The sequence below is a fragment of the Pseudomonas sp. ef1 genome, from assembly GCF_007293365.2.
GTDB lineage: Bacteria > Pseudomonadota > Gammaproteobacteria > Pseudomonadales > Pseudomonadaceae > Aquipseudomonas > Aquipseudomonas siliginis.
The window spans coordinates 4,010,654-4,067,100 of sequence record NZ_CM129815.1; the positions used below are offsets into that span (position 1 = coordinate 4,010,654).

Annotated in this window: 56 protein-coding genes and 2 pseudogenes (2 of these 58 running past the window's edge); 26 read left to right on the top strand and 32 right to left on the bottom strand. The window is 56.7% G+C overall.

All coding sequences use genetic code 11. The annotated features are described in order from the left end of the window. The 4 genes from gabD to glaH all read right to left on the bottom strand — a co-directional run. Nucleotides 1-261, bottom strand: partial view of an NADP-dependent succinate-semialdehyde dehydrogenase gene (gene gabD, locus FEE99_RS18255; protein WP_063542906.1) — the start only. The gene continues 1,191 nt to the left of window position 1, outside the view; the window shows 261 of its 1,452 coding nt (coding positions 1-261); it begins with the start codon at nt 259-261; its stop codon lies beyond the left edge, outside the window. A 109-nt stretch (nt 262-370) separates the two neighbouring features. After that, nucleotides 371-1,738: an aspartate aminotransferase family protein gene (locus FEE99_RS18260; protein WP_023048105.1), complete on the bottom strand. Its 1,368-nt coding sequence runs from the start codon at nt 1,736-1,738 to the stop codon at nt 371-373. 238 nt (nt 1,739-1,976) lie between these two features. After that, nucleotides 1,977-3,206, bottom strand: coding sequence for an L-2-hydroxyglutarate oxidase (gene lhgO, locus FEE99_RS18265; protein ID WP_023048104.1), 1,230 nt, complete (start codon nt 3,204-3,206; stop codon nt 1,977-1,979). Between the two features lie 84 nt (nt 3,207-3,290). Further along, a complete protein-coding gene (gene glaH / locus FEE99_RS18270) occupies nt 3,291-4,268 on the bottom strand; it encodes a glutarate dioxygenase GlaH (RefSeq protein WP_023628647.1) in 978 nt (325 codons plus the stop codon). Nucleotides 4,269-4,460: 192 nt separating this feature from the next. Here glaH and csiR point away from each other — a divergent pair, with 192 nt between their 5' ends. After that, nucleotides 4,461-5,180 carry a DNA-binding transcriptional regulator CsiR gene (gene csiR / locus FEE99_RS18275; RefSeq protein ID WP_023048102.1) on the top strand — a complete coding sequence of 240 codons (720 nt, stop codon included), beginning with the start codon at nt 4,461-4,463 and terminating at the stop codon, nt 5,178-5,180. 377 nt (nt 5,181-5,557) lie between these two features. Here csiR and FEE99_RS18280 read toward each other — a convergent pair whose 3' ends face one another. The 12 genes from FEE99_RS18280 to FEE99_RS18335 all read right to left on the bottom strand — a co-directional run bounded on the left by FEE99_RS18280 (nt 5,558) and on the right by FEE99_RS18335 (nt 22,567). Further along, entirely contained in the window at nt 5,558-6,517 is a 960-nt protein-coding gene (locus FEE99_RS18280; protein WP_033902870.1) for an AraC-like ligand-binding domain-containing protein, read from the bottom strand. A 97-nt stretch (nt 6,518-6,614) separates the two neighbouring features. Then, complete coding sequence (gene capA / locus FEE99_RS18285; RefSeq protein ID WP_064361164.1) at nt 6,615-8,705, bottom strand: caprolactamase subunit alpha; 2,091 nt, start codon at nt 8,703-8,705, stop codon at nt 6,615-6,617. Nucleotides 8,706-8,740: 35 nt separating this feature from the next. Beyond that, nucleotides 8,741-10,420 carry a caprolactamase subunit beta gene (capB, locus tag FEE99_RS18290; RefSeq protein WP_230874308.1) on the bottom strand — a complete coding sequence of 560 codons (1,680 nt, stop codon included), beginning with the start codon at nt 10,418-10,420 and terminating at the stop codon, nt 8,741-8,743. 366 nt (nt 10,421-10,786) lie between these two features. Beyond that, on the bottom strand, nt 10,787-12,160 hold the full coding sequence (gene ltrA / locus FEE99_RS18295) for a group II intron reverse transcriptase/maturase (protein WP_049950174.1): 1,374 nt from the start codon (nt 12,158-12,160) through the stop codon (nt 10,787-10,789). Between the two features lie 499 nt (nt 12,161-12,659). Beyond that, a complete protein-coding gene (locus FEE99_RS18300) occupies nt 12,660-13,832 on the bottom strand; it encodes a porin (RefSeq protein ID WP_031637015.1) in 1,173 nt (390 codons plus the stop codon). A gap of 153 nt (nt 13,833-13,985) precedes the next feature. Next, nucleotides 13,986-15,347, bottom strand: a complete 1,362-nt coding sequence (locus FEE99_RS18305) for a purine-cytosine permease family protein (RefSeq protein ID WP_041025104.1) — start codon at nt 15,345-15,347, stop codon at nt 13,986-13,988. A gap of 646 nt (nt 15,348-15,993) precedes the next feature. After that, a complete protein-coding gene (locus FEE99_RS18310) occupies nt 15,994-16,938 on the bottom strand; it encodes an electron transfer flavoprotein subunit alpha/FixB family protein (protein WP_023662939.1) in 945 nt (314 codons plus the stop codon). Beyond that, nucleotides 16,939-17,703, bottom strand: coding sequence for an electron transfer flavoprotein subunit beta/FixA family protein (locus FEE99_RS18315; protein ID WP_023048095.1), 765 nt, complete (start codon nt 17,701-17,703; stop codon nt 16,939-16,941). Between the two features lie 56 nt (nt 17,704-17,759). Then, nucleotides 17,760-18,998: a CaiB/BaiF CoA transferase family protein gene (locus FEE99_RS18320; RefSeq protein ID WP_023048094.1), complete on the bottom strand. Its 1,239-nt coding sequence runs from the start codon at nt 18,996-18,998 to the stop codon at nt 17,760-17,762. 26 nt (nt 18,999-19,024) lie between these two features. Then, nucleotides 19,025-20,227 (bottom strand): 3-oxoadipyl-CoA thiolase, encoded by a 1,203-nt coding sequence (locus tag FEE99_RS18325; protein ID WP_023048093.1) that lies wholly within the window; start codon nt 20,225-20,227, stop codon nt 19,025-19,027. 9 nt (nt 20,228-20,236) lie between these two features. After that, nucleotides 20,237-21,778 (bottom strand): 3-hydroxyacyl-CoA dehydrogenase, encoded by a 1,542-nt coding sequence (locus FEE99_RS18330; RefSeq protein WP_023048092.1) that lies wholly within the window; start codon nt 21,776-21,778, stop codon nt 20,237-20,239. Nucleotides 21,779-21,781: 3 nt separating this feature from the next. Next, on the bottom strand, nt 21,782-22,567 hold the full coding sequence (locus FEE99_RS18335; protein WP_023628973.1) for an enoyl-CoA hydratase: 786 nt from the start codon (nt 22,565-22,567) through the stop codon (nt 21,782-21,784). A 236-nt stretch (nt 22,568-22,803) separates the two neighbouring features. Here FEE99_RS18335 and FEE99_RS18340 point away from each other — a divergent pair, with 236 nt between their 5' ends. The 4 genes and pseudogenes from FEE99_RS18340 (at nt 22,804) to FEE99_RS18355 (ending at nt 25,987) form a co-directional block, all read left to right on the top strand. Beyond that, nucleotides 22,804-23,670 carry an IclR family transcriptional regulator gene (locus tag FEE99_RS18340; protein WP_023048090.1) on the top strand — a complete coding sequence of 289 codons (867 nt, stop codon included), beginning with the start codon at nt 22,804-22,806 and terminating at the stop codon, nt 23,668-23,670. A gap of 61 nt (nt 23,671-23,731) precedes the next feature. Beyond that, the gene (locus FEE99_RS18345; protein ID WP_023048089.1) at nt 23,732-24,886 is read left to right on the top strand and encodes an acyl-CoA dehydrogenase family protein; all 1,155 of its coding nucleotides are present in this window, start codon (nt 23,732-23,734) and stop codon (nt 24,884-24,886) included. Nucleotides 24,887-25,100: 214 nt separating this feature from the next. Next, nucleotides 25,101-25,556: pseudogene (locus tag FEE99_RS18350) on the top strand (IS5 family transposase); the annotation flags it as partial. A 233-nt stretch (nt 25,557-25,789) separates the two neighbouring features. Then, entirely contained in the window at nt 25,790-25,987 is a 198-nt protein-coding gene (locus FEE99_RS18355; protein ID WP_023048087.1) for a tautomerase family protein, read from the top strand. A 39-nt stretch (nt 25,988-26,026) separates the two neighbouring features. On the opposite strand, the gene FEE99_RS18360 is transcribed toward FEE99_RS18355, so the two are convergent. Beyond that, nucleotides 26,027-26,971, bottom strand: a complete 945-nt coding sequence (locus FEE99_RS18360) for a LysR family transcriptional regulator (RefSeq protein ID WP_023048086.1) — start codon at nt 26,969-26,971, stop codon at nt 26,027-26,029. 103 nt (nt 26,972-27,074) lie between these two features. Here FEE99_RS18360 and FEE99_RS18365 point away from each other — a divergent pair, with 103 nt between their 5' ends. The 3 genes and pseudogenes from FEE99_RS18365 to FEE99_RS18375 form a co-directional block, all read left to right on the top strand. Further along, on the top strand, nt 27,075-27,704 hold the full coding sequence (locus tag FEE99_RS18365) for an NADPH-dependent F420 reductase (protein ID WP_023048085.1): 630 nt from the start codon (nt 27,075-27,077) through the stop codon (nt 27,702-27,704). 83 nt (nt 27,705-27,787) lie between these two features. After that, nucleotides 27,788-28,192 (top strand): DoxX family protein, encoded by a 405-nt coding sequence (locus tag FEE99_RS18370; protein ID WP_023048084.1) that lies wholly within the window; start codon nt 27,788-27,790, stop codon nt 28,190-28,192. A gap of 291 nt (nt 28,193-28,483) precedes the next feature. Continuing rightward, a pseudogene (locus FEE99_RS18375) lies at nt 28,484-28,658 on the top strand (transposase); the annotation flags it as partial. Nucleotides 28,659-28,966: 308 nt separating this feature from the next. On the opposite strand, the gene FEE99_RS18380 reads toward FEE99_RS18375, so the two are convergent. Beyond that, complete coding sequence (locus FEE99_RS18380; RefSeq protein WP_023628975.1) at nt 28,967-29,761, bottom strand: SDR family NAD(P)-dependent oxidoreductase; 795 nt, start codon at nt 29,759-29,761, stop codon at nt 28,967-28,969. 94 nt (nt 29,762-29,855) lie between these two features. After that, nucleotides 29,856-30,212, bottom strand: coding sequence for a putative quinol monooxygenase (locus FEE99_RS18385; protein ID WP_023048080.1), 357 nt, complete (start codon nt 30,210-30,212; stop codon nt 29,856-29,858). A 162-nt stretch (nt 30,213-30,374) separates the two neighbouring features. Here FEE99_RS18385 and FEE99_RS18390 point away from each other — a divergent pair, with 162 nt between their 5' ends. The 5 genes from FEE99_RS18390 (at nt 30,375) to FEE99_RS18410 (ending at nt 33,857) form a co-directional block, all read left to right on the top strand. After that, complete coding sequence (locus tag FEE99_RS18390; protein WP_023048079.1) at nt 30,375-31,274, top strand: LysR substrate-binding domain-containing protein; 900 nt, start codon at nt 30,375-30,377, stop codon at nt 31,272-31,274. A gap of 462 nt (nt 31,275-31,736) precedes the next feature. Continuing rightward, on the top strand, nt 31,737-32,552 hold the full coding sequence (locus FEE99_RS18395; RefSeq protein WP_023048078.1) for a DODA-type extradiol aromatic ring-opening family dioxygenase: 816 nt from the start codon (nt 31,737-31,739) through the stop codon (nt 32,550-32,552). Further along, the gene (locus FEE99_RS18400; RefSeq protein ID WP_023048077.1) at nt 32,549-33,220 is read left to right on the top strand and encodes an alpha/beta hydrolase; all 672 of its coding nucleotides are present in this window, start codon (nt 32,549-32,551) and stop codon (nt 33,218-33,220) included. The genes FEE99_RS18395 and FEE99_RS18400 overlap by 4 nt, the downstream gene beginning before the upstream one ends. Nucleotides 33,221-33,229: 9 nt before the next feature. Beyond that, nucleotides 33,230-33,562 (top strand): ArsR/SmtB family transcription factor, encoded by a 333-nt coding sequence (locus FEE99_RS18405; protein WP_223194054.1) that lies wholly within the window; start codon nt 33,230-33,232, stop codon nt 33,560-33,562. 10 nt (nt 33,563-33,572) lie between these two features. Then, entirely contained in the window at nt 33,573-33,857 is a 285-nt protein-coding gene (locus tag FEE99_RS18410) for a LysR family transcriptional regulator (RefSeq protein ID WP_071576115.1), read from the top strand. A 298-nt stretch (nt 33,858-34,155) separates the two neighbouring features. On the opposite strand, the gene FEE99_RS18415 is transcribed toward FEE99_RS18410, so the two are convergent. Next, a complete protein-coding gene (locus tag FEE99_RS18415) occupies nt 34,156-35,145 on the bottom strand; it encodes a site-specific integrase (protein WP_023628979.1) in 990 nt (329 codons plus the stop codon). 117 nt (nt 35,146-35,262) lie between these two features. Here FEE99_RS18415 and FEE99_RS18420 point away from each other — a divergent pair, with 117 nt between their 5' ends. Next, nucleotides 35,263-36,381, top strand: a complete 1,119-nt coding sequence (locus FEE99_RS18420; protein ID WP_028688847.1) for a site-specific integrase — start codon at nt 35,263-35,265, stop codon at nt 36,379-36,381. A 329-nt stretch (nt 36,382-36,710) separates the two neighbouring features. On the opposite strand, the gene FEE99_RS18425 is transcribed toward FEE99_RS18420, so the two are convergent. Together FEE99_RS18425 and FEE99_RS18430 are read right to left on the bottom strand one after the other, a co-directional pair. After that, the gene (locus tag FEE99_RS18425; RefSeq protein ID WP_023048074.1) at nt 36,711-36,944 is read right to left on the bottom strand and encodes a hypothetical protein; all 234 of its coding nucleotides are present in this window, start codon (nt 36,942-36,944) and stop codon (nt 36,711-36,713) included. 232 nt (nt 36,945-37,176) lie between these two features. After that, nucleotides 37,177-38,421, bottom strand: a complete 1,245-nt coding sequence (locus tag FEE99_RS18430) for an ATP-binding protein (protein ID WP_023628980.1) — start codon at nt 38,419-38,421, stop codon at nt 37,177-37,179. A gap of 215 nt (nt 38,422-38,636) precedes the next feature. On the opposite strand from FEE99_RS18430, the gene FEE99_RS18435 reads away from it, so the two are divergent. After that, nucleotides 38,637-38,864, top strand: a complete 228-nt coding sequence (locus FEE99_RS18435) for a hypothetical protein (RefSeq protein WP_447121720.1) — start codon at nt 38,637-38,639, stop codon at nt 38,862-38,864. A 398-nt stretch (nt 38,865-39,262) separates the two neighbouring features. On the opposite strand, the gene FEE99_RS18440 is transcribed toward FEE99_RS18435, so the two are convergent. Continuing rightward, nucleotides 39,263-39,700, bottom strand: coding sequence for a hypothetical protein (locus tag FEE99_RS18440; RefSeq protein WP_023628983.1), 438 nt, complete (start codon nt 39,698-39,700; stop codon nt 39,263-39,265). Nucleotides 39,701-39,782: 82 nt separating this feature from the next. Between FEE99_RS18440 and FEE99_RS18445 the strand changes: the two genes are divergently transcribed. Beyond that, on the top strand, nt 39,783-40,073 hold the full coding sequence (locus FEE99_RS18445) for a helix-turn-helix domain-containing protein (protein WP_023628984.1): 291 nt from the start codon (nt 39,783-39,785) through the stop codon (nt 40,071-40,073). A gap of 897 nt (nt 40,074-40,970) precedes the next feature. Here the strand turns inward: FEE99_RS18445 and FEE99_RS18450 are convergent. The 7 genes from FEE99_RS18450 to FEE99_RS18480 form a co-directional block, all read right to left on the bottom strand. Next, nucleotides 40,971-41,288 (bottom strand): DUF3325 family protein, encoded by a 318-nt coding sequence (locus FEE99_RS18450; RefSeq protein WP_024075430.1) that lies wholly within the window; start codon nt 41,286-41,288, stop codon nt 40,971-40,973. 96 nt (nt 41,289-41,384) lie between these two features. Next, entirely contained in the window at nt 41,385-42,215 is an 831-nt protein-coding gene (locus tag FEE99_RS18455) for a PepSY-associated TM helix domain-containing protein (protein WP_196448527.1), read from the bottom strand. Between the two features lie 11 nt (nt 42,216-42,226). Further along, on the bottom strand, nt 42,227-42,367 hold the full coding sequence (locus FEE99_RS18460; protein WP_196448528.1) for a PepSY domain-containing protein: 141 nt from the start codon (nt 42,365-42,367) through the stop codon (nt 42,227-42,229). Then, entirely contained in the window at nt 42,354-42,743 is a 390-nt protein-coding gene (locus tag FEE99_RS18465) for a PepSY-associated TM helix domain-containing protein (RefSeq protein ID WP_090515957.1), read from the bottom strand. Before FEE99_RS18465 ends, FEE99_RS18460 begins: the two co-directional genes overlap by 14 nt. Nucleotides 42,744-43,021: 278 nt before the next feature. Beyond that, nucleotides 43,022-43,180 (bottom strand): TonB-dependent receptor, encoded by a 159-nt coding sequence (locus FEE99_RS18470; RefSeq protein ID WP_023628987.1) that lies wholly within the window; start codon nt 43,178-43,180, stop codon nt 43,022-43,024. A gap of 1,425 nt (nt 43,181-44,605) precedes the next feature. Further along, nucleotides 44,606-45,502 (bottom strand): TniB family NTP-binding protein, encoded by an 897-nt coding sequence (locus FEE99_RS18475; protein ID WP_347930270.1) that lies wholly within the window; start codon nt 45,500-45,502, stop codon nt 44,606-44,608. Next, nucleotides 45,499-47,316 carry a Mu transposase C-terminal domain-containing protein gene (locus FEE99_RS18480; protein ID WP_024075432.1) on the bottom strand — a complete coding sequence of 606 codons (1,818 nt, stop codon included), beginning with the start codon at nt 47,314-47,316 and terminating at the stop codon, nt 45,499-45,501. Before FEE99_RS18480 ends, FEE99_RS18475 begins: the two co-directional genes overlap by 4 nt. Nucleotides 47,317-47,785: 469 nt before the next feature. Between FEE99_RS18480 and FEE99_RS18485 the strand changes: the two genes are divergently transcribed. After that, a complete protein-coding gene (locus FEE99_RS18485) occupies nt 47,786-48,127 on the top strand; it encodes a helix-turn-helix domain-containing protein (protein WP_162245413.1) in 342 nt (113 codons plus the stop codon). 126 nt (nt 48,128-48,253) lie between these two features. Further along, nucleotides 48,254-49,366 carry a hypothetical protein gene (locus FEE99_RS18490; RefSeq protein ID WP_143978912.1) on the top strand — a complete coding sequence of 371 codons (1,113 nt, stop codon included), beginning with the start codon at nt 48,254-48,256 and terminating at the stop codon, nt 49,364-49,366. Between the two features lie 74 nt (nt 49,367-49,440). Here FEE99_RS18490 and FEE99_RS18495 read toward each other — a convergent pair whose 3' ends face one another. Further along, nucleotides 49,441-49,806 (bottom strand): low affinity iron permease family protein, encoded by a 366-nt coding sequence (locus tag FEE99_RS18495; protein ID WP_041480361.1) that lies wholly within the window; start codon nt 49,804-49,806, stop codon nt 49,441-49,443. 108 nt (nt 49,807-49,914) lie between these two features. Further along, nucleotides 49,915-50,547, bottom strand: a complete 633-nt coding sequence (locus FEE99_RS18500) for a dTMP kinase (protein ID WP_041480360.1) — start codon at nt 50,545-50,547, stop codon at nt 49,915-49,917. 104 nt (nt 50,548-50,651) lie between these two features. Here FEE99_RS18500 and FEE99_RS18505 point away from each other — a divergent pair, with 104 nt between their 5' ends. The 8 genes from FEE99_RS18505 to FEE99_RS18540 form a co-directional block, all read left to right on the top strand. After that, nucleotides 50,652-51,713, top strand: coding sequence for an SDR family oxidoreductase (locus FEE99_RS18505; RefSeq protein WP_041480359.1), 1,062 nt, complete (start codon nt 50,652-50,654; stop codon nt 51,711-51,713). A gap of 371 nt (nt 51,714-52,084) precedes the next feature. Beyond that, nucleotides 52,085-52,600, top strand: coding sequence for an HvfX family Cu-binding RiPP maturation protein (locus tag FEE99_RS18510; protein WP_041480358.1), 516 nt, complete (start codon nt 52,085-52,087; stop codon nt 52,598-52,600). A 60-nt stretch (nt 52,601-52,660) separates the two neighbouring features. Next, nucleotides 52,661-53,080, top strand: coding sequence for an organic hydroperoxide resistance protein (locus tag FEE99_RS18515; RefSeq protein ID WP_041480357.1), 420 nt, complete (start codon nt 52,661-52,663; stop codon nt 53,078-53,080). A gap of 90 nt (nt 53,081-53,170) precedes the next feature. After that, nucleotides 53,171-54,055, top strand: a complete 885-nt coding sequence (locus FEE99_RS18520) for an HvfB family MNIO-type RiPP peptide maturase (protein ID WP_041480356.1) — start codon at nt 53,171-53,173, stop codon at nt 54,053-54,055. Next, a complete protein-coding gene (locus FEE99_RS18525; RefSeq protein WP_041480355.1) occupies nt 54,048-54,839 on the top strand; it encodes an HvfC family RiPP maturation protein in 792 nt (263 codons plus the stop codon). The genes FEE99_RS18520 and FEE99_RS18525 overlap by 8 nt, the downstream gene beginning before the upstream one ends. 252 nt (nt 54,840-55,091) lie before the next feature. Beyond that, the gene (locus FEE99_RS18530) at nt 55,092-55,559 is read left to right on the top strand and encodes an HvfA family oxazolone/thioamide-modified RiPP metallophore (protein WP_041480354.1); all 468 of its coding nucleotides are present in this window, start codon (nt 55,092-55,094) and stop codon (nt 55,557-55,559) included. 210 nt (nt 55,560-55,769) lie between these two features. Beyond that, a complete protein-coding gene (locus tag FEE99_RS18535; RefSeq protein WP_016774741.1) occupies nt 55,770-55,985 on the top strand; it encodes a tautomerase family protein in 216 nt (71 codons plus the stop codon). Next, nucleotides 55,982-56,447, top strand: the 5' portion of a protein-coding gene (locus FEE99_RS18540; protein WP_041480353.1) for a DsbA family oxidoreductase. It continues 191 nt past the right edge of the window; 466 of the gene's 657 nt are visible here — the first part of the coding sequence; its start codon is at nt 55,982-55,984; its stop codon lies off the right edge, out of view. The genes FEE99_RS18535 and FEE99_RS18540 overlap by 4 nt, the downstream gene beginning before the upstream one ends.

The following is a 56,447-nucleotide window of genomic DNA, read 5'->3' on the forward strand; positions in this document are numbered from 1 at the left end:
CTGGTTTTCAATCATCAGTTCAAACCAGCGGCGCAGTTTGTTGGCGCGGTCTTTAGCTGTCAGTGCACGCCAGGCTGGCAGGGCATGATCTGCTGCTTCGATGGCTCGACGGGTTTCCGCTGCCCCCATCTTCGGCACACTACCCATAACTTCGTTGGTGGCCGGATTGGTGACCTGAATGGTCTGGCCGCTGTCCGCGTCCAACCAGGTTCCGTCGATATAAGCCTGTTGGCGGAACAATTGGGTATCTTTGAGTTGCATGGCGTGCTCCTTCGCAGACTGCATTCAGTGCTGCTCAGCTATTTTCCAAGCTATGAATTTAAGCCGAGGAGAGCCACATAAAAGCAATTCTCTCCTCCCCCGGATTGATCTAACCAACCCACTGAGTGGTGTCGTCCAGCGCCCTGGCAAAGCGCTCTACAATCATTCCGACTTCCTGTTCGTTGACGATTAACGGCGGGCAGAAGGCCACGGCATCACCCATGGCGCGAGTAATCATGCCGTGTTCCTGGGCTCTGCCGGCCATGTAGCGTCCGAGGGTGCCTAGCGCCTGATACGGCGCCTTGCTCACGCGATCGCCAACTAGTTCTACCGCAGCGATCAGTCCACAACCGCGAATTTCGCCCACCAAGGGATGATCGATGAAATGCTGTAGGCCGCTGCGCAACAACTGGCCCATTTGCGCCGCATGCTCGACCAGGCTCTCCTCTTCAATAATCTTCAGGTTCTCCAAGGCCACGGCAGTAGCTACCGGATGACCGCTGCCGGTGAACCCATGCCCAAGCGCGCCAAGCGCTTGGCTCTGATCAGCGATGCCCTCAAATACTGGGGCATTGATCAGAATCGCCGCTATCGGCTGATAAGAAGATGACAGTTGCTTGGATAACACCATGATGTCCGGCTGGATACCAAAGGTCTGGCTGCCAAACATCTGCCCGGTACGCCCAAATCCACAGATTACCTCATCGGCGATAACCAGGATGTCGTACTTACGGCAAACTTTCTGGATCTTCTCCCAGTAGGTACGAGGCGGCACTATGACACCGCCAGCGCCCATCAATGGCTCGCCAATGAACGCTGCGATAGTCTCCGGGCCTTCGGCGAGAATCTTCTGCTCGAGCTCGACGGCAAGGCGGTCAGCGAAATGCTCTTCACTTTCACCGGCAAGGGCGAAACGATAATGGTGCGGGCAGCCGACATGCAGGAAGCCTGGAAGCGGCAGGTCGAAACCGCGCTGGTTGCCTGGAAGGCCAGTCAAGCTTGCGCTGGCGACGGTGATGCCGTGGTAGCCGTTGACCCGACTGATGAACTTCTTCTTGGCTGGTTTGCCTAGAGCGTTATTGAGGTACCAGACCATCTTCACTACAGTATCGTTAGCCTCGGAACCGGAGTTGGTGAAGAACACCTTACTCATAGGCACCGGCGCCATCTCGATCAGCTTTTCGGCTAACTCGATACTCGGGCGATGCGATTTGTGACTGAACAGGTGATAAAACGGCAGGGTGTTGAATTGCTGCTCAGCTGCCTTGATCAGACGTTGATTGCTAAAGCCAAGCGCGGCGCTCCACAACCCAGCCATCGCCTCGATATAACCCTTGCCCTGATCGTCATAAACATAGATACCCTCCCCGCGCTCGATGATCAGCGGGCCAAGCTCCTGATGAAGGCGAGCATTGGTGTAGGGGTGCAGTTGATACTGAATGTCTTTTTCTGGCAGCGAGGATACTGACTGGTTCATGGGGCGCTCTCAATATGACTAACAAGCATGGTTTCTGGGAGTAGCCTTATAAGTAGGCATCCGGCTTTTGATCACAATCACACACTTCAATTCGGTAACGAGTTCAGTAACGATGACTTGGCTCGGGGACGTTAAGTGCACTAGCCGATAGCCTATTAGACTGAGCCGGTGCGGGGCTTGTCGTCTTGCGCACAGTCTTGTTCGTTCCAGTGCACTGCCGAATTCGCCCCGCACTGCCTCATGCGGGATGTTGGTTTTTTACAAACCTGGGTAGCCCCTGCAGCTGTGCATCAATCTGCTTGATGATGTAGGCGCCTATGGGAATTGCAGAGGTAGCCGCCGGCGATGGTGCATTGCAGACGTTGACGCTACGGCGGGTATTGCGGAACAGGAAGTCCTCGATCAACTTGCCGTCCGCTGAAACCGCTTGGGCGCGGACGCCGGCCGGGTAAGGCTTGAGATCCTGCAGCGTTAAGCTGGGGCAGTACTTGCGTACTTGCTGTAGATAACCACGCTTGAACAGCGAGTTTTTCATCTCGATCAGGCCGGGCCGCAGATTGTCCTTGAGCACTTTAAGAATGCCCGGATTGGTGAGCATTGCGAACGTGTCGGACAAAGATATGTCACGCTTGCGATAGCCCTCACGCTTGAGTGCCAGCACAGCATTGGGACCGACTGTCACACTGCCGTCGATCATTCGCGTCAGGTGCACGCCGAGGAACGGCATGGAGGGATCGGGAATCGGGTAGATCAGGTGATTGACGATCCGGTTGTGCTGCTCAGGCAGCAAATAGTATTCGCCACGGAACGGGCAAATGCTAAAGCCAGGATCTAAGCCCAGTAGACATACAATGCGGTCGGCCATCAGACCCGAGCAGGTCACCAAAAAGCGTGCAATGACTTCTTCATGCTGGGTTTTAACCCGCATCTCCGTGGCGCGCTCTTCCAGGCCGATGACTTCGCTGTCGTAGCGAATCTCGCCACCGTGCCTCTGGAACTCGCGAGCCATGGCAGCGGTGACCTCGGCATAGTTAACGATACCACTGGAGGGCACGAAGATCCCGCCGATTCCGGTGATGTTCGGTTCGCGTTCCTTCAGTTGCTCCGCAGACAGCCACTCGCGCTCCAGACCATTGGCTGCAGTGCGCTCCCAAAGCGCGCGCATGCGCTGCATTTCCACCTCATTGGTGGCGACCAGCAACTTACCGCACTCATCGTAGATAATGCCGTGCTCGTTACAGAACGATTTGGTAGCACGGTTGCCTTCCAGGCAGAACTTCGCCTTCAAGCTACCCGGCGTGTAGTAGACGCCGGCGTGGATGACCCCGCTATTGTGCCCCGTCTGATGCTTAGCTGGCCCGGACTCTTTCTCGAGCAACAAGATTTTCGACTCTGGGTAGGCCTTGATTAATTGCATGGCAGTCGACATGCCGATAATGCCGCCCCCGATGATCACAAAATCGTACACCGCTATCACCTCTACTCGATCTGTTTTGCCCCGTGGACAAACGACAAGGGCTAAACCGCGCAGCCCCTGTTCAATTAATGGCAATTATTGGCCTTGCTGATGGCCGAGTTTGGGGTAACTGAAGTAACCGCGCTGGCGCATCAGTTCACGGCGCAGCCCAGGGTGAGGGGTGAAACGATCGCGGCCATGCAGCCAATACAGGTTATTAATCAGCAGGAAGCAGCCAACTGGCACCGGCACGGAAAGCTTCTGTTTACTGCCCTCCAGGGAGATAGACAGGTCGGTCAGCCAGTTGCCCTCGTCGAAGTCTTTGGGCTGAACAAATTGATCGATATAGCGAATAGTCGGCCGCCCTTCGGCGTCGACATCAAAGATCGAATGGAACACGTCCGTATCGACCCTTTTACTCGGCGGCGCGGTCCAGCGCATGACGCGCCGTGCTAGCGGATGATGGAAGAAAGCATGGCGATCCTCCCAGTCGTCCAGATGCAGGATCAGCGAGTTGCCACCTTCGATATTCTGCTCATCGATCTTCATCATCAGCACGTAGTCGGTGATCTGATCGACGAAAGTACCATCGTTGTGCAACTCCATTACCCGGTGAGGTTGGCGCAGGTAGCTGTCCGAATTATCGACGTTCTCGACCACGAAGCGTGCGTAGAACTGGCCGCTCATCGCATCAAAGTTCGACCGCCCCAGCAGGTGGGCCACAGCAGTCGAGAATTTGACCATATCATCAGCTTGTGCCACATCATTCAGGGCCTCCTGCTTGATTAACAGCCCTCCGGTGGCACGATCCATTAGGGCGTTGAGTAGCACCGGGCGCAGGCTGTTACCGCAGAGATCGTCAAGAATTTTGGCGAAGCGAAATCGCAAGAAGGACTTGTATTCCAGCGCCTGCACCGGCCACTCGGCCACTGCTACACAGAAAGCCTCTATCGTCGCCTTAGTGAAGGTCAGCTCGAACAAACGGGGCGACTGAGCGGAGGGTGAAAGAGAAAACCCCTTAACGGCGGTCGGTAGCGGCATCACAAGATCTTTGAGCTGGGTAAAGGCATTCATGGCAGAGTCCTGACGAAAAAATTGTCTGTACGCCGCCCCGAGATTTACCAGAACAGCCGGACTAAAAATATAGCTATTTTATAAAAATGTCTACGCTTTTATAAAATAGCGACACTCGGCAACTGCATCTCCACTTAGTAAATATTTCTGCAGTTGCGTATGATGGATAAAACCCGTTGAGGAGCATGGTTTATGGATACGCTCGCCCCCCGCCAAAACTCAGCAGTCAGCGGCTATGAGTGGCTCAAGCGGGACATAATTCAGGGCATGTTCAAGCCCGGAGAAAAACTGCGAATGACTGCGCTTAAGGAGCGCTACGACCTAGGCGTAGGCCCTCTGCGTGAAGCGCTATCGCATCTGATTGCGGAAAATCTGGTAGTAGCTATCAGTCAGCGTGGCTACCGCGTCGCTCCTATGTCGCTGAGCGAAATGCAGGACATCTATGACGCACGGGCCAATCTCGAAGCGCTGGTACTTAAGCTCGCCATCGAACGCGGCGATGACGCCTGGGAGGCCCAGGTGTTGGCCTATTCGCATACATTGGCCAAGGTAATGGAGGTCAAGACCCAGGAGCAGATGCTGGAAATATGGGATGCCCGACACAAGGCCTTCCATACAGCTATAGCCTCCGGCTGTGGGTCTAGACACCTGCTGCAGGCGCGCGCCTATCTGTTCGATCAGGCCGAGCGCTATCGCCAGCTGTGGCTGCGGCGCACGGTGCTATCCGAGGAGGCCTTGTCCCTGAAACGTCAAGAGCACAGCGAACTGGTAGAAGCTATCCTTGCCCGTGACGCAACGCGAGCAAGCGCCATGATGCAGGCTCATCTGATGACACCAGTACCGATCATCGAAGGGATCATGCGCAACAGCAACCTGAGAGCATCCCAGTCCGCCCCTGAAATCATGGGATAGTTACCGTGTCTCGCCCTTAGAGGGGGTGCCTGCGGAATTTCAGCATGTTTTTTGCAGGACAGACCTGAAGCAATTACTACCCAACACCATAGCTTTGCACCTAGCATGGTTCCGTCTTACGCTTGTGAAGCCTGCGCCGCTCTCAGCCCGCTCGCGTGAACCTAAAACAATAAGCTTGGCTTGATCAGCAACACCAGCTACGCATGAGTTTGCCAATGCAGACGACAAAGGCTTACCCAAGTTAGCGCCCGTATGGAATATCAGACGCCGATATATAACTGGTACTCCCGCAACGGTGAAAAGGCGTGGAGCCTTTATGGGGAGCTACGCCGAGTGACTTCTAATCCCCCAGAGCACATTGACAATAAAGTAACCGGCTACGGCTTTAACGAAACGGCTCGGGCTTCACTGGCAGTACAACTAAAGTGCTGGCGAAAATGCCGGGAAAATTGTGCCTGATCACTGAACCCCCAACGATATGCCAGCTCACCGATTGATAGGTGGCAGTGGGGATCACGTAGGCGTTGATATACAGCCTCCAATCGTTTCAGGCGAATCCATTCACCGAGACTGTAGGGCGTACTGAAAAATAATTTATGCAAATAGCGAACCGATAAGCCGCAGGCCTGAGCAATATGCTGCGGGTTTAGTTCAGCTGAACACAAGTTTCGGTCGATGTAGTGCTCGATACGCTGCAAATGCAGGGCAGCTAGACTCGAACTCTCACTATTAAGGACGCGCTCATCTTGGCGCAGAGCCATTAACAACGTCGAAAGCACCTGTTCCAGCAGCATATGACGGGCATCCGCATCGCATTCGTCGAAGCGCGCGGCACACATCGCCAGTTGATCAACAAAAATTCGTCCCAATCCACGCCGAGCCTCGAAACAGAAACGGGTGTAGCGCTCGGCTCCACGTATCTGTCCATGTAGCGCGCGCTCAGGCAGCTTGAATACCCAAAGGTCGTTGTCGCAGGAGTAGTGAAAACGATAAGGCGCATCGCCTCGCTCGAAGATGAACCCACCTGGCTTACAATGGAGCTCACGACCGTCTTGCTCGAAGTGTACTTCGGTAAGGCGCGGCACTGTTACAAGGTAACAGGGTTCAGTATCTTCGCTAACCTGGCTCTCGCTGCGCGAATAGCCTAGCTGACTGGAGCGCAGGCGCGATAACGCCAACGGCGTACTGCCCGTTTTCCAAATTTTCAGGCTGCCTTGGAAAATGGCGCTGGAATTGAACTCCAACGACAATGGAAAATATGTATTGCCGATGGCTTCGGCCCAACGCGATTGCCTTTCTCCCTCAGGCCAATACCGCGTAGACAATTGATCTGTCATGAAAGGTCCTCAATTTGTAGTTATTATGAGGGCGGCACCAACGGTGAATGCCGTCGGTGCCGTTGTTACACAATCCTTTGTTAAAAATCCCTGACGGTCAATGACCGGGAGTCAGTTCATATGTGGCCGAGGGATCCAGACTGACCCGCCAGCCCGGTGGAACAAGGATGTTTGTGGTCGCTTCCTCAATCACACAGGGACCTTGAATAATCTGCCCTACTTCTATGCGGTCGCCGTTGTACACAGGCGTGTCCTGCCAATCGTCTTGCGCATTGAACAGCATCGGACGATGACCAGCCGGAATCGCGGCCGTTGCCTTGAGCGGGGTTGCAAGTTCAGGCATTGGTGGACGCTGTAACCGCGCGATCACCGAGCACTCTAGATTAACTAGTTCGACCGGGCTGTTAGGCTCACTGTAGGAAAACAGCGCCTTGTGCCGCTGGTGGAAGGATTCGCGCAGGGCCGCCAGGCTGCTACGGTCGAGCCGGTCGCAGCTCAGTTCGACGCTGCACTCGTGGATCTGTCCGAGGTAACGAATCTCCAGGCTGTACTGGCATTCAATACGATTGTCACCACCGAAACCATCGTCTCGCAGGTTCGTCATACCACGCTCGCGTAACTGCTGCAGGGCCTGGTTTAGTTGCTCCAAATCGACGAACTCGTCATCCAAACGCATCGGCAAAGTAGTCAGCTGATCATAGCGGATGTCAGAGAGAATCTGGCCGAAGGCGCACAGCCCCGAAGCCACCTTGGGAATCAGCACAACCTTGCTGCCGATTTCCTCAGCTAGTCGCATCACGTGCATGCCCGCTGCACCACCGGCACCGATCAGGGCGAAGTCACGGGGATCATAACCACGCTCAATGGACACGCGGCGGATACCACTAACCATGCTCAGGTTAACCAGGGTAATGATACCGACGGCCGCGCGCTCGACACTGATACCCAGCGGTTCGGCAATTTTACTGCGGATCGCATCGATCGCGGCTTGTCGATTTAGACGGATGCTGCCACCGAGCAGTGCACCATCAGCCAGATAACCGAGCGCCAGGTTAGCATCGGTTACAGTCGGCTCGACCCCACCCTTTCCATAACACACAGGCCCGGGGTTAGCCCCGGCACTGCGTGGACCGACCTGGAGCATGCCGAAGTCGTCAAGGTGGGCGATCGAGCCACCGCCGGCGCCAAGGGTTTCCACCTGAATCATTGGCACGCCGATACGGTAACGGAGGAAGTCGCTGTCTTTGCTGAAGTTGGTGCGACCGCCTTTGCTAAGAGTGATGTCGAACGAGGTACCACCCATATCGACGGTGATTACGTTGTCGATACCGAATGGCTGGGCCACGCACAAGCCGGCTTGCGGGGCAGATGCCGGACCGGAGTTGATCGCGTTGACCGCCCGCTCACGCATTACCACGCCAGGAGCCAGACCTCCGTTGGACTGGAAATAGCGGGTAGGCTGCTGCGCGCCCAGCTCCTCGAACAGCGCGTCGATGCGTTCGATATAACGACCCATCACTGGGCTAAGGTAGGCGTTGACCACGGTTGTCGAGGTGCGTGTGTATTCGCGAATCTGCGGGAACACCTCGTGGCCGCTGCAGACAAATACGTCAGGTAAAGCCGCACGCACCATAGCCATAGCGCGCTGCTCGTGACTAGGGTTGCGCACCGACCAGACGAAGGAGATCGCCACCGCCTGCACCTGTTGTTCGCGGAAGTAGTCGATGGCGGCATGAATCGCCGCCTCGTCTAGCGGGCTGAACTCGCTGCCGTCACTGATAATACGCCCGCCGATTGGACGGCGCAGGTGGCGCGGCACTAACATATGCGCCGGTGGATAAGTGGCGTCATAGCGATGGCCATCTTCTTTGTGGCCAAGGCGAATTTCCAGGCTGTCTTCATGGCCATCGGTACACAGCAGGCCCACCTTGACCCCGGTCTTTTCGATCAGTGCGTTGAGCGCCACAGTCGTCCCGTTGATGCACAGATCGCAGTCGGCAATGATCTCGGCTGGTGTACGGCCGAGGGCATCGGCGATTTGCGCCAGACCGTTGCGTATGGCCAGGGTGCCGTCATGTGGGGTGGACGGCGCCTTGAACAACTGCACGTTGCCCTGATGGTCGGCGAGGATGAAATCAGTGAAGGTGCCGCCGGCATCGATGCCCAGGCGATATTGTTGTTTGCTCATTTTCGAATTCTCTGCATTGCTCAAAGGGGCTGTGCTCAGTGCGCGGCTCGGTGTGCGTGGGTTGCGGCTTCATCGAGTTGGCCGTTGCCGTCAATCACTACGCCGTATTCAAGGCGCGCGCCGTCAATCGAGACCAAGCCGTTGCGCACATCGGCTAGAACCGTGGCCAGCGGACGACGTAGTGGGTCGCCATAGCCACCACCGCCCGGGTTGACGTTGATTACGCGCTCACCTGGTTGTGCGGTCAGCAGAGTGTTCTGGATGTAATGGTCTTCCTCACCGTCGACATGTCTATGGATCAAGCGGCCGAGCTTGGGCTCGAGCAGAACATTCTTCGCCCCTGCCGCACCGGCGGTAGGCAGCTGCCGGCCCTCACCGAAACCGACCACGGTCATGGCGTGCTTCAGCGGCTCGAGCTCCAGGCGAGTACCAGAGCCACCGCGGAATTCACCGGCGCCACCACTGTCGGTCATCAGGCTGTAGCGGTGTATCAGTACCGGATAGGAGTACTCAAGCAGTTCGATATCGCCGGACATCAGCGCGCCGAAGCAGCACAGCGGGCCGCAAGCAGGCCAACCATCCATAGCCTTGTTAGCGCCAGCGCCGGAGATGACCGAGGCCAGCACCATGGTCACATATTCATCGTTGTTGTTGCGTGGGTCGTGCCCAGCGATATTGATCCCGCTGGCATGCCCCCAGGAGGCGGTCACACGCTCCGGAGCCGCCTGTTCAAGGGCCAGACGCACGGCATCGGCGAGGGTTTCCATCGGAGTAGTGGTGCAGTTGACGTGCGGTGCCGGCTCCTGGGCGTTGCACAGAGTACCGGACGGGCCAAGGTCTACACTCACGCAGCGATAGAGGCCTTCATTGTAGGGCGGTGGCACCTGGGCGAACATCATCAGTCCGAGGTAAACCCCGGAGATCGAATTGCCCGCGTAGGAGTTGATGAAGTAAGGCACCTGCGGCGGGCTCTCTATCAGAACGTGCGCCTCGTCGCCGCGAATTTCCACCTGGGCAGTGATCGACAATTCTCCCAGACCATGACCGGAGTCTTCGAGAATGGCAGTGCCGCTGTAGAAACCGTCTGGCACATCACGCAACAATGCGCGCATATGACGGTCTGCCATATCTTTCAGCTCGGTAATGCACGCTCGGACCTGGTCGACGCCATAGCGATCGAGCAACTCGATCAGGTGACGCTCGCCCACGCTGCAAGCACCGTACTGGGCATTCAGATCGCCTTCTTGATAGGCGCGGGCGCGCATGTTGGTCAGCAGCAGGTTGATTACGTCTTCCCGGCGCTGGCCCTGGGCCCACAACTTGACAGGCGGGATGCGCAGGCCCTCTGCGTAGATTTCTTTTGCGTCCGGGTTGTAGCCGGCCGGTACCGGGCCGCCAATATCGGTCAGGTGGCCCTTGCAGACCGTCCAGAACACCAGCTCGCCCTTATAGAACACCGGTTTGTACATGCAGCAGTCGAGGATATGACTGCCCATGTAGGCTGGATCGTTATGATAAATAACATCGCCCTCGGCAATCTCATCACCGAAGAAGCCAGCAACGCATTTCATCGCTGGGATAAGCGAACCGAGATGAATAGGAATGTCCTGGCCTTGCAGGATCATTTCCGGGAGGTGATCGAAGAGTGCGTTGGAATAGTCGTGGGCGAGGTTGAACACGCTCGAGCGACTGGTCTTTTCCAGCGTCAGGGTCATTTCTCGCTGGGCTGTTTCGAGCGCACCGCGCACGACTGCCAGGGTGATCGGGTCTACTGTGTTCATGGGTCACCACAAATCTTGTTTTTGTCTGGGGAGGCGTGACGGATGTCTTGCCCACATCGCTAAGGTACGCGCGGGCCTAGCGGCTGGCTTGTCTTCAAGCGCACCGTTTTTTGGCCTGAAGTGAACTGTTTCTACTGGTGCATCTACTCAAGATCTAATGCCGGGAGGCCGGAACGCTGCGATCGGGTAGGAGGCGGCCTCACGGCCGCCGTCCTCCCACACCACCGTGCGTACGGTTCCGTACACGGCGGTTCAGGCCATGCGGTTAAGCCGATTGATCGTATCCAGTATCGAGACCAGTCAAAGTCTGTCCCATAGCTTCTTCGGCAGCGCCTGATTCATATGCGGCGCTCCTGAGTTCCACCACGGGCCTCGGCCATTGAAGGCCGACTTGCAGGCACGCTCCTCGCTCAATCCCAGGCGCATCAGGTTGCGCGCCCTCGTAGAGGGCTGCTTCCATTGCCGCCAGATGACACAGCGAAGTTTGTGCCTGACCCAGCCATCCAGCTCTTCCAGTGGACGCTTGCTCTGGCTGAGCTTGAAGTAGCCTGCCCAGCCTCGCAGCACCGGGTTTACCCGCTCGATGACATTCGCCATCTTGTGGCCCCGCACCCCTCGCAGCAGTTCCCTGAGACGGTCGCGCACACGGCGCAGGCTCATGGTTGCCACTCGCAGTCTAGGCTGCGAGTGCCAACTCATCCCATACCCCAGGTAGTCGCATTTCCACGACCCAGCCACGCGACTCTTGTCCCGATTCAGTCTCAGTTTCAGACGGTGATTCAGGAACCGCTCGACACTGGCCAGCACTCGTTCGCCAGCACGCGGACTACGGACATAAATGTTCGCGTCATCGGCATAGCGCACGAAGCGATGGCCTCGCCGCTCCAACTCACGGTCGAGTTCATCGAGCAGGATGTTCGACAGCAGCGGCGAAAGCGGGCCGCCTTGCGGCGCCCCCTCCTGCCGATGGCTGACAACCCCGCCCGACATGACGCCCGCTTCGAGGTAACGGCGGATGAGTCTGAGCACCTGTTTGTCTTCGACATGGCGCTCAACACAGAACATCAGGATGTCGTGGTTGACCCGATCAAAGAACTTCTCCAGATCGAGTTCCACGCAACACCTATGACCCGCCGCCACATGGGTGCGGGCCATCTCGACAGCCTGGTGAGCGCTTCTGCCCGGACGGAAGCCGTAGCTATAGTCCGAGAACAGCGGATCGAAGATCGGCGTGAGCTGTTGCAGCAGGGCTTGCTGGATCAGGCGATCCACGACACTGGGAATGCCCAGTTGCCGCATACCGCCCTGCGGTTTGGGAATTTCGACCGCCCGCACTGCCTGGGGATGGTATTCACCTGCCAGCAGCCTGACCTTCAGGATGGGCCAATACTGTTTCACGTAGCCTGCCAAGTCGGCGACCGTCATGCCATCGGCACCCGGCGCCCCCTTGTTGCTGACCACGCGCTGATACGCACGCTTGAGATTGAGCGGCGCAAGCACCCGCTCCATCAGCGTGTCCGGCTCCGCGTTCATCCACGTCACCGACGCCGCCGATACCTCTGCGCTGTCAGGCGTCATCCTCGGCCTCTGGCCGGGACTCGGGGTGACAGTCTTCTCTTGGAGAAATTTCTGCATTTCGGTTATCGACGAGACGCTGACGCCTACTGGCGGCATGACCTGTTCGGCCCTTGATGGCGTGGTTGACCGCCACTTACTACGGCCTCGGCTGACTTCTGCACGCCCATCCCGTCGCCTCTCGACAATCGGTAGCACAATGGCAAGCGTACAGATCTCCCAGGGTAATTCGCGCGACCTTCCTGCTTATGCCTGTCGGATCTACGTCGCAGCGTTCCGTGCAAGTATCGGGCTTTGGCGATTATGGCCACCTCACCCCGCTGCGCCGCCTCATCCGCTTCCTGTTCGTCAGGCCAGCATTTTGTCTCGGGCTTCCTTCAGATTCGCAGTCGCCCGCGACACCCTTGCCTTCAGCTAACACTTCCCCTTGCCGGGTGTGTAGAGGACTTTCACCTCCAAGTCGCCAGGCTCACCACCACAGTGAACCCGACAGCGCCAGTCACGGCGCTACGCGCCATGCCTGGCGCACCATAAAAAAACGCCAGCACATGGCTGGCGAAAATAGGAGCGTGAGTGGTTGCTAGGGGCGCTTATTGCCTCAGAAGTAGTAACCGATATTGGTATACAACTGGTTTTCCCAGCGTTCGCTACCGCCGGCGCCCAGGCTCTGGGTGTAGCTACCGCCACCGATGTAGGGATCGTGCTTGCCGTGCAACCACTCGACGGCGATCCATAGGTCTTTCAGCGAGAAAGATGTGCCAAGGATGAAGCGCTGGGAATCCTCGAAGCTGGACTCATCCTTGTCGAACAGGCTGTAGTTACCGTAAACCTTGACACCAGAGAGCCACCCGAGTGAGCCAGGAATGTCATAGCTGAGGTCGGCTACATAGAGGTTACCCTTGGCGGCAACGTTAAAGGTGCCGTCGAAGCTGCCGAAGCTAACCAGCTTGTCTCTGCCGGGATTCTCCGGGCTCATGTCCTGGCGAGTGGCTTGCAGTTGCACGCCCCAGGGGCCATTCTTGCCCGAGTAGTGGACTGCTAGGGCATTTCGGCGGCCGCTATCACGACTGTCCTGGTTCTGCAGCGTCGAGGTCAATGCCGAGGCGCCGATCTCCGACTGCCAGCTCCCAAGCTTTAGGTTGCGGGCCAGACGCCCGACTAAGATGTCGCGCTCGTGGTTATCGCTGCCGTCGACGACGTAGTCATCTGCCGTAGCAACACTGGTTGCATAGGTCCGCCCGCCGCGGCTTGTACCTTGACCCTGATCAGCCGGGCTTAGGTAGTAAGCGAGTTGGAAGTTCCAGTCATCCTGCTGCTGGATGTATTTAACACCAAGGTTCGCAATGTCTTCCAGGCCGATCACGCTGCCCAAGGTCAAGAAGAAAGTGCTGCCGGCATAGGGCAGCAGGCCGAACGGAATCTTGTTTAGTCCCACCTGAATCTGACGCGACTCATCGAACTTGTAGCCGATCCATGCATATTCGGCGAAGGCGATGTCACCGATCTTGTCGGTATAGTCGAAAGGGTAAGCGTCGCCATAGAAACGGTATTTAGCCGCGCCGATCCAACTATCGGAGTTGTAGGTAGCGGTGAGAAAGGCAGTATCGAAACTCAGCTTCTCGATATCCCGGTCGGGGTCGTAGTCGATACGCGCACGCACGGCGCCGCCAATGTCCAAGTTGTCATTGATAGCCACCGCACCTGCGGGTAGCGCGAGCGATGCCAACAATGGAAGTAATATGAGAGTTGCTTGTGGGTGCAGGTTGATCATTTTCATGAATTGGCTCTTAGCATTGTTAGTCTTTTTTTCAGCTACGCAGCACTAAGCCGCTGCGGTGTTGCGGCTTAGTTTTGGATCGGGTTTGGTAGCTGCAGCAAGTTGCCGGAGCCGAATACATCGGCCCGGTGGGCGCCGATATTGGTTTCAGCTGCAGCTGGTGCGGACAAACCAGCTGCGTTTGGCGCTGTTGAGTAGCAGCCAGTAGCTGGCGAACGCGCAGACAAAGGTCACCGGCGCTGAGAAGGTCGCCAGCGTTGCTCCGCCGAAATTCAGCAGCACTATCCCCAGGCCAGCGGCAAAGAACCAGGCGATCAAGCCGCACGGGTTGAAGGCGTTGACTCGTTCGAGAGCGAATTCAATATTGCCCTCGAACAGCTGGGTATATTTCGGCGAGAAAATATGCGCCAAAGCGATCGCTACCCAAGCCACTACAAAGATGCTCTGGTATGCCAGGGCTTGCAGAATGTAGCTGAACACATTGAGCAACATCATTGTGTAGACCACGATGCCAACTACTACGGCCCATGCCATATAAGGCACAGCCGCCAAGCCAAAACGGCCGAAGAACGCATGCATGTTGCTAGCGGCCATGAAGAAATTTGCGGTATTGATACGGGTCTGGCTGACCCAAACGAACAACAACCCCCAGATACCCATCAGCTCGACAATGGCCAGCACCACCGAGACCTCAGACAGGCCGCCCTCTGTGGGAATGGTGGCGGCGAGAAAGATGCCGACCAGACCGTTAATAAGAAAGGTGAAGATATAGAATGGTAGGCCGAAGTTAAATTTAGCGTGGTAGCTGGCGTCCTGCTTACGACCGAAGCGTGCGTAGTCCCAGGTGTACATCATGAGAATCCACACTCCCATGAAATAGGTGAAACAGTCCCACCAGCCATTACTTACTGGCCCGCTCTCAGGCCCCATTTCCAACCAGGCAGAACTGTAGCCGTATTCACCGACGGCCATCGCTACTACGGCAATCAGACCAATCAGGTAGAGCGGCAGCAGCACGCCATTGAACTTATCCAGCCAGGTCTGCACGCTACCGAACACCAGTGGCACGCTGTATAGCACCACTATTAGGCAGGCTTGATTGAGCGTGATGTCGGACACGTAGTGTTGGATAGCAATGGCGATCACCGAGCCTTCAAACACGCTGTAGTAGATCGCCGTGGCGAAGAAAATCAGGGTGGCCAGTGCTGCGCCGGCGCGTCCGAATAGCACCCGGGAGAAGAGTGCGACCGATAATCCGGTCTTAATGGCGTAGCGGGCAATGACCCCGTTGATGGCCGCATAAGTTACGACCGACAAGAGTAAGCCGATTATGGCATTCATCGTACCAAAGCTCATTGCCAGGGTGGCGGACACCACCAGCCAAAACATAGCACTGCAGATGGCCCACCAAGCCATCGTCAGTGAGCCTTTGCTCATGCGGTGTTCTTCCGGAACCGCGACGGTGCTGTAGTCGATACTATCGACCTGTTTTTTGATGTTTCCGGCCATGGCTCTTCTCTTGTTTTTGTAATGAGTGGAGTCATGATCATAAGTACTTCAGGCGGGCGACCACTTGCTGCTGAGCGCACTCTCTTTTGTCATACCTGAAGCTTCTTGCTCTCTGGAAGATGGCCCACCCAGACGAAACTCCTCCAGCGGAAAGCGATGAGAAAATCTCTCAGGCTGTCCAAGTCAGAATAAAAGACCTCAATGACGCTATGGCTTACATCTCTTTCCGAGAGAGCGTTATTAGCGAGCGAGTCACCTAACAACACCTACACTCAGCGTGATAGCCAGACAGACAACATAGCGCTTAAACGTTTCAAGCCAGTAGGACTACAAGCAAAGCACTCAATGACGGGCTCGAGGCCGATTCAATCTCGGCACAACCACCCTAAGCCAGCAACCAGCACTACATGCTACAAGAAGTCAAAACCGGGTACAAAACCGGGTACAAAGAATAACGAAAACAACCAGAATGCCTAAGCTCAAACGCTCAAGCATCAGACTTACCGCATAACGTGTAAGTCAAAAAATTGTCTTTCCCGCACGTCAACTCTATGTTTCAAATGCATTAGCCCTGAAACCCGCACGCCACTTGAGTATGCACGCATAGCACAATTCTATAGGTATTGCAACACATTCCTTTAGGGCTTCAGATCACTTGCTGCAACTGCGGCACGACCTCGAACAAGTCACCCACTAGACCGTAATCCGCCACCTGAAAAATCGGCGCCTCTTCGTCCTTGTTGATTGCCACGATGACCTTGGAGTCTTTCATCCCGGCCAGGTGCTGGATGGCACCGCTGATGCCGACGGCGATGTACAGCTGCGGCGCGACGATCTTGCCGGTCTGGCCAACCTGCATGTCGTTGGGCACGAAACCGGCGTCGACCGCAGCGCGCGAAGCACCGACGGCGGCGCCGAGCTTGTCGGCCAGGGCATACAGGTGCTTGAAGTTGTCGCCGTTCTGCATGCCGCGACCGCCGGAGACGACGATCTTGGCCGCGGTCAGTTCCGGACGATCGGACTTGGCCAGCGCCTCAAAGACGAAGGCCGAGATGCCGGCGTCGCCGCCAACGGCCACGGCTTCCACGACAGCACTGCCGCCTTCGCCGGCCACCGGATCGAAACCGGTGGCACGCACGGTGATCACCTTCACCGCCGCCGAAGACTGCACGGTGGCGATGGCGTTACCGGCGTAGATCGGCCGCTTGAAAGTGTCGGCGCTTTCCACGGCGATGATTTCGGAGATCTGGTCGACGTCCAGCTGGGCGGCGACGCGCGGCAGGATGTTCTTGCCGTTGCTGGTGGCGGCGGCGAGGATGTGGCTGTAACCCTTGCCCCCTGCTTCTTGAACAAGAGCAGCTACCAGCGGCGCAACGTTTTCCGGCAGCTGATGGGCGAAGGCGGCGTTGTCGGCCACCAGCACCTTGGCCACGCCGGCGAGCTTGGCAGCCGCTTCGGCGGCGGCGCCACAGGCGGCACCGGCAACCAGGAGGTGGATGTCGCCACCGATCTTCTGCGCAGCGGCCACGGTGTTGAGAGTGGCCGGCGCCAGGGCGGCATTGGTGTGTTCAGCGATAACCAGGATAGTCATTTAGATTACCTTCGCCTCGTTCTTCAGTTTCTCGACCAGTTCCGCCACCGACTTGACCTTGATGCCGGCCTGGCGGGCAGCCGGCGCTTCGACTTTCAGGGTCTTCACGGTGGACGCGGTGGCAACGCCCAGGGCGTCCGGGGTGAGCACCTCCAGCGGCTTCTTCTTGGCCTTCATGATGTTCGGCAAGGAGGCGTAGCGCGGCTCGTTCAGACGCAGGTCGGTGGTGACGATCGCCGGCAGGTTCAACGCCACGGTCTGCAGGCCGCCGTCGATCTCGCGGGTCACGTTGACCTTGTCGCCCGCCACTTCGACCTTGGAGGCGAAGGTGCCTTGGCCGAAGCCGGTCAGCGCGCCGAGCATCTGGCCGGTCTGGTTGTTGTCGCTGTCGATGGCCTGCTTGCCGAGGATCACCAGCTGCGGCTGCTCCTTGTCGACCACGGCCTTGAGCAGCTTGGCCACGGCCAGGGAGTTCAGCTCGTCAGCACCCTCTTCCTTGACAGCCTCGACCAGGATGGCGCGGTCGGCACCGAGGGCCAAAGCAGTACGCAGCTGCTCTTGCGCCGCCGTCGGGCCGATCGACACCACGACGATTTCACTGGCAACGCCCTTCTCTTTCAGGCGTACGGCTTCTTCCACGGCGATTTCGCAGAAGGGGTTCATCGACATCTTAACGTTGGCGAGATCGACGCCGCTGTTGTCCGCCTTGACGCGAACCTTGACGTTGTAATCGACCACACGCTTGATCGCTACGAGGACTTTCATAAAGGCTCCATGGGAAAAATTGCCCCGGCAAGCTGGCTGGCCGGGGCATGGCAGGTTCAGCGTTCACCAAGCTGTTCGATGATGCCTTGTGCCTTCAACTCGGCCAGGCGCTCATCATCGAGACCCAACTGGCGCTTGAGCACCTCATCGGTATGCTCACCCAGCATCGGCGCGGGGCGCAGGTACTCGACCGGTGTGCGAGACAACTTGATCGGACTGCCGACCGTGACGAAGTCGGCTTTCAAGGGATGGGGAATGTTGACCAGCATGTTGCGCGCCAGTATCTGTGGTTCGTCCAGCGCCTGGGCAATGCTGTTGATGGCCCCTACCGGTACGCCCTGCGGGTGAATGCGCCCTACCCACTCATCGGCGAGCCCTCCGAGAAAGTGACGCGACAGGATGGCAACGATCTCCTCGCGGTTGCTGACTCGGTCGGCGTTGCGCGCGAAACGCGGATCTTTCGGCAGCTCTGGCAGGCCGATGGCGTCGCACAGTGCGACGAACTGTGAGTCGTTGCCGCAGGCAATGATGAAGTCGCGATCACTGGCGCGAAACACCTGGTACGGCACAATGTTGGCGTGGGCGTTGCCATAACGCCCGGGCGGCTTGCCGGAAGCCAGATAGTTCTGGCTCTGGTTGCACAGTGTGGCGACCTGAACATCCAGCAACGCCATATCGATATGTTGACCAAGCCCGGTCTTTTCTCGGCTGAGCAGCGCAGCTTGGATAGCCACCGTCGAGTACAGGCCGGTCATCAGGTCCGCGAAGGCAACGCCTACCTTTTGCGGGCCGCCACCGGGCAGATCGTCGCGCTCGCCGGTGATGCTCATCATTCCACCCATACCCTGAATGATGAAGTCGTAACCCGGTTCTGCGGCGCGCGGCCCGGTCTGGCCGAAACCCGTCACCGAGCAATACACCAGGCGTGGATTGAGCGCAGCGAGGCTAGCGTAATCCAGCCCGTACTTGGCCAAGGAACCGGCCTTGTAGTTCTCGATCAGTACGTCGCAACTGGTAGCCAGGGCCCGCACCATTTCCTGCCCCTCGGGGCTGGCGATGTTTAGCGCCACCGACAACTTGCCGCGATTGGTGGACTGGTAATAAGAAGCCTCGCCGGTGGACTCGGCGTTCTGCCCCTTCATCCATGGCGGCCCCCAGCCACGGGTGTCATCACCCGCGCCCGGCCGTTCGATTTTGATCACTTCGGCACCCAGATCGGCCAGAGTTTGGCCGCACCAGGGACCAGCCAGAATGCGGCTCAAGTCGAGCACGCGATACCCAGTCAAAGCACCCATTTCATTTCACCTTTGCTTGCGCGCACTTACACACGCTCCATCACCATGGCGAGGCCTTGGCCCACGCCGATGCATAGGCTCACCACAGCGTAGCGTTTGCCGCTCTGTTGCAGCGCGCGAGCGGTGCTCAGGGCCAGGCGCGCACCGGATGCACCTAATGGGTGGCCGACGGCGATGGCGCCACCGTGTGGGTTTACCCGCGGGTCGTTGAACGCAACACCCAGACCTTTCAGGCAGCCCAGCACCTGGCTGGCGAACGCTTCGTTGATCTCGATAATGTCCATATCCGCCAGGCTGAGCTGCGCGCGAGCCAATGCCTTATGAATAGCCTCCACCGGGCCGACGCCCATAATGCGCGGGGCCACACCCACGGCGGCGGCCGACAGAATGCGCGCCATCGGAACCAAGCCGTGCCGTTCGCCCGCCGCGGCCGAGCCAATCAGCAATGCCGCCGCGCCATCGTTGACGCCTGATGCGTTGCCGGCGGTAACCACACCACCTTCGGAGAGAGGATTCAGGCGAGCCAAAGCGATCAGGTCCGATTGCGGGCGCGGGTGCTCGTCCTGCTCCACCACATTGGGTGGCGTCTTGCGCCCGGTGGGCACGCTGACCGCGAGCAGTTCTTCCTGAAAGAAACCTGCGCTACGTGCGGCTTCATAACGGGCCTGAGAGCCGGCAGCAAAGACGTCGGCCTCAGCACGGGAGATGCCGTACTCCTGAGCCACGTTATCGCCCGTTTGCGGCATGCTGTCGTTGCCAAACTCGGCGACGATCTTCGGGTTGGGAAAACGGGCGCCAATGGTACTGTCGAACACCGTCAGTTCGCGGCTATAGGCCGCTTCTGCTTTAGCCATGACAAAGGGTGCACGGGACATACTCTCCACCCCGCCGGCGACAAACAGTTCGCCTTCGTTACAGGTCACTGCGCGGGCGGCATCGATCACCGCCGCCAGACCACTGGCGCACAGGCGGTTAACTGTCTGCCCAGGTACGGTCACGGGCAAGCCTGCAAGCAGTGCGGCGTGACGCGCGATGTTGCGGCTGTCCTCCCCTGCCTGGTTGGTATTGCCCAGAATCACGTCCTCGATGGCTTCGCCAGGGATGGCGTGGCGAGCGAGCAATTCGTGGATCACATGGGCGGCGAGGTCGTCTGGGCGTACCGAAGCGAGTGCGCCGCCGTGGCGGCCAAATGGCGTGCGCAGTCCCGCGAAGATGTAGGCGTCGAGCATGGGAAAATCCTAGCGTTGAGGTTCAGTCGGGAGTGGTTCGTTGTGACGCAATGAAAGGCCCAAGGCGGCCCGTCGCCGCAGCCAGGGACCCGGCCGATAACGGGGATCGCCCGTCAGTTCGGTCATGCGTTCAAGAGTGGTGAGCAAACGCTTGGGCCCGACACTATCGCCCCAGGCCAGCGGACCTTGCGGATAACCAAGACCACGGCGCACGCCTTCATCCAGGTCATCGACACTGGCGATACGCTGCTGAACGATATCGCCCGCCAGGTTGACGATCATGGCCAGTACCCTTTGGGCCACAAAGCCGACACTGTCATTGATCACACTGACGCCCACGCCATCGCGGCCCAACAGCGCATGGGCGGCATCGCGCATGTCGGCATGGGTAGCGGGATTTAGCATCAGCGTGCGGTAGCGGGCGATATCCAGCAGCGGGTCGATGCACACCGTGCGCTCAGGATCGGTGCCAAACAGGCCGACGGCGCCGGTGGCATCCAGACCGTAAGGTGCCAGCAAACACAGGGCCTCGCTGCTTGGGACCGTGCCCTCTTCGACCCGCGCGCCCACCTGCTGAAGAAGCTCGGTGAAACGTGCACGATCCTCGGGGTTTTCAGTGCCAAGCCAAACCGGCGGAAATGCTTCCAGCGCAGGTACTGCCTGTGCGGCGGGTGGATCGATCATCTGGCCGTCGGCGTATCGGTAAAACCCACGCCCGACCTTGCGCCCGACGTAGCCGGCATCCAGCATCTGGCGTGTTAGCGCTGCAGGCCGATACCGCGGTTCCTGGTAGAACTGGTTGTAGATCGACTCAATGACTGGATGGGAAACATCAAGAGCCGTCAGATCAAACAGCTCCAAGGGCCCCATGCGAAAACCCAGACCCTCGCGCAGGATACGGTCTACCTCGGCGGGTTCGGCTACGCCTTCCTTGAGAATTTGCAAAGCCTCAGTGCTATATGCACGGCCGGCGTGATTGATGATGAACCCTGGTGTGTCCTTCGCCCGAATACCCCTATGCCCCATGCGGGCAGCCAGGGCTCGGAGGCTGTCGCCTACCTGCGGGTCAGTCGCCAGACCATCGATGACTTCCACCACTTTCATCAGCGGCACAGGGTTAAAAAAATGAAAGCCAGCGATGCGTTGGGGAAGTCGGCAATTGCGAGCAATGCTGGTGACGGAGAGCGATGAGGTGTTGGTAGCCAGAATGCAGTCATCGGCAACCACGGCTTCCAACTCGGCGAGCAAGCCCTGCTTGGCGTCGAGGCGCTCGATAATGGCTTCCACTACCAGGTCGACGTCGCTCAGTTCCGTAAGGGCGCTCGCCACTTGCACGCGGGAGAGCGTGGCCAGCGCATCGGCGTTGGCAATCTTGCCTTTGTCGACCAGCTTGTCCAACGTGCCTTTCAAGCTTTCGCGGGCGCCCTGCGCAGCGCCTTCGCGACTATCAAACAGCGTGACGCGAATGCCCGCCTGAGCGGCGATCTGAGCAATACCTGTACCCATGACTCCGGCGCCAACAACCGCCATCCGGTTAATTTCACGTGTCATCGCTCATTCTCCTGAGAAGATCGCTTTGCGTTTTTCCAGGAAGGCTTGAGCGCCCTCTTTCTGGTCGCTCGAATCGAATAGCAATTGGAAGGCCTTGCGCTCCAACACCAGCGCGCTCTCCAGCGGCAGGTCAGCACCGGCCAGCATCACTTCTTTGATCTGCGCGACGGCTAGCGGCGGCAAGGCGGCGATTTCAGTGGCCAGCTCTAGTGCACGGACAATGGTCTGCTCGTCGCCCACCACTTCACTCAGCATGCCCATGGCCAAGGCTTGCTGGGCCGAGACCAAGCACCCGGTAAGGGCAATGCGCATTGCCTGGAACTTGCCGACCGCGCGGATCAGACGCTGAGTACCGCCGGCGCCCGGCATCAGGCCGAGTTTGACTTCTGGCTGGCCAAAGCGCGCCGACTCGCCGGCGACGATGATGTCGCAGTGCATGGCCAGCTCACAGCCGCCGCCAAGGGCGAAACCATTCACTGCAGCGATGACCGGCTTGGGGCAGCGGGAGATGGCTTCCCACAGCAGCTCGGTATGGCGCAGGTACATTTCAATCGGGCGCGCTTGGGCAAACTCGCGGATATCGGCTCCGGCCACAAAACAGGTGTCACCGCCGGTAAGTACAATCGCCCGCACCTGCCCATTGCGAGCCAGTGCCCGAAAGTGCTCGGCGAGTTGTTCACGCACCGCGCTATTGAGCGCGTTCTTGGCTTCTGGCCGGTCGATGCGTACGACGGCAACGCCGTCTTCTCGAATTTCCAGGTTCACTACAGATTCAGGTTCGTGACTCATACCCACCTCTAAACACGTTTCGCTATACGAAATTGCATTTCGTATTTACGAGATATCATAGGTAGGGTCGCGAATTCATGTAAATCAGAAATCTGAACTATTTTATTATTTCTTTATTAATCAATATATTATCTATCTAAAAATGAGCGTTTTGCATTTCATCTCGGCTCAAATATAATTTCGCCTGACGAAACGTACTTTTATTTGCTTGCAATTTCCAAAAATGAGGTTCTACCATGGCACGCAACAAAGCGGATCAGCAGAAGGCTGAGAGCAGCACTGGAGCGGATGAAATCGCTTTACTGAAGATGGGCATGCTCGACCCGGCCAGTGCGTCGAGTGAGGACGAAACCAGCGGCCAGTTCGTGACTGCGCTGGCACGTGGGCTGGAGCTGATGCGGTGCTTTACCCCGCGCGACAACGTGCTGGGCAATCAGGAACTGGCGCGGATGACCGGGCTACCCAAGCCGACCGTGACGCGCTTGACCAACACCCTGATGCGCCTTGGCTGCCTCAAGCGTGAGGTGCACTCGGGCAAGTACCAGCTGGATGTCGGTGTGCTGGGGTTCGGCTACGCCATGCTGTCGAATCTGTCGATTCGCTCGGTGGCGCACCCGCTGATGGAAGAGCTGGCCAATCACGCTCAAGCCGCAGTGGCAATGGCGGCCCGGGATCGCCTGCAGATGGTTTACCTGGACGTCGTTCAGGGCCAAGGCAATACCACGATGCGGCGGCAGATCGGCAGCTACTTGCCACTGGCGCAAAGCTCGGCGGGACGCGCATGCCTGGCGGCGATGCCAGAGAGCGAGCGAGAGTTTCTCCTCGACCACATGCGCCAACGCGAAGCAGCACAGTGGCCGGTGATCCGCAAGGGCCTGGATCGCGCGTTTCGCGATTACACCGATTACGGCTTTTGCCTATCGATCGGCGAGTGGCACCGCGACGTCAACTCAGTCGCCGTGCCGCTGTTACACCCGCAGTTCGGGTTACTGACCTTCAACTGCGGTGGACCGAGCTTCCAGCTTCCACGGGACAAGCTCACTGACGATATCGGGCCTCGCCTGATCAACATGGTTAACAACATCGGCGCCGCCGCTCGGTAACCCTTCAGGGTGACGGTGCACCGTACTACATCGGCCCACTTCCGGGCCCAGAGGAGCGCACATGATCCGTGATACCGAAACCCTGCAGATTCTGCTGGATTCTCTTCGCCAGTTCGTCGGTGAGGTACTGATTCCTCGGGAAAACGAGGTGGCTGAAACGGATGCGATCCCTAAGGACATCGTCGATCAGATGCGCGAGATGGGCCTGTTCGGGTTAACGATTCCGGAAGCCTATGGCGGCCTGGGCGTGACTATGGAGGAAGAGGTAAACATCGCCTTCGAGTTGGGTCGCACCTCACCGGCTTTCCGTTCCTACATCGGCACCAACAACGGCATTGGCTCAATCGGCATTTTGCTTGACGGTACAGAGGAGCAGCGCAACCAGTACCTGCCGCAACTGGCAAGCGGCGAGCTGCTCAGCTCGTTCTGCCTGACCGAGCCAGATGCCGGCTCCGATGCGGGCTCGTTGAAAACCAATGCTGTGCGTGACGCTGACAGCTACATCCTCAACGGTACCAAACGTTACATCACCAACGCGCCACACGCGGGCATTTACACGGTGATGGCCCGTACCAACCCGGAAATCAAAGGCGCCTCCGGTATCAGCGCCTTTATCGTTGAGCGCGGCACACCCGGCGTGTCGCTGGGCAAGACGGACCACAAGATGGGCCACAAAGGCGCCCATACCTGCGACGTGATCTTTGAAAATGCGCGAGTGCCCGCCAGCCAGTTGATAGGCGGCGTCGAAGGCGTTGGTTTCAAGACCGCGATGAAGGTGCTGGATAAGGGCCGCCTGCATATCGCTGCACTGAGTGTCGGCGCAGCCGAACGCATGCTGGACGATGCCCTGCACTATGCGCTGGACCGCAAACAGTTCGGCCAGCCCATCGCGGAGTTCCAACTGATCCAGGCGATGCTGGCTGATAGCAAAGCCGAAATCTACGCGGCCCGCTGCATGGTGCTGGATGCCGCGCGCAAGCGCGACGAGGGCAAGAACGTCAGTACCGAAGCCTCCTGCGCGAAGATGTTCTCCACCGAGATGTGCGGTCGTGTCGCCGACCGCTGCGTGCAGATCCACGGTGGCGCCGGCTACGTCAGCGAGTACGCCATTGAGCGCTTCTACCGTGACGTGCGGCTGTTCCGTATCTACGAAGGCACCACACAGATTCAGCAGGTGGTTATCGCCCGTAACATGATCCGCGAAGCGCAGCGGTGACACGGCACCTGCTCTGACACCAGTTGGGCTCCAGTCGCGCCGAGACTCAATAGCGCCACATCCTGGCTTCAAGGTAGTTGTTCGACATGAGTGCGTGTTCCACTGGTGTGGTCCCGAAAGCCTCAGCCTGCGAGCTTCCCGTCAACCTACCCCCAGATGAACTGCGGGGTAGCTGCACGAAACTGGAATTCCAACTACGCCACAGTAGGTCGCACAGCACAGTGCAGGCGCTGCCAGCGGCAACGATGAGGCTATAGGGAAAAGTCGAGCTGGCAATACCAGCAAGATTCACCTGGCGGTGGACGCCCACGGCTTGCCCATCGAGTTTGAAATCACAGGTGGCCAAATCAATGACTGCACTCAGGCACCCGCGTTGATTTCCAAGCTCCCGGCGGCAGAAACCATCGTCGCGGATAAGGGCTATGACAGCGAGAGAATCCGGGAGCAGGTTGAGCTACAAGGGGCCAAGGCCGTGATCCCGAGAAAGCGTAACTCCGTGAAAGGCAACGCGGATCTGGACAGAGGTCTTTACCGCAATCGGCACCTGGTGGAAAACGCCTTTGCCCGGCTGAAGCATTACCGGGCGGTGGCATCTCGATTCGACAAGCTCAAGAGAAATTACGAGAGCGTGGTGGCCATGGCCTGTGCCTTCCTATGGCTACCCATGTGAAATGGCAACAGCCCCTAGCGGTACTTAGCAACTGTTGATCGCCGGTGCGCCGGTAAATGGCGGGCTGATTGGAGAAATAATTTCTACATATAGGCGATTTACAGCGTGTTTATCGCCTTCTGTATCTCTCCTATTCTCTCTCGACTGCTCTGCTGCATTGATTGGCTGAGCCCGGACTGACCGCATGGTTAGCCCTAATCGCGCTAAACCCAACCTGAATAGAGGATCACTCCATGCCCGTTGTACGAGTCAGCTGGTTCGAAGGAAAAGACCACGCCGCGAAGGAAGCTGTCGCTGCAGAAATCACCCAGAGCATCGTGAAAAACACCGGTACCGATGCCAATTACATCTACGTCATTTTTGAAGACGTGGCGCCATCGGATTGGGCCGGTGCAGGCAAGCTGTTCGGCGACGATCCGAAGAAGACCTAAGGTCATTCGGCGTTAATGGCCAGTGGGCTGCAAGGAGTGTTACATCTTCTTTGCAGCCCGGGCTTGGCTCTTTTGTGCTGGGTAGCCGGACTCCCAGTCGACCTGCTCAAACTGTTCGACCAGAAAATTGATAAATGCCCGCACCTTGGATGCCAGGTGTTTGCGGGTTGGGTAGACGGCATAAATACCCAGTTCTACCGAGCGATACTCCGGTAGCAACTCCACCAGATCACCCCGCCGAAGATCCTCACTTACCATAAAGCTTGGCTGCAGCAAAATGCCGCCAGCAGTCAACGCAATAGATCGGCATGTATCACCGTTATTGCAGCGAATGACCGAACGCGTGTTGACCTTATGCTCGCCATCGGGCCCGGTAAAACTCCATTCGTTCCCACTGGAAAAGTTGCTATAGGCAATCACCCGGTGCTCGGCCAGGTCTTGCGGCACTTCTACTGGTGCATGGCTTTTGATGTAGCTCGGGGCTGCACACAGGCGCATCCGCGTGCTGGCAAACCGGCGCCCCACCAGTGAAGAGCTTTCCAACCGGGCGATGCGCACCGCGACGTCATACCCCTCCTCCACCAAATCGACCTGGCGATCGTTCAGGCTGATATCCAGCTCAATCTTCGGGTTTTGCTCCAAAAAGGCAGTCCACAGCGGCGCCAGGTGCAACACACCAAAACTCACCGGCGCATTGACCCGCAGCACGCCGGCAGGCTCATGGTTGCCCGAAGAAACAGCGCTTTCCGCCTCCCCCATCAACGCCAGCACTTCCCGCGCTTGCTGGTAGAAAACCCGTCCTTCTTCGGTCAGTGATAAGCGTCGCGTGGTGCGTTGCAGCAGGCGTACGCCCAGGCGTTCCTCCAGCGCATTTACATGCCTGGAAACGGCGGCCTTGGACATTTCCAGCGCATCGACGGCACCGACAAAGCTGCCCTTGTCGACCACGGCGCAAAACACCTGCATCTCCAACGCGCGATCCATTATTGCCTCACTTATCGGAACTATAAGTCACATTAAATCATGTTTATCTCGTAAATCGAATCTTTAAACTGGATCCCATCACACACAGCACGAGGCAAAAGACATGAACATTACCCTTATCGGTACCGGCAACATGGGCTCGGCTTTCGCTCAACAGTTGTCCCAGTTTGGACACCATGTTCGTATCACCGGCCGTGATCTGGACAAGGCGCACGCCCTCGCCGCGCAGCATCAAAACGTCGAAGCATTCGCCGCTGATCAGGCCCTTGGCCAGAACGAAGTGGTGATCGTCGCCACTGCTTACCAGGACGCCTTAACCGCGCTGAAAAGTCTGGGCAGTCTCGAAGGCAAAGTGGTCATCGACATCACCAACCCGCTGACAGCCGACTACATGGGTCTGACCATCGGCCACAGCACCAGTGCAGCGGAGGAAATCGCCAAGGCGCTGCCAGGTGTGGAGCTGGTCAAGGGCTTCAACACCCTGTTCGCCCAAGTGCTGGCCAGCGGTCCCACATTTGCCAACGAGCAGCAAGGCAGCGTGTTCCTGGCCAGCGATAGCGCACGAGCCAAACAAACCGCCGTTGCTCTTGCGCAAAGCCTGGGTTGGAAAACCGTGGATGCCGGCGGTTTGGTAAACGCGCGTTATCTGGAAGCGTTGGCCGGGTTGAACATCTACCTCGGCTATGGCGCAGGGCTCGGCACGCAGATCGCGCCGGTCTGGCTCAATCGTTAATTCCCACTTACCCAATGCCTGGCGCCACGGCCGAAACAGCTGTGGCCCCGGGCAACCCACACTCCCCGTATTGGAAAACACCCATGACCGCCGCTAGCCGCACCCTCCCCTATGCCGCCCTGGTACTACGCCTAATCCTTGGCGTGATGTTTCTCGCTCATGGCCTGACCAAGCTGCTGGTGTTCACCCCGGCCGGCACAGCAGGTTTCTTTGAGTCCGTTGGCTTCTCCGGCTTTCTTGCCTATCCGGTCATTGCCTTTGAAGTGGTCGGCGGCCTGTTCCTGATCCTTGGTGTACTCGCTCGCTGGGTAGCGGCCCTAGCCACCGTGCAACTGCTGGTGGCAGCAAGCGTGCACTTCGGTAATGGCTGGAGCTTCACCAACGCCAATGGTGGCTGGGAATACCCGGTCTTTCTGGCATTCACTGCACTGGCCTTGGCGCTGCTGGATGACGGAGCCTTCGCCTTGAAACGTTCAGCACGTAACTAACCGCTCGCTGCTTTCGGCCAGGTTGCCTTTGCCGGGTTCTCGCCAAACTTGGCAAGGGTAAAATCCAGAAAGCTTTTCAGCCTTGGTGTCATGCCCCGGTCCGGCGTACGCAGCACATGAAAGGGTCGAGTGGGCATGGGATATCGAGGCAGTTGGACGATCTATCCGCTTGGCTTTCAAGTCTTAAATAAACAAGGTAATCCCCCGGCTTAGCCGAGGGACTCCTTGAGGTTGACCGTGTGATGCGGTCATCAGGAACCTTCTATCTCGACCAAGAGATAGGGGTACCCAATGAGAGATTACCAAAGCCTTGCTCACACGAAGTGGGACTGTAAGTACCACGTTGTATTCATCCCGAAGAGGCGTAAGAAGGCGATCTTCGGAGCGATCCGCAAGCACCTGGGGGGAGGTGCTACATGAGTTGGCGAGGCAGCGTGAGTGCCGGATCGTGGAGGGTCACTTGATGCCAGAGCCGAGCCCGAACGATAATTTCAAGATGGAGCCGGACTAATGCGACGCGTCGTTCAGCCGACGCGTATCCGGACTTTCAATCCGTAATTCACTAACCCACCGACTTCAGTCGGTGGTTGTTTAGTGCTACCACCGGCGTAGACGAACTGATGATTGATGCGCGCATCTACGACCCGACGGCGCGTTGCCGTTCGTATCAACTGGCAGCGGAATCGATTGGAGATCTGCTCACTCACTGACAGCGTGCGCGCCGGTGACCTTCAGGTCACCCGTGCGGAACACACGTGCCAGGTAGTCAAGGGTTCAGAGGATATCGTCCACCACGCCGCCATCGACCCGCAGCGCAGCGCCGCTGGTGGCTGACGCCTGGGTGGAGCAGATATAGACGACCATATTGGCGACCTCATCGACCGTGGCCGCACGTTGAATCAACGAGGTGGGACGGTGGGTCATGACGAATTCGGCAGCGACGGCCTCCAAGGATTTGCCGGAGCGGGCAGACTCTCCTTTGAGCAGCTCAGCCAAGCCATCAGACAGTGTCGGGCCTGGCAGCACGCTGTTAACGGTTACGCCGCTGCCGGCCACACGTTTGGCCAAGCCACGCGACAACGCCAGTTGCGCCGTCTTGGTTACGCCGTAATGAACCATATCGGCCGGGATATTTCGGGCTGACTCCGAGGAGATAAACACCACCCTACCCCAACCTCGTTGGACCATGGCTGGAACCAACGCGCGGCTCAGGCGAACACCGGACATTACGTTAGTTTGCCAATAGTCTTCCCAGCAGTCGTCATCGGCCTCGAAGAAATCGGCCAAACCATAGATGCCGGCGTTGTTGACCAGAATGTCGATGGTGGGAAGCGCAGCTGTAAGAACGCCAACGCCGTCGGCATTGCCCAGATCAGCCGCGACTCCGCTGAAGGTGGCCTGCGGTACCGCTTCGCTCAAACGTGCCAGGGCTTTTTCGACCGAGCTGTCACTCCGCCCGTTGATGATCACGATAGCGCCGGTGAGCGCCAGGCCATGGGCAATGGCGAAGCCGATGCCGCCTGTGGAGGCAGTAACCAAAGCGGTCTTGCCGGCAAGATTGATGTGCATGCGTATTGACCCTCTAGCGCCAGGTAGTACCCGGCAGGTTAGATCGGTTGCTGAATAGTCAGCGGTCTTGTCCGCCGGCTACTGACTGGCGGTGTCAGGTCCGGGTAAACCCATCAAACGGATTCATGTACACCGCGCCAAAGGCATCCAGGTGCTTGCGCGTCGGCGCGTCTGGGTTGCCATAAACTAGCAGGCTGGTGATTTTCACCAGCTCGAGAAACTTTTCGCCGAACGGCGCGAAGGTTTCTTCAATATGGTTAACGACAGCATCGGCACGGTAACGCTCGATAATGTGCACCTCAGTGCGAGCCTCGTTGACGCTGTATTCGTACATCAAGGTGCCAGGCTCTTCGCTCGTAGCGGCGACAATCTTGGCAACCAGCGTTTTAAATTCAGGGAAGTCTTCCGGAGCCAGGCTTAGGGTAAAAATGCTGATGACTTCGTCTTTCATGGGGCGTCCTCACAGAAGTAAATGACCAACCCCATGCGATAGATGCAGAGGGTTGCTGAGTCAGCAGCCATGCTAAGGTAGAGCAGCAAGCTGATAAACAACCTTGAAATCACAGATAGGTAGCGTAATTTGCTACCAACTCTTGCGCCTAGGAAAACGGCAATGACCTCCGAAGATTCCTTCAGCGGCATCCATATTTTTCTCGCCACCGCCCGCTCTGCGACCTTCACAGAGGCAGCCGAGCGCCTGGGGCTGTCCAAGTCGGCCGTAGGTAAGGCGATTGCACGGCTGGAGGCACGGGTGGGTACCAGCCTGTTTTATCGCTCGACCCGCCGCTTGTCCCTGTCTCCGGATGGCGAGGCCTACTTCACCGTGTGGTCCAATGCGCTGGAGGAGATCAAGGCCACCGAGAGCAACCTCGGCAACAAGTTAGGCGTGCCCACAGGGCGCTTGCGGGTGGACATGCCGGTCGCGTTCGGTAAACAGGTGGTACTGCCGGTGCTACTGGAGATGAGCAAACGCTTCCCGCAGTTGCAACTGACCTTGACCTTTAGCGACCAACTGGTGGACCTGACGGAAGAAGGTATCGACCTGGCCATTCGTTTTGGCAGCGTCGACAACGTCCCCGGCCTGGTGGCCAGACGCCTGACGTCACACCGCTGGGTAACCTGTGCAGCGCCGGGTTATCTGGAAGAATATGGTACGCCGTTGACGCTCGAGGACATGGGCCAGCACCGCAGCATCGTCGGCTATCGCCGCGGCAGCCTAATGCCCTGGAAAATGGCCCAGGCCGGGCAATCCTTGAAGTTCTCGCCACCACCGACCTATCAGTTTGACGATGCCGAAGCGATGATTGAAGCCACGCGAGCCGGCCTCGGTATTTGCCAGATGCCGCTCTGTCTATTTGAAAAGGACATCGCCCAGCAGGTTGTTGTTACGGTACTCGAGCCCTTTGAACCGGCGCCTGTCGAGGTCCACGCACTATGGTCGAAGAGCAATCATCTGCGGCCCAAAATTCGTTACCTGGTCGACGAGTTATTGAAGCTGTATGGCCACAGCTAACGGCAGAACGGACAGCTACTGCGCGACCTTGGCGCGGGGTTGATCAACGCCAGCCCCATTAACTCAGGGTGCCACTCAGCAGCCATAGCGATGAGCGCGGACTGATCTGTAACAAAGCCAGGGAGCCCCCAAATACTAGAGCCCGCCGACCAGGGATCTACTCACCAACCTGCGTTCTGGCCAGGCGCAGGGGGCAATATTGGCACCTTGATGTGTAGCTCAGCGCTCCGGCTGGCAGCGGCCTGAAGAGTCGACAAGTGACCGCCAATTATCCCGGTTTTCGAGATAGTTATTCACCAATATCTGAGTTTATCTCCAAAATCGAATCTATAAACTTTGAGCCATCCCCAGCCAATCAGTGCGCTGTGGGTAGGCAGGTCAGTGAGCGGCGCACACGCTTTGCAACGCCGATCAGTCCACCTCTTGCTGCTGCGGCCCCAATATCTAAGCAGGATTTCAACCATGAGTCTGGCCTATCCAGTGTTGTTCGTGTCCCACGGAGCACCAACCTTTGCCATCGAACCCGGCCAGGCCGGGGCACGCCTGGCTGAGCTAGGCCGAGCGCTGCCACGGCCTAGCGCCATCGTAATCGTCTCTCCTCACTGGATGACCCGTGGGAGCGTGCGTGTAGGCAGCAGCAAGGCGCCGGAAACCATTCACGACTTCGGAGGCTTTCCGCAAGCACTGTATCGCCTGCAATACCCTGCAACCGGCAATCCTGCATTGGCCGAGCAAATCTGCAACCTGCTTTCCCGCAATGGGATTGCCGCAACTACCGAATCGAATCGAGGCCTGGACCACGGCGCCTGGGTGCCGTTGCTGCACCTATTGCCCACTGCGGATATCCCGGTGGTCCAAGTGTCCATGCCCCACCCGCTCAATCCATTGGGTGCCTGGCAGCTTGGCCAGGCACTCAAGCCGCTGCGCGATCAGGGCGTGCTGATCATTGGCTCCGGCAGTCTGACCCATAACCTTTATGAGTTCCGTAGCAACTACGGCGACCCGGCTGAGTACGTAGCGCGTTTTTCCGACTGGATCCGTGACGCCCTGCAAGCCGGTGACCTGCCAGCGCTGCTCGCCTACCGCCGCAATGCCCCGGAGGCCGAGCGTGCGCACCCCAGTGAAGAACATTTGTTGCCGCTATTTCTGGCGCTCGGTGCCGCAGGCGAGCACTACGCCGTGGATGTGCTAGAGGGCGGTGTCGCCGACGGCGTACTGGCTATGGACAGCTACCTGTTCAAAAGCCCAACCGCCACTCAGGAGATTACTCAAGCATGAACCTGCCACTAGCCATTTCAGAACTGCAGCAAGAACCGCAATCCGGCCTTGTCTATCGTCGGGTAATCCGTGCTGCTGCCCCTCGTGCACGTCTCCTGCTATTGCATGGTGTAGGCGGTAATGAAACCAATCTGGCAGGCCTTTCCGGCTTTATCCCAGAAGGAATTGAAATATTGCTGGTACGCAGCCGCCTGCAAATCGCAGCTGAGGGCTTTGCCTGGTTTCAGGTAAATTTCACCAACGAAGGCCCGGTGATCGTTGAAGAGCAAGCGGAAACCAGCCGCCAGAAACTAGTGGAGCTTGTAACTGCCTTACCACAAATGCCTACAGTGATAGCTGGCTTTAGCCAGGGCGGTATTCTCAGTGCAAGCGTCGGGCTTAGCGCCCCTCATTGCGTGCTAGGCTTTGGCTTGTTCAGCGGCAGAATTCTCCCTGAGCTGGCACCACACATTGCCAGCGCTCAAGCATTGAGTTCGCTATCGGCGTTTATTGCTCATGGCTATGGTGATAACAAGCTCCCCGTGTCTTGGGCACAAAAAGCGGATGCCTGGTTGCACCAACTGAACGTGCATCATGAAACATACCTGTACGACATGGGCCACGAAATCACCAATGAAGAAGTGGAAGATTTCATTCAGTGGCTGAAGCCTGTATTGAACATCGCCTGAGCGACCTTGATGGTGAACTCCCGCAGTAAACTTACGGAAGTGGATCTACTTCTTAAAGCGTTAGCCAGCCCCCAGCGCCGGTTGATCCTTGAGTGGCTCCGTGACCCAGAGAAACACTTTCCGCAGCAGGAACATGCATTCCTGCTCGGTGTGTGTGCCGGCCAGATTGAGCGCAAGTGCAAGTTGGCCCAATCGACCGTGTCCGATCACTTGCGCACGCTGCATCGCACAGGATTGATTACTTGCCAAAAGCTCGGCCCGATCCATTTTTTTCAAACGCTGCGAATACACCATCGAAATGCTGGTGAAAACATTGAAAGCGATGCTGTAAAGGGGATTTGAGAGCTCTGCCATGACTATTCGCGAGGACACATTTGCATCCATCGATCTCAATTTATTGGTGGTTTTTATGTGTATTTACAAGGAACAAAGTATAACGTTAGCAGCCAAGAGTCTTGGCGTAACACAGCCAGCCGTAAGCAATTCGCTGGTCAAGCTACGTGACAAATTTAATGATCCGCTCTTTACTCGTTCGGGCAGGGGTATTGTGGCAACACCGAAAGCGAAAAAAATTGCTTCTGAATTATGTCCAGCGATGAGACTGATTACAGCCACACTAGCATCGAACTTTAGATAATCCTCTTTGCAGCAGAGCACTATTGGCCTGCTCTAACCTCTCATGACTGGCGGTGTCAGGTGGACTGACAGATGACTGGAGTCTATGTCGCTGGTGGCATCATGTTATGCCGACGCAAGCTGAACATTCCTGTCTGTAATTGAGCAATCATCTGATGGCGAACTCTCATGGTTTACCGTCGCCCTTTCGATACGTATCAATAACACCAGCCACATCAAGGCCAAAGCCCAGCATTGGGTGTAATTGCTCCGCGGAAACAAAGCAGCCATCACCGGAAGTGCTGAATGGCTTGAGGCGGTCAACTGCCCGGCAGTGCAATTGGACGAGGCAAACTCGACAAAGCCTCCGCCTCCAGGCCTGGCACCATCGGCCGCAGTTGCCCGGGGAAAAAGCCGGTGCTGTCCACATAGAGCAGTACCGACTTGGCATCGCGCCAACCGACATAGCCCATCAACGCCTTCTGGTCCCAGCCACTGCGCGTGGCCCAGGTGGCAAAGCCACGGCGTAGGGAGTGGCTGCTATACAACTCGGCGGGCAATCCGGCCGCTTTCAGTACCGCCCGCAGCAGCGGGATGACGCTGTGCGGGTGCAGGCCCTGCTCGCGCAGGTGACCCCAGCGGTCAATGCCGCGGAACACCGGACCGCGGGCGATGCCGGCGACACAGATCCAGTCGTTGTAGGCCTGCACCGGGCAGAGGCGGGCCAGCGCCGGCGCACTGTAGGTCTGTCCCTGGTTGTCACGGTCGCCCTTGCTCCACGGCAGGAACAGCTGCATGCCCTCCCCCGGCCGTACCTGGATGTGCTCGACCTGCAGGCGGCACAGTTCGTCGCTGCGAAAGGCGCGCCAGAAGCCGATCAGCAGCAATGCGCGATTACGCCAGCAGCGCAACAGCTGCGGCAGGTCGCCCTCGTCCAGTGCTTTCTCGCCCGCCCGCTCCAGCCACGCCACGCACTGCTCCAGTTCGCGCAGCTGCAGCGGTTCGGCCTGCTTCTCCGGCTTCGGGTGCAAGGTACGAATGCCCTTGAGGATCTGACGAACCAGCGGGGTCTTGGTCGGATCCGGGAAGCCCTGGCTGACATGCCACTGCGCCAAGGCCGCCAGGCGCAGCTTGAGGGTGTTGCTGGACAACGTGGCGGCGTGATCGACCAAGTAACGCACGATGGCATCGCTGGTCGCCGGCAGAAAGCCGCCCCAGGCGACCTCGAAGTGCTCGAGCGCTTGCCGGTAGCTGCGCCGGGTGTTGGGGCGGGTACCGGCCTGCAGGTACCGCTCGATCTCGTGGCTCATCGACGCACATCCCCTTGATGTACTGGTGAGCGACTGCCAAACGACGAAAAAATCGCCTCACCTTGGATAATTAAAGATTATCCGACCTTATTTATTGGATAGTGGAAATATAATACGTTGGACGTATCATATATTACTGATCAGATGCCGTTGATCGACGAGCCCACCCTAGACCCCAGTAGATTGGCGTTGAAGGCTCAGGAGGCGGCCGCAGGCTTTGTTGCCAGCGGCACCGCCGAAAACACGGTACGGAGCTATCGCAGCGCCCTCGCCTACTGGTCGGCTTGGCTGCACCTGCGCTACGGCGTTGCGATGGGCGATGCGCCTGTACAGTCGACTGTAGTCATTCAGTTCGTGGTGGATCACCTGGCGCGCCCACTGGCAAATGGTGCATGGACCTATCTGCTACCGCCGACCATCGATGCCGCGTTAGTCGCGGCACGTGTGAAGGCAAAGCCGGGACCTCTGAGCTACAACACGGTATGTCATCGGCTTTCGGCACTGGGCAGGTGGCATCGCTTCAACAACTGGGAAAGCCCAACTGAAGCACTGGCAGTGAAAACGCTGCTGCGAGATGCGCGAAAAGCCCAGGCGCGCCAGGGGGTAGTTGTCCGCAAAAAGACGGCAGCTGTGGTGGAGGCTCTGGAGGCCATGTTGGCGACCTGTACGGATGGCATTCGCGGTACTCGTGATAGCGCCCTCCTCCTGATGGCGTGGAGTGGCGGCGGGCGTCGTCGATCCGAGGTGACCGGCCTGCAGGTCGACGATGTGCGCAAACTGGATGAAGACACTTGGCTCTATACGCTGGGCGTCACCAAAACAGACACCACGGGATCCCGTCGCGAAAAACCTCTGCTGGGTCGCGCTGCACACGCGTTGACGGCTTGGCTCATCGCCGCGCCCGCCGATACCGGTCCGCTTTTTCGGCGCCTCTACAAGGGCGGCAAAGTCAGCCCGTTCGGACTATCGTCTGATCAGGTAGCACGGATCGTTCAGCGCCGCGCCAAATTGGCTGGCCTCGACGGCGACTGGGCCGCGCACAGCTTACGCTCGGGCTTTGTAACGGAAGCGGGTCGCCAGGGGGCCCCATTGGGTGAAGTGATGGCCATGACTGAACATCGCAGTGTCGAAACCGTTATGGGCTACTTCCAAGCCGGAGTGCTGCTGAGCAGCCGCGCCTCGATGTTGCTTCAACCCCTGCCCGCCCCATCAGGCCCAACCAACCAGCCTGACTAGCGGTCGACGCACCGCGTCGGAAAATGCCGCGCACGCGTGTCCTATTGAGAGGTGGAGCTCCTGGTTATGAGTCCATTGCACGGTAGCGGAATTGATGCGCAACCCCAGCTGGGCACTCGCAACTCCGGGTGTAACCAATACATGACCGCATGGCGACGCCCAAGCAGCCAGCATCTCAGCATGCTTCGTCTACTCGGGTAGTTAAGCAAACAGCTGGCGGCCCTGCGCTAGACAGCGAAGGCTCCGTCGCAGGGGCAAGATAGTCAAGTGCTTACCAGTCGCTGTGGCCTGCGCTCGCCTTATGAATACGCCTGGTCGGCAGGTGCGCTTCAAATACCCACACTGAAAGTCTTACCAGACTCGACCCTGTGCTTGCTGCACAAGTCGCGAAGCTTTTTTTCCGAACCGTCAGGATGAATTTGTACGAGCACGCCATCCTTCGCCATTATCAGTGAATGCCCTGCGGCAACCGCACGCAGATACGCAGCATTAGTGGCGACGGCGGCCAGCTTAGGAATCATTGCCTCTAGTCGGTCTATTTCATCATCACTGAGTTCGCTCATGCTCTGTTCTCTGCTCCTGCCAGCCTGATGTCGATGCTGCCCGTAGAAAAGATATCCATGAGCGACCCTACGCCCCGATCACAGGTAAGTCGATCCCATTTTTGACGCACACAGTGAAGCCTCGACTTAGCCGCTCAGCACTCCACAGCGTACGTGCAAATTCGAGTCGATGTGACAGCAGCCTTGATGTGAACAAACCATCGTAGCCGTAGCAAGATGAGTGCATTCGCTTCTAAGCATCTGAGCCCTCTTCAGGTGGACAAAAAATGCCGTCAGCCCTTGGAAGGCTAGACCGCCAGCTGTCACCGGGCATGATCCGGCACATGTACAGATCGAACAGCGGCGCGGTAAAAGCGGCGCCGTTGTGGGGCGGCGACCAGATCATCCCTTTGCTAATCAGGGAGTTGCGAATTGAGGTGAGAGATCGGCTTGTACGGCCCAGGGATGCCGCAATGTCGCCCGAACGATGAGGCCCCTCCCCAAGCGAAGCCATGGCGCGCAAATAAATGTGTTCTGCCACGGTCATTCGGTCGAGTCTTACCCTAAAAAAACCTTCGTCCAGAGCAGCAATAACGTGCCCGGACGCCTTCTGGACGTCTGCAAGCGTGATGTGGTTATTCTGCCCTGCGTCCCAGACATGACTGCCCCACTCTTGAATGAAATAAGGGTAGCCGCGTGTGAGGTGAGCAACCATGTCGGCCGCTTCTGAGTCTACAGTCACGCCCTCGGCCTCCGCTGGTTTTACAAAGGCCAGACGCGTCTGGTGTGGCTCCAGCGAACCGACCTCTAGGTAGTCGAAGAGGCGCTTCGCGTGGTTTTTCACATGTCCAGCAGGGTGTCGGAGTTGTGGGAGGCCTGCACCGACGAGGGCAACCGGCAAGATCAATCGCGAGACGCGATGCAGCGCTGCGATAAGCGCGGCGAGCTGTTCTTCTGCTACGTTTTGCAGCTCATCCACGAAAATAACAAGGACGGTGTGAGCTGCTTTGGCGGCTTCACCGAGTTTAGTCAGCAGGGTTGTAAATTCCTCCTCGAGATCACCTTTGCCCGCCAGAGCTGCCTCGGCTTCGTAGTCAATACCGACCTTGAGATCGCTGAACTTCGGCTCCAAAGCCTTGGCAAAACCGGCTAAGGCTCGCAGTCCAGTTATCGCTGCGTTCTTGGCAGGTACGATACAGCTCAGCCGCAGCAAGGCGAGACGGAGCTGTGGCGCGAGTATCGCTGGCAGAGAGCGATACTCGGATGACTCAACGTAGACGGCGAGATTGCCCGAGGCTTCGGCATCTCGCAGCATCTGGTTCAACAGTACTGTTTTGCCGACACCCCGCACCCCAACCAGGATTACGCTTTTGGCAGGTCGGCCCACGCGAATTCCCCCGATCGACTGACGGACCCGCTCGCGCAGTTGATCGCGACCTGCCAGCTCAGGTGGAGGCGTACCAGCGCCAGGGGAGTACGGATTGCAGACGGGGTCCATATGCACCCGCGTTAATAGGAATAGCGAACAGCGGGAATGGGCCGATAAACAGCTAAATCCAAGCTTTTCACCCCGCCATCACCTGCATACCCGAGACTCGGCAAATGTTGGTCCAGCTGGAGTTACCTATCAAGCCAAGCTGCCTCCGTCATTGAAAAAAATCATCGCGAGCGACCCGTCCGAAATTGCCTAAGTCTTCGTCGACGTCGATGAACATGGTATTCACCATCCGCGCGCTCTTCAGGTCGGCCATTGTTCTGAAAAAAGGGTTCGCAGAGATGGACCTCATAACGCTCACCATCATGAACCGAGCCGAATCCCCAACTGCCCTGAAGGGTCCCAAATTGCAACCCATATCCTTCAACACGCGTACTATCGCCGCAAACATCACAAAGGACGTCACTGACGCATTCGAACTGTTCCGCCGCTGTGATTTTCATTGAGAGGCTCCTTTGGGTCCAGTGAATCAGCTTGCTGCAGCGAGCCTGCGACCCGCCAGCATCACTCCGGTAACCGCCTGTACGGTCAGGCGTCGCCAACGCCTGGCACAGGCGGACCACAATGAGCCCGGATCCCGCCCTATCTCGCCATGCGTACCTTTCGGCATGGCCTGTTGTACGGTCGGCAGATCGAGTTAATGGCGGACGCCATTTTGTGCAGCATTTGCGGCGCAGATAAGACCGCACTTGGGGCAGTGCTGATCGGCGACAGACGATCCAAGCTATCCGTTCTGGACGAACTAGCAAATTGCATGTGCGCGATGCGCGCCACTGATGCCATGGCGCTGACGTGGGCGTCTTTAGCACTCCTTCAAGGCTTGCTCCAGTCAGCGACCCCTCCTTCAAACAAGACGCATCGAAGAGCAGTAAATTTGTTGCTTTGCTGCAGCCAAGGTGTGGCGGCAGTCTCTTTGAGAGTAGGTATGGCCCGAGGCCGTCTTAAAGTCGTAACCCATGACTCGCTCGTCCTGATCATAGACCCTAACGAGCTCTATGAGCATCTCCATCGTCCAATTACCGGATCCATTCAGCCGCGATGGCAACACCACCTGAACTGCCTCAATCAGTGTTCCTTCAGCGCGTTTCACTAGCATCTGCTCGAACTCATCCTCCGTTGGAATCAAGAGCATCGTCCTCCATGCGGCTGCCTTCTGGCGGCGGTTAATCATCACGTAAAACCAAGGGCGATGATCATCGAGCTCGACGAATCGCCACATCTGGGAGTCGTCTCCAAACAGCGCTGGATACATGATTTCAGCGCGCTTGTACGTAATAAACATCAGCACACCCTCTTTTAAGCTGTATATAGCATAGCTCCAGAAGCACTAAAAAGGCTTCATCGTTCCTTTTGCGAGACAGCAAATGGAACTGAATGAAGCGCTTGGTTTGGTGATCAGGAATCTACGTATTTCGAAGGATATGCCTCAGGAAGGGCTTGGGCCTAGTCAGAGCTATATCAGTGCGATCGAGCGCGGCAAATGGAAACCATCGATTGAAAAGGTTGAGCAGATTGCTGAGATCATTGGCATTCATCCCCTAACGCTTCTGTTCCTGGCTTATCAAAGGCAAACACCCGAACTAAAACCCGAAGACTTACTGAAAAAAATCCATCGAGAAATCACGAGCTTGAAGGGTTGCCTGAGACTTGAGTAGGTTCGACATGGAATCGAATCGGCAACCGATCCCAAAAAGCATTTGATCGCAACGTCGCCAGTTGCTCTGCTGCCCGGCGCGCGGGCTTTCTTGCTCGCAATCAACAGCGAGCATGAATTCAGTCGCGAATAGCCACTGCATGAATTCGAGTGATAGACCTCGCCCATCGCAACAAACATCGATGACACGTGCTTAGCGTGACGCAAGCCTTGAAGAGTCACGCCTCCACTGATCCGGCAAGGCTACTCCCCAAGGGACCTTCGGCAGGCGTTCCATGCTGTTCCGGAGGGCCTGTGCACATGCGATGTCTAACCCTTCGAGGGCGCCTGAGATAGCGACACGCCGACCATCTGCTCTTGATATGGGAAGTGTTCGGTACCGCCGTTCTGAATGGTAAGGTGTGATGTCGGCCATTTTGCCGCAGGGAACAGGGTATTGAACGGAACATTCTTTCCCGATTGCGGCGGGTGCTCCAGCAGGCAGATCTGCCCAAGGGACGCTCTGACGCCTACGAACACTTTTCACCGTAACAGTGATCCTACTGTCGGGCTAAATACCTCTAGCTTCCGCAAACGGCCAGAAGCGGACGGTACAACCCGGATTGCGACTTCAACACAGTTCCTGCCAGAATGTCGTTCGGCTCGACCTGCATCGCGTCTAGCGCCTTTAAACGTTGGGGGCGGGTGTTAGCCGGAAACGAACCGAGGTCAGCCAACTGTTGCCGACGCTAGAGCGCAAATACGTTGGTAAGAGTTCGCGTCGCTCGATCCTGCAAGCATCCCACAACGAGGTGACATGGGATGGTCGGCGTATCCAGTGTGAACAAGCTCGCCCGGTTTGAGGTGAGCAGTACGATCGGATCAACCACAATGTTGCAGATACAGAAGCCGCGCACTCTTATCGAGTGCGCAGAAATAACGGGCAAAACAGGCGCAGCAGCCCCAGCCGGTAGCTCAGCGTTATGGCCGTTGCTACGGCGGCGACCGGCAACAGGGTGAGCCAGACCAGCACCGCCATCGACGGATGGTCAGCCTTGAAGCAGCACACAGCCGATACCATCAGCGCCAGCCAGCCCAGGCTGCGTAGATAGTCCGGCGCAACCTCGTCGGCGCTGAACACCTGGCGCCAGTGCGCCGGCAGGGACAACGCCAACCAACTGGTCGCCAAGCCCATGCTGGCGGCGGCACCCAGCAACCACAGACCTGCATTACTCATAGGCCACCCCACCGATGCGAGTCCGGTCCGCGACCTCAACCGGCCTTGCCAGACGACGCGCGGTGAGTAGCGCTATCAGCGCGCAGGCCAACAGGCTCAGATCGACGCCGGCCACGGCCCAGTAGGGTTCAAGCAGCATCCTTTTGACCAGGTGGTCCCCCGTGGTGATCCAGTTGAGCAGCACCGCAGCGACGCAGAGCAGCGCCAGGCCGGATTGTGCCGCGCCTGGGCCACTGGTGCACTACGCAACAGCGCATGCAGCAAACTCAGCAGCCAGGCACCCCAGAACACCCACTTTTCCCATTCGCCACGGCCAGGCATGGGCTCAGGCAGCAGCCGGTTGGCCGCCAGCATGGCGACCGCTGCCAGCAGCATGCCGGTAACCGTGGTGACTGCCATGGCGTCAACCAACCGACAGCCCTGCAGCCCGAGTCGGGCGTGCTCCTGCTTGCGTATCTCGACGAAGAACACAAAACCGCTGGCGATGCACACACAGCCGAGCAGACCGCCCGCCACGTACAGCCAGCGCAGCGCCCAGTGTTCGAAGTGCTGCAGGTGCAAGCCGGTGAGAAATTGATTGACGGAACCAACCGGGTCACTCGGCGGGTCGTTGCGCAGTAGCTCGCCGGTACTGGCCTTGAAGTGAATGCCCTCCCCGACCAGCGCCACACGATCACTGCCGGCGCGGTAGATGCTGACGTAGCCGTTGGCGTCATTTAGATGCTCGATAGTCAGCAGCCCGACCTCTCCCGGCATATCGCGCGTAGCCCAGATGCGCTTGGCCTCGGCCACCATGGCATTGGCGGAGGCCATCTTCGCGGGCACACCGGCCTCATCATGGGGCAAGCCGGTATGCGCCGCCTCGATCACCTCATGCCGATTATGCAGCGGTTTGAGCAAGGTCCCGGAGACCGGGAAGTAGTACATCGACGCGAAGATCACCAACCGGTGAAGGCAAAAAAGAAGTGGAACGGCAACGCCACCACGCCAGTCATGTTATGCAGGTCCAGCGCGCTGCGCTGGGTCCGCTTGCGCGGACGGAAGGTGAAAAACTCCTTGAAGATCTTACGATTGATCATCCGCTGGGTCCTTTGGCTGGTTGGGGATACCAAACTCGCCACCAATGCTCAGCACGGGATCTCGGTGGGTGGTGTAGGCATAGAGCGAGACCATGGGCATGGTTTCCGGCGCCGGCAGGTCGCCGATTACCCGCCCTTTGGTTGCCGCCATATCCACCGGATGCGGTTTGAGATCGGCAAATACCTGTTTCAGCAGGTTGTTGTAGGACGGCATAGGCTGCGGCTCGAAGCGCGTATCGGGGATCGCCCAACGATCGATCTCGCGGTCGAACACCGACAGTGCACCGAAAAAGAAGACGACCATCAGCACGAAGCCCAGCACCAAACCGAACCAGGTGTGTACCCAGGCCATGGATTGGCGAAAGTTGTTCAGCATGGCTCTGCTCCTATCCGATGATCATGCGCTGCAGCTGCCAGGCAACAGCCAGCATCAAGACGCTGCCGAGCGCCAGTACCATCGAGACCCGCCACAGACTGGCTGCGGAAACAGCGCGAGATACAGGACGAAGGCCAGCATCATCATCGCCTGCTCGGCGGCATGGTAATCGACCCCAACCCCATTCAGCGCCGCCACGCCCTAGACGAATGCATAGCAGCCGAAGATCGCGGCCAGAACACGAGATACCACCACAACAGGAGCCATTACTGACAGGCTCACCAGCTGTAGCTCAGCTTGGCGGTGAGTTCTCGGCCCGGATTGTAGTAATCCGCAGTTCCGGAGCCCACGACATGCTGCTCATCCAAAAGATTACTGACATTGACCGCCAGATCCGTGTCCTTGGCAATCTGGTAATTGAAGGCTGCATCAAACAAGGTCGTCGCCTCGCTCTCGCCGGTGTCATTGAAATACCTTGAACTGAACCGTCAGCCCAAGCGAAAGAGCAGGATTGCGCTGTTCTGGAAATCCAGCCAAGCTCTTCTGAGGAAACGAATAGCTGCGGAGTCGTGGGTATGCCGTTCTCTCCAAAGCAGCCATCGCTTAGCACCCAAGCATGCAAAAAGATCAGCATAGACGCTCGCAGGTATGACGCAGGAGGGGCAAGGCGCAAATATATAAACTGCTTTATATCAATAATATACAGGTCTTATGTCCTGATTTTCCTTAATCTCGGCATAATCCTTACATTAACTAGCAGGAAATTAAATGTTAAAAGCCCTGCGTGCATCTAGCATGTGGAGTTTTTCTCCTTGCAGCCAGCCGGCAACGATAGGCATGCGCATTTAATAGCTCATTGTGAGTATCCGAATAGACGCTTGCCAAGGACACCATCTTGAACATACGAATGTTCTTGAAGTTGAAGATGGCGATCTAGCAACGGAAAATCTTTCCTAGGGAAACCCCCTAAAAAACGGTACAAGGTTTCATAGCCTGCCCTGTTGATATATGGAAAAATCGCTGCCTTATGCAGGTCTCTTGGGATCAGCATCCCGCCCCTTCTTTTCTCACACAGTTTAGTAAATATCAAAAACCTTGAGTAGGGGATAATCTCCAGTAGTGATGCGGTTAAGACCAAACTACCAAATCTACTTGATGGATCGGCCGTGGACGCCCCCAATAATATACTCTGCTCAAAAGAGCTTGCGTCGGGTGCTCGTGCATCTTTCCTCGTTTGCAAGTGGATTCTAGCGATTCCGCCTCTACTACCACGAAAGGGACATTGAAGGAAAATATTGAATAGCCTATAAAATAAATCGTGCAATGTAGGTTGTTGATTGTCTCTACTGATCAGAGCATGCTCAATCTTTGTGAAGGTACTTGAGCAAAAACGAAAGAATAGAGTTTCCTCTATGGAGGCATTGTTTGATATCGAATTGCAGCTTTGGACAAACGCATCCCATGCCCTTGAGTAACGCGGTGTATCAACTAGTCTCACCAACTCTCGATCATGGGCAGCGCAGACACAAGAATAAATGTAACACCAGTCCTTCCGCCATATAGGCAAACGACCATTCGCCACATCATCGCGTAAGCAATCAGGGCAAAAAAAACGGCGATACCTCCATTCGACTAATTTATCGCCTCGAAGGCAAAAAAAATTTCGTAATAGTTCAGGGGTAATGTCCCCGGCTACACAACTTAATCGCTGGCTGGCGGATAAGAATTCTGAGTCTGGGTCCGAATATTTGATCTCCACACCCTCCCACCAATACGCTGGGCGTTCTGTTGATGATAATCGAGGGAAGCCAGCGGCGTTTGGATTAATGCTGCATCGAAACAACCAAGATGAAAGTGTTTCTTCAGAACTTGGTGTTGGCAAGCCAGAGAAACTCACTACTAATAGCCCCAAGGATTCTTGTTTGCTCGCCGCAGCATATCAACATCCACCTTCTCCCCCCCATTTTTATGGCATAACAGGCAGCCGCCCTTATCAATTCGAGTGTTTTGTCCATGCGCCCATTCGACATAGATAAAATAGTGCCTACCATCTCCTCAGAGTACAAATGTGATGGCTGTTTTAGCGGTAGGGACTCCTCTACCTCCAAGAGGAATGACCTGAACTCCTCACTCTCTATCCAGTCATCAAGAGCAACTTCGTGAAAACGTCTCTTAAATTCATAATTGGATTTAAGTGCGTTGCGCGCACTAGCAGTGCCAAAGCAAAATAGTTTCAATCCATATTCAGGGCCGAGCAGCTTTTTAAGAATAGACATGTTAAAACGCTGCTCTTGCTTCGAGCGTAGCAGTGCATCATGAAACTCGTCGATCACCAGCCCCCAAATTTGCCTCAGCCTAATAACCTCTCTAATCTCGCTTGGCAGGTCAGAGCTACTTCGGCGACTTGAGCCAGAGCCAACTGGTATTCCGAGCGCTAAAGCTATCTCATCTTTAAGGCTTTTTTTGGTATCTATTTCTGGGGATGCAGCCAAGGAGACAAAAATCAACCCTGCACTCCTTTTTACATGGTTTGGAATCTTAGATATTATAGCCGTCTTTCCAGAGCCACCTGGGCCAACCACAAGCAAAGCAGGCGCACTCATACGATCTGGTACATCCGCGATATTATTCATCATGCGAAAAACAGCTGCACTAGAGTTATTGTTCACCCATATTTCTTGATGAATTAAGGCTATTCGCGTATCAATATTAGAAGACAAATATTTTCTGATGTCCGACCGGACGTGCTCATCACTCATGACTCATCCCCAGGTCGAAATTTTTTTGGAGAGGCTGAATAATTTGGCTTGATATGTTCCCTGTCAGCGTTAAAGCTACTACTTCTAGGATTTGGATTTGCCTCAGTATAGACTTTTTCAGCGGCCTCTCGGCGTCTTTCCTTCTGCGTTAACTTTTTACTTTCCTCTTCAATTTTTTGCTTCCCTCTGTAGGCTTTTAACCCGCCATCACTATCTATGGCTCCGATGCGGACTGGGTGACGATAGAGCTTGCCGGCACGATATTCCTCATAGGTAGGAGCCTCAACGGTTACGTCAGACAGGTGTATTGGGCAAAATTGGCCATCCAATTTCACCCATACAACATTCATATCGTACGGGTCATATTTGACTATGACATTTCTAGTCCCCACATGAGACCCCAATATAGGATCCCAATAAACTTGGCCATGCAAATTAATGCCACCAGGATTAATTTTTCGGTCTTCTTGAGGCATGAACCAAATCTTTAATTGCTCGGAATTCAAGCCTGCCGGGGGGTAAGGAAGCCCTCCGTTGGGCGCGAAATAGTTTGTCCACGCTTGTCGCGGGCTACACTTTAATGCGCTATGAACTGTTGAGTGATAGACAACTACTTCGCGAGAGAACCAGCGAAAAAAATCAGAGAAGGTCATGGTTGCATTTCTTTCGCTGTTAAGTCCTCTGCGCGCAACAGAATTTGACATTGTAGTCCCCGGCAAGAAATGCACCTTAGTAGTCATGAACGTGCCTATCAGCCGTTCAACATGACCGCCAAAATGTTTTCTTCCTACAGGTCGGTATTCGGGGGAAATCCCAAAAGATTCACACCCTACTTTAAATTTTGGGCTGGTGAACTCTGCGGCATTGTCCATATGAAGGACTTCAGGCTTTCCATAGTAGGGGTAGTCTTCTGGATCCAAGCCAACACTTGCCGAAAAGTTTACTTTAGGAAGGACAGAATGACTAAGAGCGCAAGCCACTGAAACAGTAGACGGGACGTAAAGGCTAAGATAGTAACCAAGAATAACCCTGGTATAGACATCAATTACAATTGTCAGCCACGGGCGTCCAATAATATTTATGCGATCATCAGCCAACAGAATTATATCGACGAGGGTGTGATCCATCTGTACCCATTGCAGCGGCCTTTCAAGATTTTTTTTACCCGGGCGAGCTGAAAATTCTTGCGTCGCGGCATCAGGACCTTCTTTAATTCTCATTCTTGTTTTTTCTGAGAGGATTAAGCGTACACGCCTCAATACCGTATCTTTGGAAGGGCATGAAAAACCTTGCTCCTTACATGCAACATCCACCTCGCTCCACACTTTGCTGTAGCTGGCTCCTTTCGACTTGAATTTTTTAGCAGCCTTGAAAATTATGACCTCAACCGACTCATCCAGTCTCGTAACGCCTTTCTTGACACCCCGTGTCTGCGCAATTAAAGATAGTGGGCCTACGTCAGCGTCAAAAATTTTAGCCAAACGATAGAAGTAACTCTTTGATACACCCAGTAAAGAACAGTACTTAGTGACTACCCCTCCCTCAACCTTCCACTTTCTGATAATTTCAAAACGCTCAGCTGCCAATGAAAGTTGATCAACGGTGTAATCATTGACATTCAAACCCTCCCCATGATCACTACCATTAATTGCCGTAACACTAGGGATTCGCTGAATGTCGCGCGCCGACACCAGTATTACTTCACCAGAGTCGACAATTGTTACCCTTATCGTTTTGTCACTAAATACCTGTTTGACTTTCGCAACTTTTCCCTTGGCGACAATGAGTTCCCCAGGGGTTAGCTGATTTGCCATGGATGTACTCTCCACAACGCTAATCTAGGCGAAGTCTGCCGAGCGGCGACTTACATCAGTCTCTATCAACGATCGAAATTGGCTGCCGAACACGATACGACGTCACGTTCAAAAAATAGACTATTGCTAGCTTTTCTGCCGCGTCAGTCTATTTTTTAAAAGTTAATCAAGGTATGTGATTGATTATTAGAGATAAATGATATTCTTTTTTTTGATCGGGCATCACACCAGCGTCGTTTTTCTCCCACCTTGGCCGGACACCTACCTGAGCTCTCAGTCGGCAAAGTTCATATCACTGCACATGAGTTCGTCTTTAGCATGGCCGAGAGCAATCGTTGGCGCGCTGACATGTGCCTCTCACCACACTCGATTCGCTCTTGGGGGCTTCACCCGCCTTAAACCCGGAGAGGCTGCGGACTTCTGAAGCTTTCGATGCCTCTCCGAGTAAAGGACGAAGAAAGATATGGAAATGCATGGCATCAAAAGCTACGGCGAGAGACTTCAGTTCGCATATACCCTTCGTGGGTTTCCAAAACTCTACGCGCTGTCACACCGAATCGGTGTGACGGACAGCGCCCTCAGTCGGTGGTTTCGTTCAGAGCCAATCAGTATGGAGAACTTCGCCAAGCTGTGCGTCGAGTTGAACGTCAATGCCGATTGGCTTCTGCTCGGCCGTGGACAGCACTCGCTCGGCGCGATGCATGACGCGCCGCATCGCAAAACGCTCGCGGACGTGATTGAAAGAATGGCCGACAACGACGTTCGTAACCTCGCCAAGTTTCTTGATGAAGTGACCACTCCAGCACCTTGAGCGCCACGCAAAATTTTCAGGGCAATTCGTGAGCACTGCTCAACCGACTGAGCTTCACGAAGGGTCCGATATTGATAACTTCTAGATGCCCAAGCAATGACGCCTGGGTATGAGCTGGAGATCATCATGTGCACTAAGGAATCTGCAAAAGCTGATGTAGAAGTGAAGTTCGAGACCCAGAAAACGTTCAGCCTCTTCGGTCGGAACATCTCAACTTGCCAAGCGGCCCTGGGGGCCGGTGCTCACGTGCAAGTCACCAACACAGAAGGCCTGAACTACCATCTGAATGTTTTCGCGAAATGCGAGTGCGACGGGCTTCTGAAGAGGCTCAACGTGGCAATCGACAAGTCCATAGGTAACCCTCCCGAAGGCTTGCGTGACGTCCCTTTCACTATCGACCGCACTTCCCATCCCGACTGGCGCTCTCGTCAAGCCTATCTTCGCGATGGTGTGGGATTTACGAGCAGGATCATCACCTGCGCATGGCCTGCCCTTGCGCCGCCTAAGCTGGGCAGCGTGGTAACCGGTGGAACTACGACGACAATCGACGCCACAGCCATCGACTCGCAGTTGGTTTATGCCATGACCGATGCTACCCCGGAGCAGGTCAGCGCATACTCTCACCTGAACCTCTACGCACAGGGGGCTGCGCGTGCTGTCCTGAAAAACAAGGGCGTGGACATCACCAATACGGACTATCTGCAGACGAAGCAATGGTTCGATGCTGTGGTTTACCAACTGACCGATCTGGGCTTTACCGTAAAGGCAGCGAGTGGCGGCCAGGTCAGGCAGGATGTCTCTTCAGGTGACGTGGACATCGGTAGTTTGCTGACCACCATCGTTGGCACGTATCTGGGAGCGACGGAACTCGAGAGTTTCAAGCAGCTCGCGACGCTCTTGGCCAAGGATCCCAACGATTCGGGCACCCACGACTTCATGACCTTCTGGTGGAACAAGGCCAGCACTAAGGACGGCCGCACGACTGTCGCCTTTGGCCCCATCAAGAACGACCAGGGCATGGCTTCGGTGACAGTGGTTTACCTCGTGTTGGATGTGGAATTCACAGACTGGCACTCACTGTTTGTCAGCTACCACCATGAAGGTGTAATGATCCGCAGCGCTGCCATTACCCTGGATCTCGACATGGAGGTCTACAGCAACAATGAAAAAGCAATCTTCGACGCCATCTCCGGCGCAGTGGCCAATCACATCAAGACTCAGGAACTGAGTTTCGACTGATAGCCGATCGATGCGGGGCTCCAGCAATGCTCGCAATGCTGGGGCCCCGTAGCTTTGCGGGTGCTTCGCGAGTTTCAATCAAACTTGATCTGCCCTGACTCACCCAGCATGCGGTATTGTTCACGAAGTTTTCGCAGCTCACTCGAGCCCATTTGCTCCAGCCCCAGCGTAGCATTCTGTGCCTCGTGGGTAGCTCGTATCAGCTCATCGATCTTCAGATGCAGAATGTCATTGTCGCGGTTCTGGGTGTTTTGAATGAGGAATACCATCAGGAAGGTGATGATCGTTGTCGAGGTGTTGATGATCAGCTGCCAAGTGTCGTTGTAATGAAAGTACGGCCCTGTCCCAGCCCAGGCGAAGATCAGAACAATCGCTGTCAAAAAGGTCTTGGGGCTACCCGCCCAGTTGGACAGTGTCTGGCAAAAGCGTGCAAATCTCATCTTCAAACCTCTGAATAAACCTAATCACTTGACCTCGTTTGATGGCGAAATACTTTGTCATATTTGCGCCGCTCGTCGGTGGCGGAGATTCGCACGATTACTCAGGCGTCAGATGGAGCGGCCGTGCCGGTGGCTCACCACCCGATTAATCTCCCCTACCACCCGCCCCGTCGCTTCCTCGATCGCTCCCTCATTGCGGCATATAAACCAACCCTGATCGGCAGCGGCTTGCTCAAAAGCCTGGGTACAGTCGACATGCTCCTCCAGACCGCGAAGCACAGTACTGCTCAAGCCACGCCGTCGCGCCCCCGCCCTCGCCCACGAAATTTCCGCCGCCGTGACCACGCCAACATGCAGGTCGGGCACCTGAACGTTGCGATCACGGTTTAATTGCAGGATTTCAGCAAACGGGACTATCCGGCGAAACGCGGCATCGGACGGGTACCAGCGATCGATCAGGATGATGCTGTCGGCAGGCTGTTTGGTCAGCACGTGCTGGGAAATCCAGCTGCGGCTATCAGCCAGGCGTTGGCAGACTTCCAATTCCAGATTCCGGTCGGGATGTCGGACGAGTCGGTTCACCAGATGCATTGTCTCGCCCCTGAACGGGTCGCTTTTTTTCTCGCACAACCGGATGACTTTCTGGTTGTCTGCCCTCAGGACTTCAGTGATGGCCTCCAACAGCGAGGTTTTGCCGACGCCTTTGGGGCCATCCAGAGCAACAAACAGCGGACGAGTCATTTTTCTCACAGGCTTCAACGGGGAGTAGCGAGCACTCTAACGGATTTTCAGGTTGAACCTCTTCTGCTCAGGCGGACTCCCAAACCTGAATTCAGGAGAAACCTATGACCCAGACAGCTTTAGTCGTAGGCGCCAGCGGCATTGTCGGCAGCGCCATCACCCAGTTACTCATCGACAACCAGTGGCAGGTCGCCGCGCTGTCGAGGCATCCATCTCAAGTTCAAGGCGTGATGCCTGTCGCGGCAGACCTTCAGGACCCTGCTTCACTGGAACATGCGCTGAGGGATGTGAAACCCACGCATGTGTTCATTACCACATGGTCACGCCAAGCCACGGAAGCGGAGAACATTCGCGTCAATGCCGCCATGGTGCGCAACGTCCTCGCCGCCATTCGCCCAGCGAAAAGCGTCAAACACGTAGCACTGGTTACCGGCCTGAAACACTACCTCGGCCCTTTCGAAGCCTATGGGAAAGGCAGTCTGCCGCAGACGCCGTTTCGCGAAGAACAGGGTCGTCTGGATGTCGAGAATTTCTATTACGCTCAGGAAGACGAACTCTTCGCCGCGGCTGAAAAGGATGGCTTCACGTGGAGCGTTCATCGCCCGCATACCGTCACTGGGGTGGCCGTGGGCAATGCGATGAACATGGCGACCACCCTCGCCGTCTATGCCTCGATTTGCAAACACATCAATCGCCCCTTTGTGTTTCCCGGTTCCAGGGTGCAATGGGACAGCCTCACCGACATGACCGATGCGCGGCAGTTGGCGAAACAACAACTGTGGGCGGCCACCACCCCGGCTGCGGCGAATCAGGCATTCAATATCACCAATGGCGATGTATTCCGGTGGAAATGGATGTGGAGCCGAATTGCCGAATACTTCGGCCTGCCTGCTGCTGACTATCCCGCTTCAGTCTCACCCCTCGAAAAGCAGATGGCAGACGATCAAGCCGTTTGGACGCAAATAGTCGCGGAACACGGTTTGAAAGAATCCGATATCGATCGCCTGACTTCCCCATGGCATACCGATGCGGACCTTGGTCGACCCATCGAAGTGGTCACGGATATGTCGAAAAGCCGCCTGATGGGCTTCACTGCCTACCAGGCGAGCGATCAGGCATTTTTCGACGTGTTCGACAAACTGCGCGAGATGCGCTTGATCCCGTAGGCGGTTCCAGACAGATAAGGTGGGCACCTGGCGTGCCCCCTCATTCAACAGTAATTTCCACGCCCTCGCCCCACATTTGCGACTTTCATTCGCCCTGTGAAATCCTCCTGCCTGTCACCGGCAGAACGCAGCCGATCGTATATCCCAACTCCAAAATAGCGCCTTCGACAGGCACTGCTCTGTATCCAAGTGTGTACGGACGCAAACACGTTACACAACATTGATCTTCCCGCCCCCTCAGACACAAGCGAGATACACCAGCACGATGAACTGCGCCCACGGCCAGCGCAGTGCTCCTGTGCCTGACACCTGTCATTGGGAGCACCTTAACGGCTTCCACTTTCTTGACGACAAGTCGGAGGATTAAACCAATGCAAACCAACGCGTCATCGGTCTTGAATCGGCTGCACCTTAATCTCGATCGTGCTGGAGACTGGATCGCGCCGTTAAGCCTGCGCGTGTTTCTGGCCTGGGAGTTTTTTGAAGCGGGATGGGAAAAGTGGAACGGTGAGAACTGGTTCCCGAGCATTCAAGGGGCCTTTCCTTTTCCCTTCAATCAGCTGCCGGCTACGTTCAATTGGCAGTTATCCATGTGGGCAGAACTGCTCTGTTCCATTGCTTTGCTTGTAGGCCTGGGAACACGTCTTTCGGCACTGATCCTCATAGTGGTCACCGTCGTGGCAACTGCCGCAGTTCACTGGCCAGCAGAGTGGTCGACGTTGAGCGAACTGGCTATGGGCTACTCCATCAGCAACAAAGGCTACGGCAATTTCAAACTTCCTTTGATCTACCTCGTAGCCCTTCTGCCACTGGTGTTCACAGGCGCCGGCAAGCTGAGCCTGGATGCATGCATCGGTCGGTATCTCAAGCGTTTGAATGCACGCTGAGTGTTATCGCGTCATCAAGGGTATCGCTCTCAACCCCACTAGTTAATCAGGAGTTTCACCATGACCCATATTGATAAAGTGCTGTACACCGGCAAAGTCCATACCTCTTCGGGTGGACGCAATGGCACCGCCCTCAGTGACGATGGCCGACTGGATATAAAGCTGTCGTCGCCTGGCACCTCTGGCGCCGGTACCAACCCAGAGCAGTTGTTCGCCGCTGGTTGGTCGGCCTGTTTTATCGGCGCGATGGGGATTGCGGCGAACAAGCTGAAAGTCACCCTCCCGGGTGACCTTGCCGTCGACGCCGAAGTGGATCTAGGCACAACCGATGGTGCGTATTTCCTCCAGGCTCGCCTCAACGTCTTCCTTCCCGGGCTGGATCGCAACGTCGCTCAAGACCTGATCGATACCGCACACCAGACATGCCCGTACTCCAAAGCGACGCGGAACAACATCAACGTGGTGATCAACCTCGTTTGAGCAGAACCGTGGCGGGTTTCAATCGCCCGATTCACACCCCCACCGGCTGTGGATCGGGGATTTCAGACGTCGAATCGGAGTAACGAGCTCATGCAAACGAACACTTCATCATCAACGCATTTCGATCCACAGCTCCCCCCTGAGGCGACCGTCGGGCTCGGGTTGCGCCGTGCGCTGCTCAACACGCTTCGTGACGCTCCGGTCGGTGATATCGATTTTCTAGAGGTTGCTCCAGAGAACTGGATCGGCATCGGCGGCGCTCATGGAGCGGCCCTGCAGTTGCTGGCTGAACGCTATCCGCTGTCATGCCATGGCCTGTCACTATCGCTGGGTGGCAGTGCGCCGCTGGACGAGTCTTTTCTTGAGCAAGTCCGCGGGTTTCTGGATCGCTTCAACGTGCCGTTCTATAGCGAACACCTGAGTTACTGCAGCGACGATGGCCATTTATACGACCTGCTGCCGTTGCCATTCACTGAGGAGGCCGTCCATCACGTCGCTGCGCGCATCCGCCGTGCACAGGACATTCTCGGTCGTCGTCTTGCTGTAGAGAACGTCTCTTACTACGCCGCTGCTCATCAGGACATGGACGAGCTGACGTTCACCAATGCAGTGCTTCGCGAGGCCGATTGCGACCTGTTGCTCGACGTTAACAATGTGTACGTCAACTCAGTGAACCACCGCTTCGATCCAGCGGTTTTCCTCGCCGGTCTGGAACCAGAACGCGTAGTCGCCATGCATGTGGCTGGGCATTACGACGAAGCTGATGACCTGATCATCGACACCCATGGTGCGTCGGTCAAACCGGCAGTCTGGTCATTGCTGGGCCAGGCTTATGACCTTTTCGGCGTGAAGCCAACCCTGCTGGAGCGCGATTTCAACTTTCCGTCCTACGACGAGCTGGTGGCTGAACTGAATATCATCAGGCGCTTGCAACGCGACGCGGATGCTTTGTTGCGGGTGACTGTCGATGGCTGACTCCCCTTCAAGTCTGCACAGTCAGCAGCTCGCGCTGACCCGTTACCTGCGTGACCCGGACAGTTATGCGCCGCCTGCGCAGATGAATCCCGCAAGAGCGCAGGTCTACCTCAACCTGGTGTTGAACAATCTGTTGGGGTTGCTGGGTGGAACGTTTCCGGTGCTGGTTGCCGTGCTGGGTGATGCCGGTTGGCGTGCGCTGGTACGGCGTTTTTTGCGTGACTACCGCGCGCAGACACCGCGCTTCGGAGAAATTGCTCGTGAGTTTGTAGACTTCGTAGCAAGCCTGGAAGACTCGCCTGGCTTTGAGCATCCCTGGTACCCGTTCTTGCCTGAATTGGCCCATTACGAGTGGGTGGAGATGGCGCTGCAACAGTTGGACGCTGCGCCTTTAAAAGCCAGTGATGCGGAACAGTTACTCGACCGTCCCCTCAGGCTCTCCCCGCTCGTCTGGCCGCTGGCTTACACCTGGGCCGTACATCGTCTCGGGCCAGGTCATCTGCCTTCTGAACCGCCAGAACAACCAACGTTGCTGCTGATCAGCCGTGTGCCGAGTGGCCAGGTGCAGTTCTCCCAGGTCAGCCCTCTCGCGTTCCGTTTGTTGCAGCGGATCGAGCACTTCCCAGACATGGATGGTCGAGCGCAGTTGCACGCTTTGGCTGCGGAGGCTGGTGCTTCAGACGTGACCAGCTTCGTTGCTGACGCACTGGCTCTGCTGCGCGAGCTGCATGCGCAAGCCGCCGTCGGCGTAGCCGCGACACCCGTTTTGAAGCTGTTGTCCTGACTGACGCGCAAAGGCTGAGCTCAGTTTTTGTATCTCTATGTACCCAAACGCTAAGTCTTGGGATTGGCTTACAAATGCTCCTCTCGCCGATACATCGCCGATACATGACTCACGCTAAATAGGCCTGCCCGAATAAGGTCGCTCTGTCGAAGTGGACGACGCTTGCGCCCTTCGCCTCGAGCATCCTTGAGGGTCTATCCGCCCTGTGGCATGAATCGCGGCCTCGCCGCGCAAAGCATCTGGAGAAGCACTATGTACCGTAAACCAATGTCGAACAAAACCAGTCTTGGCCTGGCCGCAATTGCTTTAGCCGGTGGCATGAGCCTGGCATCGTCTGCCGCTTTTGCTGTTGAGCCATTGCCCCAAGGCTACCAACTGGCATCGGCCGATAAAACCGGCGAAGGCAAGTGTGGCGAAGGCAAATGCGGCGCCAGCGAAGCCAGCGACAAGTCGGCTACTGCCGAGGGCAAGTGCGGTGAAGGCAAATGTGGGGACGACTCTTTCGCTCGCACAGATACCGACCATGATGGCCTCGTCTCTCTTAAAGAGCTGCTGGCTGTGGCACCTCAGGGCGGTGAAGAATTCAAAGCGATGGACACCAACCACGATGGTTTTCTTTCGGAAGGTGAGGTCTACAAGTTCAGAACCAACCAGTACATTTCCAATGGCAAGAAAGTACCCACCGAGCTATTTACCCGCATGAGCAAAGCGCAGAACTGATTCCTCCCGCCGTAGCATTCGCCCTCCCCGCGCCTGCAGCCAGGGAGGGCGATCTACTTTCTGCAAAGCGCTCAATGTTAAATGCGGATTGATTACACAGCGTTATAAGTGATGTTCTCCGCCCCTGATTTATCCCCTGAACGCAACACTCTAAAGTCGATCCCACTGCTCCTCTTCATATCGATGGGGCGCCCACAGGAGACTTATCCCATGCCTTTCATCAGCGTTCGTATCACTCGCGACGGCGTCACCAAAGAACAGAAATCCCAAGTCATCGCCGAGATCACCAAAACCATGCAAACCGTCCTCAACAAGGACCCGCACCTCACCCATATCGTTATTGAAGAGGTCGACACCGATAACTGGGGCTATGCCGGAATTACCACCACTGAGTACCGCCAACAGCTGACGGAGTCGAAGAAATGACTTTTGCCGTCCGTATCGACTTTGTGTCGGATGTCGTGTGCCCCTGGTGCGCACTCGGCGCCACAGCGCTGGAACAAGCCATCGCCAATGTTGCCGGCGAGGTTGCCGTGGAGCTGACCTTCAAGCCGTTCGAACTGAACCCGGACATGCCGGCCGAGGGCGAGCACGCCATCAAGCACATGATGCGCAAATACGGGCGCAGCGCCGAAGAAGTCGACACGCGCAATGAAATGATTGTCGCGCGCGGCAAAGCCATCGGTTTTCAGTTCGACCTGGACAAGCGCAGTCATTTCTACAACACCTTCGATGCCCATCGCCTTCTGCTGTGGGCCGTGCAGGAAGGCCGCCAGGTCGCGCTGAAGAAAATCCTGATCGAGGCTTATTTCATGAATGGCGCGAACCCCAGCGACCACGAAACACTGGTGCGCCTGGCCGGTGAAGCGGGACTTTCAACCACCCGCG

Coding starts and splice junctions, on each gene's coding strand:
- FEE99_RS18260 (WP_023048105.1), bottom strand. CDS start 1,738: ATGAACCAGTCAGTATCCTCGCTGCCAGAAAAAGACATTCAGTATCAA.
- glaH (WP_023628647.1), bottom strand. CDS start 4,268: ATGAATGCCTTTACCCAGCTCAAAGATCTTGTGATGCCGCTACCGACC.
- csiR (WP_023048102.1), top strand. CDS start 4,461: ATGGATACGCTCGCCCCCCGCCAAAACTCAGCAGTCAGCGGCTATGAG.
- FEE99_RS18280 (WP_033902870.1), bottom strand. CDS start 6,517: ATGACAGATCAATTGTCTACGCGGTATTGGCCTGAGGGAGAAAGGCAA.
- capA (WP_064361164.1), bottom strand. CDS start 8,705: ATGAGCAAACAACAATATCGCCTGGGCATCGATGCCGGCGGCACCTTC.
- capB (WP_230874308.1), bottom strand. CDS start 10,420: ATGACCCTGACGCTGGAAAAGACCAGTCGCTCGAGCGTGTTCAACCTC.
- ltrA (WP_049950174.1), bottom strand. CDS start 12,160: ATGCCGCCAGTAGGCGTCAGCGTCTCGTCGATAACCGAAATGCAGAAA.
- FEE99_RS18300 (WP_031637015.1), bottom strand. CDS start 13,832: ATGATCAACCTGCACCCACAAGCAACTCTCATATTACTTCCATTGTTG.
- FEE99_RS18305 (WP_041025104.1), bottom strand. CDS start 15,347: ATGGCCGGAAACATCAAAAAACAGGTCGATAGTATCGACTACAGCACC.
- FEE99_RS18310 (WP_023662939.1), bottom strand. CDS start 16,938: ATGACTATCCTGGTTATCGCTGAACACACCAATGCCGCCCTGGCGCCG.
- FEE99_RS18315 (WP_023048095.1), bottom strand. CDS start 17,703: ATGAAAGTCCTCGTAGCGATCAAGCGTGTGGTCGATTACAACGTCAAG.
- FEE99_RS18320 (WP_023048094.1), bottom strand. CDS start 18,998: ATGGGTGCTTTGACTGGGTATCGCGTGCTCGACTTGAGCCGCATTCTG.
- FEE99_RS18325 (WP_023048093.1), bottom strand. CDS start 20,227: ATGCTCGACGCCTACATCTTCGCGGGACTGCGCACGCCATTTGGCCGC.
- FEE99_RS18330 (WP_023048092.1), bottom strand. CDS start 21,778: ATGACACGTGAAATTAACCGGATGGCGGTTGTTGGCGCCGGAGTCATG.
- FEE99_RS18335 (WP_023628973.1), bottom strand. CDS start 22,567: ATGAGTCACGAACCTGAATCTGTAGTGAACCTGGAAATTCGAGAAGAC.
- FEE99_RS18340 (WP_023048090.1), top strand. CDS start 22,804: ATGGCACGCAACAAAGCGGATCAGCAGAAGGCTGAGAGCAGCACTGGA.
- FEE99_RS18345 (WP_023048089.1), top strand. CDS start 23,732: ATGATCCGTGATACCGAAACCCTGCAGATTCTGCTGGATTCTCTTCGC.
- FEE99_RS18355 (WP_023048087.1), top strand. CDS start 25,790: ATGCCCGTTGTACGAGTCAGCTGGTTCGAAGGAAAAGACCACGCCGCG.
- FEE99_RS18360 (WP_023048086.1), bottom strand. CDS start 26,971: ATGGATCGCGCGTTGGAGATGCAGGTGTTTTGCGCCGTGGTCGACAAG.
- FEE99_RS18365 (WP_023048085.1), top strand. CDS start 27,075: ATGAACATTACCCTTATCGGTACCGGCAACATGGGCTCGGCTTTCGCT.
- FEE99_RS18370 (WP_023048084.1), top strand. CDS start 27,788: ATGACCGCCGCTAGCCGCACCCTCCCCTATGCCGCCCTGGTACTACGC.
- FEE99_RS18380 (WP_023628975.1), bottom strand. CDS start 29,761: ATGCACATCAATCTTGCCGGCAAGACCGCTTTGGTTACTGCCTCCACA.
- FEE99_RS18385 (WP_023048080.1), bottom strand. CDS start 30,212: ATGAAAGACGAAGTCATCAGCATTTTTACCCTAAGCCTGGCTCCGGAA.
- FEE99_RS18390 (WP_023048079.1), top strand. CDS start 30,375: ATGACCTCCGAAGATTCCTTCAGCGGCATCCATATTTTTCTCGCCACC.
- FEE99_RS18395 (WP_023048078.1), top strand. CDS start 31,737: ATGAGTCTGGCCTATCCAGTGTTGTTCGTGTCCCACGGAGCACCAACC.
- FEE99_RS18400 (WP_023048077.1), top strand. CDS start 32,549: ATGAACCTGCCACTAGCCATTTCAGAACTGCAGCAAGAACCGCAATCC.
- FEE99_RS18405 (WP_223194054.1), top strand. CDS start 33,230: ATGGTGAACTCCCGCAGTAAACTTACGGAAGTGGATCTACTTCTTAAA.
- FEE99_RS18410 (WP_071576115.1), top strand. CDS start 33,573: ATGACTATTCGCGAGGACACATTTGCATCCATCGATCTCAATTTATTG.
- FEE99_RS18415 (WP_023628979.1), bottom strand. CDS start 35,145: ATGAGCCACGAGATCGAGCGGTACCTGCAGGCCGGTACCCGCCCCAAC.
- FEE99_RS18425 (WP_023048074.1), bottom strand. CDS start 36,944: ATGAGCGAACTCAGTGATGATGAAATAGACCGACTAGAGGCAATGATT.
- FEE99_RS18430 (WP_023628980.1), bottom strand. CDS start 38,421: ATGGACCCCGTCTGCAATCCGTACTCCCCTGGCGCTGGTACGCCTCCA.
- FEE99_RS18435 (WP_447121720.1), top strand. CDS start 38,637: ATGGTATTCACCATCCGCGCGCTCTTCAGGTCGGCCATTGTTCTGAAA.
- FEE99_RS18440 (WP_023628983.1), bottom strand. CDS start 39,700: ATGTTTATTACGTACAAGCGCGCTGAAATCATGTATCCAGCGCTGTTT.
- FEE99_RS18445 (WP_023628984.1), top strand. CDS start 39,783: ATGGAACTGAATGAAGCGCTTGGTTTGGTGATCAGGAATCTACGTATT.
- FEE99_RS18450 (WP_024075430.1), bottom strand. CDS start 41,288: ATGAGTAATGCAGGTCTGTGGTTGCTGGGTGCCGCCGCCAGCATGGGC.
- FEE99_RS18455 (WP_196448527.1), bottom strand. CDS start 42,215: ATGTACTACTTCCCGGTCTCCGGGACCTTGCTCAAACCGCTGCATAAT.
- FEE99_RS18460 (WP_196448528.1), bottom strand. CDS start 42,367: ATGATCAATCGTAAGATCTTCAAGGAGTTTTTCACCTTCCGTCCGCGC.
- FEE99_RS18465 (WP_090515957.1), bottom strand. CDS start 42,743: ATGCTGAACAACTTTCGCCAATCCATGGCCTGGGTACACACCTGGTTC.
- FEE99_RS18475 (WP_347930270.1), bottom strand. CDS start 45,502: ATGAGTGATGAGCACGTCCGGTCGGACATCAGAAAATATTTGTCTTCT.
- FEE99_RS18480 (WP_024075432.1), bottom strand. CDS start 47,316: ATGGCAAATCAGCTAACCCCTGGGGAACTCATTGTCGCCAAGGGAAAA.
- FEE99_RS18485 (WP_162245413.1), top strand. CDS start 47,786: ATGCATGGCATCAAAAGCTACGGCGAGAGACTTCAGTTCGCATATACC.
- FEE99_RS18490 (WP_143978912.1), top strand. CDS start 48,254: ATGTGCACTAAGGAATCTGCAAAAGCTGATGTAGAAGTGAAGTTCGAG.
- FEE99_RS18495 (WP_041480361.1), bottom strand. CDS start 49,806: ATGAGATTTGCACGCTTTTGCCAGACACTGTCCAACTGGGCGGGTAGC.
- FEE99_RS18500 (WP_041480360.1), bottom strand. CDS start 50,547: ATGACTCGTCCGCTGTTTGTTGCTCTGGATGGCCCCAAAGGCGTCGGC.
- FEE99_RS18505 (WP_041480359.1), top strand. CDS start 50,652: ATGACCCAGACAGCTTTAGTCGTAGGCGCCAGCGGCATTGTCGGCAGC.
- FEE99_RS18510 (WP_041480358.1), top strand. CDS start 52,085: ATGCAAACCAACGCGTCATCGGTCTTGAATCGGCTGCACCTTAATCTC.
- FEE99_RS18515 (WP_041480357.1), top strand. CDS start 52,661: ATGACCCATATTGATAAAGTGCTGTACACCGGCAAAGTCCATACCTCT.
- FEE99_RS18520 (WP_041480356.1), top strand. CDS start 53,171: ATGCAAACGAACACTTCATCATCAACGCATTTCGATCCACAGCTCCCC.
- FEE99_RS18525 (WP_041480355.1), top strand. CDS start 54,048: ATGGCTGACTCCCCTTCAAGTCTGCACAGTCAGCAGCTCGCGCTGACC.
- FEE99_RS18530 (WP_041480354.1), top strand. CDS start 55,092: ATGTACCGTAAACCAATGTCGAACAAAACCAGTCTTGGCCTGGCCGCA.
- FEE99_RS18535 (WP_016774741.1), top strand. CDS start 55,770: ATGCCTTTCATCAGCGTTCGTATCACTCGCGACGGCGTCACCAAAGAA.